The 57,671-nt window shown below is 37.4% G+C and carries 57 protein-coding genes, 4 tRNA genes and 2 pseudogenes (1 of these 63 running past the window's edge); 36 read left to right on the top strand and 27 right to left on the bottom strand.

The annotated features are described in order from the left end of the window. The 15 genes from HX129_RS13835 to rplS form a co-directional block, all read left to right on the top strand. A protein-coding gene (locus tag HX129_RS13835) for a pilus assembly protein (protein WP_286433486.1) crosses the window boundary here: on the top strand, positions 1-1,600 show its 3' portion. Its footprint begins 662 nt before the window's first position; the window shows 1,600 of its 2,262 coding nt (coding positions 663-2,262); its start codon lies beyond the left edge, outside the window; the stop codon is at positions 1,598-1,600. Next, positions 1,512-3,236, top strand: a complete 1,725-nt coding sequence (locus tag HX129_RS13830) for a pilus assembly protein (protein WP_286436292.1) — start codon at positions 1,512-1,514, stop codon at positions 3,234-3,236. Before HX129_RS13835 ends, HX129_RS13830 begins: the two co-directional genes overlap by 89 nt. A gap of 7 nt (positions 3,237-3,243) precedes the next feature. Continuing rightward, on the top strand, positions 3,244-3,678 hold the full coding sequence (locus HX129_RS13825; RefSeq protein WP_174493850.1) for a type IV pilin protein: 435 nt from the start codon (positions 3,244-3,246) through the stop codon (positions 3,676-3,678). Then, positions 3,659-4,168 (top strand): type IV pilin protein, encoded by a 510-nt coding sequence (locus HX129_RS13820; protein WP_286433491.1) that lies wholly within the window; start codon positions 3,659-3,661, stop codon positions 4,166-4,168. Before HX129_RS13825 ends, HX129_RS13820 begins: the two co-directional genes overlap by 20 nt. A 295-nt stretch (positions 4,169-4,463) precedes the next feature. After that, positions 4,464-5,012 (top strand): pilus assembly FimT family protein, encoded by a 549-nt coding sequence (locus HX129_RS13815; protein WP_286433492.1) that lies wholly within the window; start codon positions 4,464-4,466, stop codon positions 5,010-5,012. After that, a complete protein-coding gene (gene pilV, locus HX129_RS13810) occupies positions 5,012-5,533 on the top strand; it encodes a type IV pilus modification protein PilV (RefSeq protein ID WP_174493848.1) in 522 nt (173 codons plus the stop codon). The genes HX129_RS13815 and pilV overlap by 1 nt, the downstream gene beginning before the upstream one ends. A gap of 1 nt (position 5,534) precedes the next feature. After that, positions 5,535-6,533, top strand: coding sequence for a PilW family protein (locus HX129_RS13805; protein WP_286433493.1), 999 nt, complete (start codon positions 5,535-5,537; stop codon positions 6,531-6,533). Between the two features lie 9 nt (positions 6,534-6,542). Beyond that, on the top strand, positions 6,543-7,295 hold the full coding sequence (locus HX129_RS13800; protein WP_286433495.1) for a PilX N-terminal domain-containing pilus assembly protein: 753 nt from the start codon (positions 6,543-6,545) through the stop codon (positions 7,293-7,295). Between the two features lie 14 nt (positions 7,296-7,309). Next, positions 7,310-11,245, top strand: coding sequence for a pilus assembly protein (locus HX129_RS13795; protein ID WP_286433497.1), 3,936 nt, complete (start codon positions 7,310-7,312; stop codon positions 11,243-11,245). A 1-nt stretch (position 11,246) separates the two neighbouring features. Continuing rightward, positions 11,247-11,759: a type IV pilin protein gene (locus HX129_RS13790; protein WP_286436291.1), complete on the top strand. Its 513-nt coding sequence runs from the start codon at positions 11,247-11,249 to the stop codon at positions 11,757-11,759. Positions 11,760-11,794: 35 nt separating this feature from the next. Continuing rightward, complete coding sequence (locus HX129_RS13785) at positions 11,795-12,184, top strand: type IV pilin protein (RefSeq protein WP_218946327.1); 390 nt, start codon at positions 11,795-11,797, stop codon at positions 12,182-12,184. 146 nt (positions 12,185-12,330) lie between these two features. Next, the gene (gene rpsP, locus HX129_RS13780) at positions 12,331-12,588 is read left to right on the top strand and encodes a 30S ribosomal protein S16 (protein ID WP_004826436.1); all 258 of its coding nucleotides are present in this window, start codon (positions 12,331-12,333) and stop codon (positions 12,586-12,588) included. Positions 12,589-12,616: 28 nt separating this feature from the next. Next, on the top strand, positions 12,617-13,165 hold the full coding sequence (gene rimM / locus HX129_RS13775; RefSeq protein WP_286433499.1) for a ribosome maturation factor RimM: 549 nt from the start codon (positions 12,617-12,619) through the stop codon (positions 13,163-13,165). A 41-nt stretch (positions 13,166-13,206) separates the two neighbouring features. Further along, complete coding sequence (gene trmD / locus HX129_RS13770) at positions 13,207-13,956, top strand: tRNA (guanosine(37)-N1)-methyltransferase TrmD (protein ID WP_180046332.1); 750 nt, start codon at positions 13,207-13,209, stop codon at positions 13,954-13,956. A 172-nt stretch (positions 13,957-14,128) separates the two neighbouring features. Beyond that, positions 14,129-14,500 carry a 50S ribosomal protein L19 gene (gene rplS, locus HX129_RS13765; RefSeq protein ID WP_174493840.1) on the top strand — a complete coding sequence of 124 codons (372 nt, stop codon included), beginning with the start codon at positions 14,129-14,131 and terminating at the stop codon, positions 14,498-14,500. A gap of 70 nt (positions 14,501-14,570) precedes the next feature. Here rplS and HX129_RS13760 read toward each other — a convergent pair whose 3' ends face one another. After that, positions 14,571-15,530 carry a lipase family alpha/beta hydrolase gene (locus HX129_RS13760; RefSeq protein ID WP_286433502.1) on the bottom strand — a complete coding sequence of 320 codons (960 nt, stop codon included), beginning with the start codon at positions 15,528-15,530 and terminating at the stop codon, positions 14,571-14,573. A gap of 53 nt (positions 15,531-15,583) precedes the next feature. After that, positions 15,584-16,605 (bottom strand): annotated as a pseudogene (locus tag HX129_RS13755) (lipase secretion chaperone). 138 nt (positions 16,606-16,743) lie between these two features. Here HX129_RS13755 and truB point away from each other — a divergent pair. From truB to HX129_RS13740, 3 genes are all read left to right on the top strand, one after another. Then, entirely contained in the window at positions 16,744-17,649 is a 906-nt protein-coding gene (gene truB, locus HX129_RS13750) for a tRNA pseudouridine(55) synthase TruB (protein WP_174493837.1), read from the top strand. A 25-nt stretch (positions 17,650-17,674) separates the two neighbouring features. Continuing rightward, a complete protein-coding gene (locus HX129_RS13745; protein WP_174493836.1) occupies positions 17,675-18,442 on the top strand; it encodes a sulfite exporter TauE/SafE family protein in 768 nt (255 codons plus the stop codon). A gap of 133 nt (positions 18,443-18,575) precedes the next feature. Beyond that, positions 18,576-19,034 (top strand): hemerythrin domain-containing protein, encoded by a 459-nt coding sequence (locus tag HX129_RS13740; RefSeq protein WP_174493835.1) that lies wholly within the window; start codon positions 18,576-18,578, stop codon positions 19,032-19,034. Positions 19,035-19,088: 54 nt separating this feature from the next. On the opposite strand, the gene HX129_RS13735 is transcribed toward HX129_RS13740, so the two are convergent. Continuing rightward, entirely contained in the window at positions 19,089-19,958 is an 870-nt protein-coding gene (locus HX129_RS13735; RefSeq protein WP_174493834.1) for an EamA family transporter, read from the bottom strand. Between the two features lie 236 nt (positions 19,959-20,194). On the opposite strand from HX129_RS13735, the gene HX129_RS13730 reads away from it, so the two are divergent. Continuing rightward, positions 20,195-21,640: a tetratricopeptide repeat protein gene (locus HX129_RS13730; protein WP_286433507.1), complete on the top strand. Its 1,446-nt coding sequence runs from the start codon at positions 20,195-20,197 to the stop codon at positions 21,638-21,640. Positions 21,641-21,652: 12 nt separating this feature from the next. Then, positions 21,653-22,354 carry a metallophosphoesterase gene (locus HX129_RS13725; protein ID WP_286433509.1) on the top strand — a complete coding sequence of 234 codons (702 nt, stop codon included), beginning with the start codon at positions 21,653-21,655 and terminating at the stop codon, positions 22,352-22,354. Positions 22,355-22,380: 26 nt separating this feature from the next. On the opposite strand, the gene HX129_RS13720 is transcribed toward HX129_RS13725, so the two are convergent. Continuing rightward, a complete protein-coding gene (locus HX129_RS13720; protein ID WP_286433511.1) occupies positions 22,381-23,271 on the bottom strand; it encodes an EamA family transporter in 891 nt (296 codons plus the stop codon). Positions 23,272-23,392: 121 nt separating this feature from the next. Next, the gene (serA, locus tag HX129_RS13715; protein ID WP_130072212.1) at positions 23,393-24,625 is read right to left on the bottom strand and encodes a phosphoglycerate dehydrogenase; all 1,233 of its coding nucleotides are present in this window, start codon (positions 24,623-24,625) and stop codon (positions 23,393-23,395) included. A gap of 338 nt (positions 24,626-24,963) precedes the next feature. On the opposite strand from serA, the gene HX129_RS13710 reads away from it, so the two are divergent. The 3 genes from HX129_RS13710 (at position 24,964) to HX129_RS13700 (ending at position 27,532) form a co-directional block, all read left to right on the top strand. Next, positions 24,964-26,373, top strand: a complete 1,410-nt coding sequence (locus HX129_RS13710; RefSeq protein ID WP_174493830.1) for a D-2-hydroxyglutarate dehydrogenase — start codon at positions 24,964-24,966, stop codon at positions 26,371-26,373. A 116-nt stretch (positions 26,374-26,489) separates the two neighbouring features. After that, positions 26,490-26,978, top strand: a complete 489-nt coding sequence (locus HX129_RS13705; RefSeq protein ID WP_286433514.1) for a hypothetical protein — start codon at positions 26,490-26,492, stop codon at positions 26,976-26,978. 179 nt (positions 26,979-27,157) lie between these two features. Next, the gene (locus HX129_RS13700; protein ID WP_130072209.1) at positions 27,158-27,532 is read left to right on the top strand and encodes a hypothetical protein; all 375 of its coding nucleotides are present in this window, start codon (positions 27,158-27,160) and stop codon (positions 27,530-27,532) included. 51 nt (positions 27,533-27,583) lie between these two features. Here HX129_RS13700 and HX129_RS13695 read toward each other — a convergent pair whose 3' ends face one another. After that, positions 27,584-28,861, bottom strand: a complete 1,278-nt coding sequence (locus HX129_RS13695; protein ID WP_286433516.1) for a tetratricopeptide repeat protein — start codon at positions 28,859-28,861, stop codon at positions 27,584-27,586. A gap of 227 nt (positions 28,862-29,088) precedes the next feature. Between HX129_RS13695 and HX129_RS13690 the strand changes: the two genes are divergently transcribed. Together HX129_RS13690 and craA are read left to right on the top strand one after the other, a co-directional pair. Then, complete coding sequence (locus HX129_RS13690; RefSeq protein ID WP_286433518.1) at positions 29,089-29,853, top strand: nucleotidyltransferase domain-containing protein; 765 nt, start codon at positions 29,089-29,091, stop codon at positions 29,851-29,853. Positions 29,854-30,555: 702 nt separating this feature from the next. Further along, the gene (gene craA / locus HX129_RS13685) at positions 30,556-31,785 is read left to right on the top strand and encodes a chloramphenicol efflux MFS transporter CraA (protein ID WP_286433738.1); all 1,230 of its coding nucleotides are present in this window, start codon (positions 30,556-30,558) and stop codon (positions 31,783-31,785) included. A 129-nt stretch (positions 31,786-31,914) separates the two neighbouring features. Here craA and HX129_RS13680 read toward each other — a convergent pair whose 3' ends face one another. The 5 genes from HX129_RS13680 to HX129_RS13660 all read right to left on the bottom strand — a co-directional run bounded on the left by HX129_RS13680 (position 31,915) and on the right by HX129_RS13660 (position 37,294). Then, positions 31,915-32,199 carry a DUF3817 domain-containing protein gene (locus tag HX129_RS13680; protein WP_130072206.1) on the bottom strand — a complete coding sequence of 95 codons (285 nt, stop codon included), beginning with the start codon at positions 32,197-32,199 and terminating at the stop codon, positions 31,915-31,917. Positions 32,200-32,397: 198 nt separating this feature from the next. Continuing rightward, positions 32,398-34,548, bottom strand: a complete 2,151-nt coding sequence (gene yccS / locus HX129_RS13675) for a YccS family putative transporter (protein ID WP_286433520.1) — start codon at positions 34,546-34,548, stop codon at positions 32,398-32,400. Positions 34,549-34,747: 199 nt separating this feature from the next. Then, entirely contained in the window at positions 34,748-35,305 is a 558-nt protein-coding gene (gene sodC / locus HX129_RS13670) for a superoxide dismutase family protein (protein ID WP_130072204.1), read from the bottom strand. 109 nt (positions 35,306-35,414) lie between these two features. Beyond that, positions 35,415-36,533: an AI-2E family transporter gene (locus tag HX129_RS13665; protein ID WP_130072203.1), complete on the bottom strand. Its 1,119-nt coding sequence runs from the start codon at positions 36,531-36,533 to the stop codon at positions 35,415-35,417. A gap of 116 nt (positions 36,534-36,649) precedes the next feature. Further along, a complete protein-coding gene (locus tag HX129_RS13660; protein ID WP_130072482.1) occupies positions 36,650-37,294 on the bottom strand; it encodes a nucleotide-binding protein in 645 nt (214 codons plus the stop codon). A gap of 162 nt (positions 37,295-37,456) precedes the next feature. Between HX129_RS13660 and HX129_RS13655 the strand changes: the two genes are divergently transcribed. Then, positions 37,457-37,924: a Holliday junction resolvase-like protein gene (locus HX129_RS13655; RefSeq protein WP_130072202.1), complete on the top strand. Its 468-nt coding sequence runs from the start codon at positions 37,457-37,459 to the stop codon at positions 37,922-37,924. A gap of 15 nt (positions 37,925-37,939) precedes the next feature. Here the strand turns inward: HX129_RS13655 and HX129_RS13650 are convergent, their stop codons facing one another. Next, positions 37,940-38,560, bottom strand: coding sequence for a class I SAM-dependent methyltransferase (locus tag HX129_RS13650; RefSeq protein ID WP_286433524.1), 621 nt, complete (start codon positions 38,558-38,560; stop codon positions 37,940-37,942). A 171-nt stretch (positions 38,561-38,731) separates the two neighbouring features. Between HX129_RS13650 and HX129_RS13645 the strand changes: the two genes are divergently transcribed. Then, the gene (locus HX129_RS13645) at positions 38,732-39,292 is read left to right on the top strand and encodes a hypothetical protein (protein ID WP_180046305.1); all 561 of its coding nucleotides are present in this window, start codon (positions 38,732-38,734) and stop codon (positions 39,290-39,292) included. Positions 39,293-39,428: 136 nt separating this feature from the next. On the opposite strand, the gene HX129_RS13640 is transcribed toward HX129_RS13645, so the two are convergent. Together HX129_RS13640 and HX129_RS13635 are read right to left on the bottom strand one after the other, a co-directional pair. Further along, positions 39,429-39,980, bottom strand: a complete 552-nt coding sequence (locus HX129_RS13640) for a hypothetical protein (protein WP_286433527.1) — start codon at positions 39,978-39,980, stop codon at positions 39,429-39,431. A gap of 23 nt (positions 39,981-40,003) precedes the next feature. Then, complete coding sequence (locus HX129_RS13635) at positions 40,004-40,783, bottom strand: class I SAM-dependent methyltransferase (RefSeq protein ID WP_286433529.1); 780 nt, start codon at positions 40,781-40,783, stop codon at positions 40,004-40,006. A 120-nt stretch (positions 40,784-40,903) separates the two neighbouring features. Here HX129_RS13635 and HX129_RS13630 point away from each other — a divergent pair, with 120 nt between their 5' ends. Continuing rightward, positions 40,904-42,166, top strand: coding sequence for a hypothetical protein (locus HX129_RS13630; RefSeq protein ID WP_286433531.1), 1,263 nt, complete (start codon positions 40,904-40,906; stop codon positions 42,164-42,166). On the opposite strand, the gene HX129_RS13625 is transcribed toward HX129_RS13630, so the two are convergent. Continuing rightward, positions 42,163-42,540, bottom strand: coding sequence for a hypothetical protein (locus tag HX129_RS13625; protein ID WP_180046300.1), 378 nt, complete (start codon positions 42,538-42,540; stop codon positions 42,163-42,165). The two genes, HX129_RS13630 and HX129_RS13625, sit on opposite strands and share 4 nt — an antisense overlap. 312 nt (positions 42,541-42,852) lie before the next feature. Here HX129_RS13625 and HX129_RS13620 point away from each other — a divergent pair, with 312 nt between their 5' ends. Together HX129_RS13620 and HX129_RS13615 are read left to right on the top strand one after the other, a co-directional pair. Further along, positions 42,853-43,548, top strand: a complete 696-nt coding sequence (locus HX129_RS13620) for a TetR/AcrR family transcriptional regulator (RefSeq protein WP_286433534.1) — start codon at positions 42,853-42,855, stop codon at positions 43,546-43,548. Between the two features lie 79 nt (positions 43,549-43,627). After that, positions 43,628-44,581 (top strand): 2-hydroxyacid dehydrogenase, encoded by a 954-nt coding sequence (locus tag HX129_RS13615; protein ID WP_130072194.1) that lies wholly within the window; start codon positions 43,628-43,630, stop codon positions 44,579-44,581. A gap of 78 nt (positions 44,582-44,659) precedes the next feature. On the opposite strand, the gene HX129_RS13610 is transcribed toward HX129_RS13615, so the two are convergent. Both HX129_RS13610 and HX129_RS13605 read right to left on the bottom strand, forming a co-directional pair. Next, positions 44,660-45,280, bottom strand: coding sequence for a hypothetical protein (locus HX129_RS13610; RefSeq protein ID WP_286433536.1), 621 nt, complete (start codon positions 45,278-45,280; stop codon positions 44,660-44,662). A 383-nt stretch (positions 45,281-45,663) separates the two neighbouring features. Continuing rightward, the gene (locus HX129_RS13605; RefSeq protein WP_286433538.1) at positions 45,664-46,296 is read right to left on the bottom strand and encodes a hypothetical protein; all 633 of its coding nucleotides are present in this window, start codon (positions 46,294-46,296) and stop codon (positions 45,664-45,666) included. 161 nt (positions 46,297-46,457) lie between these two features. On the opposite strand from HX129_RS13605, the gene HX129_RS13600 reads away from it, so the two are divergent. Further along, on the top strand, positions 46,458-46,886 hold the full coding sequence (locus tag HX129_RS13600; RefSeq protein WP_286433540.1) for a hypothetical protein: 429 nt from the start codon (positions 46,458-46,460) through the stop codon (positions 46,884-46,886). Between the two features lie 21 nt (positions 46,887-46,907). On the opposite strand, the gene HX129_RS13595 is transcribed toward HX129_RS13600, so the two are convergent. From HX129_RS13595 to glyQ, 4 genes are all read right to left on the bottom strand, one after another. Then, entirely contained in the window at positions 46,908-47,291 is a 384-nt protein-coding gene (locus tag HX129_RS13595) for a hypothetical protein (RefSeq protein ID WP_286433542.1), read from the bottom strand. Positions 47,292-47,537: 246 nt separating this feature from the next. Then, positions 47,538-48,203, bottom strand: a complete 666-nt coding sequence (locus HX129_RS13590; RefSeq protein WP_286433544.1) for an EcsC family protein — start codon at positions 48,201-48,203, stop codon at positions 47,538-47,540. 102 nt (positions 48,204-48,305) lie between these two features. Continuing rightward, positions 48,306-50,375 (bottom strand): glycine--tRNA ligase subunit beta, encoded by a 2,070-nt coding sequence (glyS, locus tag HX129_RS13585; RefSeq protein WP_286433546.1) that lies wholly within the window; start codon positions 50,373-50,375, stop codon positions 48,306-48,308. Further along, positions 50,375-51,358, bottom strand: a complete 984-nt coding sequence (glyQ, locus tag HX129_RS13580) for a glycine--tRNA ligase subunit alpha (RefSeq protein WP_130072187.1) — start codon at positions 51,356-51,358, stop codon at positions 50,375-50,377. The genes glyS and glyQ overlap by 1 nt, the downstream gene beginning before the upstream one ends. Before the next feature lie 210 nt (positions 51,359-51,568). On the opposite strand from glyQ, the gene HX129_RS13575 reads away from it, so the two are divergent. The 3 genes from HX129_RS13575 to HX129_RS13565 all read left to right on the top strand — a co-directional run bounded on the left by HX129_RS13575 (position 51,569) and on the right by HX129_RS13565 (position 54,084). After that, positions 51,569-52,444, top strand: a complete 876-nt coding sequence (locus tag HX129_RS13575; protein ID WP_286433548.1) for a hypothetical protein — start codon at positions 51,569-51,571, stop codon at positions 52,442-52,444. A gap of 53 nt (positions 52,445-52,497) precedes the next feature. Continuing rightward, positions 52,498-52,860, top strand: coding sequence for a 2OG-Fe(II) oxygenase family protein (locus HX129_RS13570; RefSeq protein WP_286433550.1), 363 nt, complete (start codon positions 52,498-52,500; stop codon positions 52,858-52,860). A gap of 111 nt (positions 52,861-52,971) precedes the next feature. After that, a complete protein-coding gene (locus HX129_RS13565; protein ID WP_286433552.1) occupies positions 52,972-54,084 on the top strand; it encodes an HPP family protein in 1,113 nt (370 codons plus the stop codon). A 91-nt stretch (positions 54,085-54,175) separates the two neighbouring features. Here HX129_RS13565 and HX129_RS13560 read toward each other — a convergent pair whose 3' ends face one another. Then, positions 54,176-54,442, bottom strand: coding sequence for a PspC domain-containing protein (locus tag HX129_RS13560; RefSeq protein ID WP_130072183.1), 267 nt, complete (start codon positions 54,440-54,442; stop codon positions 54,176-54,178). Between the two features lie 305 nt (positions 54,443-54,747). On the opposite strand from HX129_RS13560, the gene HX129_RS13555 reads away from it, so the two are divergent. Continuing rightward, entirely contained in the window at positions 54,748-55,404 is a 657-nt protein-coding gene (locus HX129_RS13555; protein ID WP_286433555.1) for a hypothetical protein, read from the top strand. Positions 55,405-55,567: 163 nt separating this feature from the next. Continuing rightward, positions 55,568-56,222, top strand: a pseudogene (locus HX129_RS13550) (IS5 family transposase). A 484-nt stretch (positions 56,223-56,706) separates the two neighbouring features. Here HX129_RS13550 and HX129_RS13545 read toward each other — a convergent pair. The 5 genes from HX129_RS13545 to HX129_RS13525 all read right to left on the bottom strand — a co-directional run bounded on the left by HX129_RS13545 (position 56,707) and on the right by HX129_RS13525 (position 57,671). Further along, entirely contained in the window at positions 56,707-56,916 is a 210-nt protein-coding gene (locus tag HX129_RS13545; protein WP_286433557.1) for a hypothetical protein, read from the bottom strand. Positions 56,917-56,995: 79 nt separating this feature from the next. Beyond that, positions 56,996-57,071: transfer RNA gene (locus tag HX129_RS13540), tRNA-Lys, on the bottom strand. A gap of 260 nt (positions 57,072-57,331) precedes the next feature. Continuing rightward, positions 57,332-57,407 (bottom strand) — tRNA-Lys (locus HX129_RS13535). 56 nt (positions 57,408-57,463) lie between these two features. Then, positions 57,464-57,539, bottom strand: a tRNA-Lys gene (locus tag HX129_RS13530). Between the two features lie 56 nt (positions 57,540-57,595). Then, positions 57,596-57,671 (bottom strand) — tRNA-Lys (locus HX129_RS13525).

The following is a 57,671-nucleotide window of genomic DNA, read 5'->3' as shown; positions in this document are numbered from 1 at the left end:
ACCTTTAATTGAAGCTTGGTATTCAGCATCAAATAATTCTTATGTTGCTTATAGGCTATGTGATAGAGCAGATGGTGAAACATGCCTCAGTAGTTGGGGGTCATATGTGTATCAAGCAGTACCTTCGGGATATACTTATTTAAGACAATATGGTGATGCTACTTGGAACAAAAGGCTTTATCAAAAGAGCGTAGGGACGAATGATAGTATTAGTTCTCCTAGCGATTCTGGTTTTGCAAAGTCTATAAGTACGAGTAAGAATACTGGAGGGACTGCGTATAATAGTCCTTTGCCAGAAACAGCAGCAACTTGTGATGGTCAGGGGGTATATATTTTATCCGATGGGCAGCCAAATAATACAACTGATCCTCGTTCAAATGCAATCATGGCAAAAGCATTAAATCAAAGCTCTTTTTCATGTGATGTCTCTAATAGTTTAACAAATAGTCATTCGGGGAGTGGTTGGAAGTGTATGGGGGCTTTTGCAAGAAGCCTATATGCAGAAACTAACCCTAAGCAGCGCCCAATTCAGACAGCTTTCGTTGGTTTCGGTAAAGAGTTTGAAGGAGCGATGTCTGCGAGTTTGTCAGTAGACACACGTAATGCATGTCAGCTTGGTTCAGCTAAAGAGGGTGATGATTGTTCATTCTATAATAAGGATAAAACCGAAAAACCAAATACAATATTTCGGAATAGTATGACTGGTTTTGGTAATGGTGGATTTTTCCAAGCAAAAGATGCTGTAGATGTTACAAATAGTGTATTGGCTGCTTTAAATAATTTAGATACAGGAACAATTGAGCCATTAACGACAGGTGCTTGGTCTGTACCTATTGATGATTTAAATCCAACGGGAGTTACATCGTATGGTTATGTTCGAGCATTTCAGCCAAGACCAGGTAGCACAGATGTATTGTGGGCTGGGAATTTAAAAAAATATGATATTGTGAATGGTGCTTTAGCTGAAGGTACATCCACCACCTCTTCATTAGTATTAGATAATAAAGGTAAGTTTAATACAGGGATTAATGATCTTTGGGGAAATGTAGGTGCTGATGAAGGAGGAAGTGTCTATAAAGGTGGTGCTTATAAAAACATCCCAATGCCGATTGTTAGTGCACCAACTCAAGTACGTAATCTTTATACCAATTTTAAATTAGATACGAATGATAATTTAACCTCTCAATTATCTAAAGGGGCTAATTTATTGCGTTTACCAGAAGTGGCAAACTCTACTTTAGCAACGACAATAACAAATCTAAATGAAAATGCAGTAACCTCAAAATTTACTAATTTATTAAAACGTAAAATACTTAACTATTTAGGTTTTAAAATTGATTTAAATGATACTGCTTTACCAACAGATTTAACCACTGTGCCTTTGCAAGAACAAGGAAAAGAATGGAATAGCTTAGGAGGGATTTCTCATTCACTACCCGTGCAAGTCACTTATGCAGGGGTGTTAAATAGTGATGGTGAATTACAGTCTGCACGTAGTCAATCAATCTTATTTGGAACAATGGAGGGGGGGGCTACATTTAGTAGATGCAGATACTGGAGCGGAACAATTTGCATTTATTCCATCGGATATTTTATCTGACCCTGTACAATCTTTGGCTTTGAAAAAGGATGAAACATCTACAGTCGGTGTTGCAGCAGGCACAGATGCGGCTTGGGTCGCTGATCCAACATATAAATATGAGCATGTGGGTTCAGGGGATACCGCTGTAACAAAGATTGTTGCTGAGAAAATGTATGTGTATGGCGGTTTACGTATGGGTGGTAGTAGTTACTACGGCCTAGATATTACGACAAAAACTTCACCGAAGTTTTTATTTAGAATTAGTGCTGATCAATCGGCATATAGTCGTATGGGGCAATCTTGGTCGAAACCGGTACTAGGGAATATTCGAATTAATGGTGTGATTAAGCGAGTTATGTTTATTAGTGGTGGTTATGACACATGTTATGAAGATCCACGATTTAAACTTGGTACAGATTACACAGCAGATGCATCAAAAAGTCTTACGTTCCAAGCGCAATGTTCAAACAGAACAGAGGCAAAAGGTAATGCTGTTTATGTTGTTGATGCCGAAACAGGAGACCGCTTATTCTGGGTGAGTAATACGAATGCGGATAAAAATAATGCAGATATGAAACATAGTATTGTAAGTGATATCTCTACATTAGATACAGATGCTGATGGCTTAGTAGATCATTTATATTTTGGAGATCTTGGAGGGCAAGTTTTCCGTGTTGATTTAAATAATAAAAATAAAACATCAAATAATGAAAGTTTTGGTGTACGTGTTGTTAAAGTTGCAAATTTAGCGACAAATGCAGCAGGTACAAATATTACGAATGGCAATAATCCACGTTTTTATGAAGCACCTACATTAACCATGCATCGTGAGCAAGGGAAAAGGTTTGTATTAATGACGGTTGCATCTGGTGATCGTAGTTCACCATTAGATGTTGCACCTTTAGGGCGTGCACGTCCATCATCAGTACCTGCGGCATTAACGGGTCAATTGGCAAATAATATTTATGCCATTATGGATACGGATGCTCTGAAAAAAGATTTAAATACAAATTATGCAATTGATTATGCATTAGCGATTAAAGATTTGACTTTAGCAAGTCTTATACAAAATCCTCAAGTTGTTGTTCGAAATAGTAATTTTTCTACATTAAAGAATCAACTCATTCCTTATGTGGCTACGGTAACGACAGCAACTCGTTATGGTTGGTATCGTTCTTTATCGAGTAATTCGCAAGGTACAGAAAGAGCAAATAATAGTTATCGACAATTAGGTGGGATTAAAGCTTTTGAACCATTAATTGCGATAGCTAACACTTTGGTCGCGACAGTTTATGATCCAGAAAGCGAAATTATTAATCCAAATCCAGATCCATGTCAGGTTCGAGTTATTGGAGAAACTTACCGTCAATATTATTGTTTGCCATTTGGTGTCTGTATAACAGGAACTGGTACGAATGTAACACTTAACAATACTGTAGAAAATAAAACAGGTTATCGTCCAGGGCGAGACTCAGATAAGGTCTCTGGCGAGACTGTGAGCCCACCTGTTGGGCAGGGGATTTTAGGAAGTACATTTGCACCAAAAGATTCAGATGGAAATTGTGGTGGTTTACAGTTGGCAGATAATCTTCAAGGTACGGGCGAATGGAAATGTATCGCCCAAACAAAACCAATGAATTGGTATGCTAAATAGGTGAAAAATGAATTTAAAAAATGGTTTTACACTTATTGAGTTGATGATTGTGGTCGTTATGATTGCAGTGCTTGCTGCAATTGCTTACCCAAGTTATCAGCAATACATACTCAGAAGTAATGCTTCATTGGCTGAGGCGGAAATGCAACGCATAGCCCAGGATTTGGAACGTTATAAATCTAGAAATTTTAGCTACAGATTGTATACCCCTATTTCAATAAATGTTGGAGATCCACTTAAATATACAATTACTGTTCAAGCAACAGCGACCACCAATTTAGCCACAGATGGTTCTGCATGGGTAATGAAAGCTGTTCCACAAGATGTGAAAAATTTCACATATTTATTTAATAATCATGGACTTAGGTGTAAAAATAAGGTGGCGTCTAAAGTAACATTTACAGATTGTGGGGCAATAGCAGATGGAAGTGAAGATTGGTAAGCAAATTGGTTTTACATTATTGGAGCTGATGATTATAGTCGCTGTAGTCGCTATTTTAGCTGCGATAGCGATTCCTAATTATTCAGAATATGTTAAAAGAGGGAATAGGGTAGATGTGCAAACCCATATTATGAATGTTGCACAAAATTTGGAAACTTATCGGTTGGTGAATCATAGTTTCTTTGGGGCTAATTTAACTCAATTGGGTGGCGCCACATATCCTCTTAATAATCCATATTATCAATTAACTTTAACAGATATGTCTGGTGTTGCTTTTACTAATGCACAGGCGAATCTACAATCATGGTTATTGGTTGCAAGACCAATAACCACAGGAAGACAAAAAGGTACAGGAGCTATTTCTTTAAATTCAGCAGGTGTAAAATGTTGGTATAAAAATAACGATAATGCCAATGTCACAGCAACAATTGATAATAAAGGTAATCCTGTTCCAGCTACAACTTGTAGTAATCAATGGGAAGATAGATAAATAAAGTAATCTTCTATAAATAAAAAACCTTCTAATTTAGAAGGTTTTTTTATTTGATCAGTCGTGTTTTTAATCTTTTAAGTTAGACCAGTTGGTTAAAAATAATAATAATGTGATAAGTATTATCTAATTAAATTTTTACGTGATTTTTTTATCTTTATTTTAATTAAACTTGTTTTAAATCATTTACTTATACCGATTATCTATTAAAACACCCTTTTATCTTTATATTATTTTTTTGATAAAATAAAGTATTAGTATCGTATGTGTATAAATTTGTAATTTGGACAATGTCATGCGATTTATCAGGGGATTTACGCTTATTGAGTTGATGGTCACTATTGCGGTATTTGCTGTGATTGCAATGATGGCTGCACCAAGTTTTGGTAATTTAGTTTCAAAAAAACAGCTAGATACATTAGCAAAAGACTTTGCTTTAGTTTTAGGAGAGGCACGAGGTCAAGCAATATCACTACGCAAAAATATAACAATCAAATTGGACTGTCCTAAAAATGCTAAACAAGAATTGGAATGTCCATCAAATACCGCAACAAGCTTTACTTGGATCTCAAAAAATCCAGATATAAAGCTTATAAGTGATCCAATTGATGTCGTTTTTTCTGGATTAGGGAGTGCGAAACAACGTACCAAAACGATACCGAATCCAAATTATGATAAAAACGCTACAACAGATATGGATGTAGATCCACCTATAAATCCAAAAACAATAGAAGAAGTTGTGCCTTTAACTTTTACTTTATGTCACTCCAAACTAGGTGAAAGCCGAACAATTCTCATTGCTCAAAATGGAACTGTTGAAGGTTTGAATAAGGGAACATGCTAATGGATCGTCATAATCAAAAAGGTGTTGGCTTAGTAGAAGTTCTTGTTGCTTTGGTCATTCTTGCATTAGGTGTTTTAGGTTTTGCGGCATTACAACTTCGGGCTTTAGATGCAGCTCAAGAAGCGACTGAACAAACAGTTGCCATGAGTACTGCGCGAGATCTTGCAGAGCGTATGCGCATAAATCGTGGGGCTTTGGGTCATTATAAAACGGCAATTAATAGTAAATCTACCGTAAATAATTGTATGGGTACAACAAAAATTACCTCTCCAAAAGCCTTGGCTTTACCAAAATGTAATGAAGAAAATTTTGCCAAACAAGATGCAGGTGAGGTTTTAGCAAAGGCAACCAATAATGGGCAAATGGTCGTTATTCATGATTGTGTGGCTAGTGAATTGAACTGTATTTATGTAGCTTGGGGAAAAACTGTAATTTCAGCCAACGATCTTAGCGAGTGTATAGATACAACGACGGGCGCATATATTGTGAACTCAAAATGTCTTGTTATGGAGGCTTTTTAAAATGAAATCTATAACAAATCAACTCGGTTTTACGTTGCTTGAATTAATGATTGCTTTGGTATTAGGGCTTTTAGTAAGTGCAATTGCGCTACAGTTATTTTTAACCAGTCAAAAAAGTGCAACTGTACAACAAGGCATGATCAATTTACAGAACTCCGCATTGTTTGGTTTAGGTGGAATGATTGATTCAGTTCGATTGGCAAATCTAAACTCATCGCAACCTTATGTCGATGATAAGGTTTTATATGGCGGAATTGTTTTAGCTGCCAATAATATTTCGAATAATTTAGATAATTTTACTATTGCTGATGGTTTGTTAACTCGTGGTTCTATAGGAGAGTCAAACCTAGAGGGGCAAAGTAGTGATCAACTGGTCATTCAATATCGTGTCAGTACGCCCAATCAATTTGACTGCGAAGGTCGAGAGTTGACAGCAAATGATTATGTCGTAGAACGTTATTTTGTTAAGAAAGATACTGATCGCAATGATCCAAATGATCCTCTTGCATTGGCATGTAAAGCTGCTCGTTATACAGAAACAACAGCGAAAACCAATACATCACTTCCTGCACTTATTGAAAGTGATGAAAGTCAAGCAAAAATTATTATTCCTAGAGTAGATCACTTCAGTGTGCGTTTAGGCATTGCTTATGATGGTGCTAATACAAGTTGTTCGAGTATTACAAAAACAGAACAAGTCGATGGTAATACAGTGACAAGCAATATTGAACCAGATTCAAAACTTGATTGTTTTAGCTATATGAATATTGAAGATTATCGAAATTTGACTGGGCAAAAACCACAGATCGTTTCAGTTCAAATAGGCTTGCTTGTTCGCTCAACAGATTCTACGGGAACAAATAAATTTTTTGATAAAAATCAACCCTATGAAGTTTTAAATGTAAATGCCACGTTAACCGAAAATGAGCTTAATGCATTGTATTTACGCAGCGTAGTTACTCAAACGATTGCGCTTAGAAATGGTTTTGGCGTTGAGTGAGGAGAGAATATGAATAAGCTGAATTTCAAAAGTTCTCAACAGGGCTCAGTACTCATCGTTGTACTTGTGATGTTGGTTTTGCTGACTTTAGTAAGCACATGGGCGATTCGAGGCAGTATTACGTCTTTAAAAATTTCAACCAATGCACAAGCTCAAGCGTTGTTAAAACAGACCAGTGATTCAGTATTTTTTACTCTAGAAAATAAGACGGATGATGAACTGGTATTTACCAATATGCGTATTGGTGACGGCATGTTGAATTATACCTTACGTCCTGAAAATAAAGGGAAAGAGTTAGTGTTTTGTGTCCGAGGTACAACAGAGGACAACTTTGCTGGAAGCCGTTTAGCAAGTGTAGTTTATTGGAATGGTTCTACGATTAAAAACACGGATATGGGTAAAAATGGATTTTGCCAATTAGATCGTCTAACAGACTTTTTGAGTGGTCGTAATGCAGTATTAACGCAAGTGACGGTCAGAGCCTCAGAAAACAATCGAGATTGGGAACACATGCTAGAAGGTGATGATAAAGAGAGTTCAAAAAGTACGGGTATTCAAAAGGTAGTGATTACCGCGACATCGATTCTGCCAAATTTAAGTGCTAGCTCTAAATCCGATATCAATGATTGTTTAAAAAATTATACCAGTTTTGTTGATAGTGTTATTAAAAATCAAACCGTAACTGACTGTTTATCTTTAAATCATGTTCCATATAGTACTCAAGAGATGGAATATACAATGAAAGCCGTACGTACATCGTAATAGGGGAATGAATCATGAAAAAGAATGAAATGAAAAAATCTGACCTACATGTACTTAAGCAAAATGTGCAAATTAAAAAAGGTTTAAATCAATTTAAGGTTGGCACAATTGCTGCTGCAATTACATCTTTAATTTGTGCAAGTATTCCTAGTTTTGCAGCTGATTTGGAAATTTATGTTCCTGGAAATAGTTCACAGGGAGCAACTACAATTATGTTTTTGCTTGATATTTCAGGTTCTATGGATACACGTTCTATAGAGCAGGACTATGGGGGGATATGTAGTAGAGATTATTGGGGGAGGACGATCTTTGAAGGCGATGCTACAAATGGTCAATATTGTGTTGCTTCTGGTAATGAAATAACGGAGCAGATAAGAAAAGATTGTGATAAATCTGGAAGTGCATATAAATGTTTTGATCGTATTTCAAGGTTAAGACAGGGAATGTTAGCCGTTTTAGAAGGGGACACTGCGAAAGGGGTAAAGCGATTAGATGATGATTTGGTTATTGGATTATCTACTTTAGGTGCATACACAACGACTTATCATGAAACTGGAGCGGTTAAAGTTCCAGCTCGAGCATTGAGCGAAAACGTATCAGGTACTTTAAAAACACAACGTGAAATTTTAATAGAGGAAGTTAAAAAACTTCGTGGTCAAACCAATACACCAACAACACGCTCCTATGCAGAAGTGGTTGCTTATTTGATGGGGAAAACAACACAAATAAGCGGAGGTGAATGGTACTTTGGCGGAACCTATAATAGGAAAGATATTTTTGCAGAGTGCGTCAGTATGGCTGAAACAGGTTCATGCTTGACATGGGGCGAGGTGTATTATGGGAAAGTACCTAGTGGCTTTACTAAAGGAACCGCCAAGACTGTAAATGGTTATTCTGGTAATGTTTATACTACAAATAATGCATTTAGTGGTTTTGGCTATTCTAGTGAGCTTACAAAAAATAGTGGTAAAACCGCTTATCTAGCACCAACTACAATTTCAAGACAAATTAGCTATACTGATGATCAGAAAAAGTGTAGTGGTCAAGGGGTATATGTACTGACAGACGGTGTGCCAAACTATGGTAATGGGACTTCGGGCCTAATACGTAAAGCATTAGGAAATAAAGGTGCAGGTTTTGAATGTACTGATAGTGGGACTGGGTGGAATTGTACTTTAAATCTAGCGTCGGCTCTTCTTGACTCTACTAAGAACCCCGCAAATATAAGTTTTAAAACAGCAGTTGTTGGGTTTGGTAGTGACTTCAATACAATCCCTTCATCTGTTCAAACTGAAGCGGGTGTTGATGCGTTGACTGGTATAAGTGATGATATTAAGCAAGCAGCGAAATGGGGTATTCGTGGTCGAGGAGGGTGGTATTCTGGTTCGAATGCCAAAGATGTAGCAGAGAGTATTGCAGATTTTGTTGATAAATCTGGTGGGGAAATTCCAAGTATTAGTACTGGATTATCTACAGTGCCTATGGATGCATTAAACCCTGAAGTTATTCAAAAATATGCCTATTTCCCACAATTTGAACCAAAAGTTAAGCCAAGTGATAGTACTCAATTATGGTTTGGTAACTTAAAAAAATATTATGTAGTGAATGGTGGTGTTTATGCAGACGAAAATGGAACTGCTAGCCAAACAGTGGTTTTAAAAAGTAAATTGCAGGATTTAACGGATCTTTGGGCAAAATCAGGGGTGACTTATCCTGAAAATTCTCCTGTATTTTCAAAAGGTGGAGCACTGAGCCAATTACCTTTAGGTTTAGTCACAAAAACCAATGACAAAGGTGATTCCATTACAACGGCAGGTCGGAAGCTCTTAACGAATTATGATTATGATGGCTCTAAAAGTGAAGATGAAAGAATTAGTCAAAATTTTGATTTAAATCAAATCGATTATACTTATACAACTGATAATAAAACGAAGACTGATAATGCATCTCGTGTCAGAGGATTGATGACTTTATTGGGCTATAATATCAGCACAGAAACAGCAACTGAGGATTTGGATCTTACTCGTGCAACTACAAGTGTTAGGCAAATGGGGAGTGTTTATCACTCATTGCCAGTACTTTTAACTCAAGAAGGTAAAGCGGTTGCTACTCGGAATACAACCACAAAAAAAGTAGAAATTAGTTCAATTGGGCGTAAAGACTACGTTATGTTTGGAACAACTCAAGGCTTATTGAGTGTTGTCGATGCAAAAACAGGCATTGAAAAATTTAGTTTTGTTCCTAAAGAAATGATTGAAAACCAAGCTGAAACTTTCCGTGAAAATGCGGGAAATCTTGCTGGTGGTAAAGATGCATTGTATTACGGTATCGATGGCGAGTGGGTTGCACATACAGTGTATGTGACTAAACCAGATGGTACGCTCACAGTGAATGGTGCAGTGCGTGATGTTGTTGGTTCTAAAGATGAAGTAGAAAATCTAAGTGGTAAACAATGGGTATATGGTGGCTTACGCATGGGTGGGCGTAGCTATTATTCATTAGATTTAACGAAAATTGATCATCCTGCGTTGAAATTTCATATTGATCCTACAACGGGAAAAGTGTATTCAAAAGCCAATTCAAGTGGAAAAGAATATAAAGCTATTGAAAATATGGCACAAAGTTGGTCAAAGCCAAAGCTAGACTATGTGAACTGGAAAGGTCAACGCAAATTGGTGATGTTCGTTGGTGGTGGTTATGACGCAGGTGGAGACCATGGTGATGGCTTGTTCGCCAATGGTATTCGTACTGGTTATGCAGGTTATGAGCACTATAATTATAAACAAGAGAATAAAAAAGGCTCAGGCGTATATATGTTTGATGCCGACAATGGTGATTTGCTTTGGTATGCAGACTCTTCTGCTTCATCAAGTGATACAGGTGTAGAACATGCGTCAAATGCAAATTTAAAATATAGTGTTGCAAGTGATGTTAAAACGGTAGACCGTAATAATGATGGTGTAGTAGATCATCTCTATTTTGGTGATTTAGCAGGTCAAGCATTCCGAGTGGACTTTAAAAATGATGGAAATAAAGACAGTTTTGATTCTCAAGTAACTCAAATTCTAAATTTACAAACTCAAGATAGTGCAACACAGCTATATAATGGTACTGCACCACGATTCTATATGGCACCTGTATTTACTGCACACCATAGTGCAGGGAAGAAAGAAGGTGCCAATATCATTGTGGTAAGCTTTGTCTCAGGAAATAAGAGTTCTCCACTTTTGGCTACAGACGACTCTCCAACATCCACAGGTAAAAAAGATCCTTTAGGTTTGCAGTATGACGCGGTTTATGCAATTTATGATTATGATATTCATCCTGATGGAACTTTCTATCCGCAGACACATATAAGTACAAGAACTTTGGCTGCGGAAAACAGTACAACGGCATCAACAAGTCAATTAAAATATATCAGTAATGAACATGTTGCCCGTAGTGATAGTGCAGCAACGCTGGTATTAGGTGCTGAGGCAAATGCTCAATCAGGTTGGGGTGGATGGTACTATCCATTTAAGAAAAAGTTTAGCGCAACATTGACCAATAGAGAAGAAGCAGGTGCGAGTATTATTAAAGGATTAACCCCATTAGTTGCTATGGAGGGAAGTCTGTATGTCACTCAATATGATGCTTCAAATAATGGTACTTCTTCAAGTTGTGGTGCAGGCGTAAAAGGTCATAGTTTTACGCAGCGTCTTTGTCTGCCTACAGGTATATGTCCGAAAAATGCTAACTATGTTTACAATTTAGGTGCGGGGATTGTTCATTTAAATGTGGGGCCATATGGAGAAGATGGGAAAAAAACAATTGTAGTCCCAGATCCTGCTGATATTGGTGTTGGTTGTGTTGGTTCTGACTGCCAGTCAGGTTCGAAGTTTATTACTGCTGGCGGGGCAATTCGATTTATTCCAAATCGTTGGTATGAACGTTATGCCAAGGCAGAATAATATGAAAAATGATTCTGTTGGACAAACTTCTCAAACTAGATTCAATCAAGGTTTTACCTTGATTGAACTCATGGTTGTCGTTGTCATTATTGCTATTTTGGCAGCCATTGCGATCCCAAGTTATCAGCATTTTGTAAGGCGAGCCAATGTTGCTCAAGCGCAACAAGAAATGCAGAAAATTGCAGAGCAATTAGAGCGTTATAAGGCTCGGAATTTTAGTTTTAAAGGGTTTAATGCCAATTATCTGTACCCAAGTAACTCTGTATTTGATGTGTCATTACAAACTTTAAATTTAAACTCAAAATATACGATTACTTTGGTCGATAGTATGACTGGAAATCCACTGTTGACAGATTCGTCTTCAAGTGGGCAAGGCTGGTCAATTAAAGCCATAAGCCAAGATCCTGCGAATTACTCATTATTATTAACCAGTGAAGGTGTACATTGTAAAAATATCACACAGGAAAATATGGACTATGACTCGTGTGGTGATGCAGGTTTTGAGGAGTGGTAAGGGTGAGAAAAACAGGATTTACTTTAATTGAACTCATGATCGTCGTTGCTGTTATTGCTATTTTGGCTGCAATTGCTTATCCCTCTTATATTCATTATAAAGTGAAAGTGAATAGAACCGATGCCCAAGCTGAAATGATGGCTATAGCACATATGCTCAGTCAATATAAAATAACAAATGGTCATTATACCAATGCAACGATAAGTCAAATGTATGGCGGAAATTTAATACCAAATCATGGTGAAGCATTATATGAGTTAGATTTACAAACAACAGCTGCGACATGGATTTTAACAGCGCAACCTATAAGCGGAACATTGATGCAAAATAATGGCGATATTGTTTTAACCAGTGATGGAGAAAAATGTTGGACGAAAGGCACCTCTTGTACTCCATCAAGTAGCACAGACTGGGATGGCAAATAGGAGGTTAAATTCAAAACTGTGGATAAACAGAAATTGATCTTTATTTCGCAGTAAATTTAACGTAAAATACCGCCCTCTATGAAAGGGGTTTGAAATGTTTCGATGGTCGAAACACGGATAATCCGTAAAAACTATAAGGTTCTATCATGGTTGTTATTCGTCTTGCACGCGGTGGTGCTAAAAAACGTCCATTCTATCAAATCATTGTGACTGATAGCCGTAATGCACGTGATGGTCGTTTCATCGAACGTATTGGTTTCTTTAACCCTACAGCTCAAGGTAAAGCAGAAAAACTTCGTTTAGACGCTGACCGTTTTGCACATTGGGTTTCACAAGGTGCGCAACCTTCTGAACGTGTTGCTTCTTTAGCTGCTCAAGCTAAGAAAGCTGCAGCTGCTGCATAATTTTTGAAAATTAAGTAGTAGATTGCCCATGACACCAACACAGAATGTGCCCGAAGATCGTATTCAGATTGGACAGCTACGTTCAGCATATGGATTAAATGGGTGGCTCTGGGTCTATTCCAATACAGAACCCATGAGCAATATTTTTGACTATCTGCCTTGGTACATTGAAACCAAAGCAGGTTGGCAAATGGTTGATGTAAAACGTTGGAAACCACATGGCAAAGGCTTAGTTGTTTCGCTCAAAGGTGTAATTGATCGTACCGCAGCGGATAATTTAGTTGGCGCAAATGTTTGGATTTCAAAGTCTCAACTGCCTCAAGCGGGCGTGGACGAGTATTATTGGTCAGATTTGAAAGGCTTAACCGTGTTAGGTCTAGACGATGAAGAACAAGAAGTGAATCTCGGTCAAATCTATGAACTGTTTGAAACAGGCGCCAATGATGTGATGGTTGTTCGTGCAACACCAAATAGCATTGATGGTGAAGAGCGCATGATTCCATGGCATAAAGATGTAGTACAACGTGTTGATCTTGAAGCTGGTCGTATCTACGTAAATTGGGGCGTAGATTATTAATCCGAAAGGATAAACGCAGTAGGAAAATAGAGGAGTCTGCGATGTTTTTTGCAGTCATTACGCTGTTTCCTGAAATGTTTGAAGCGATTACAGCCTACGGGATTAGCGGACGTGCAGAAAAACGTGATTTGATCCAAGTTCATTGTATCAATCCACGTGAATTTGCTGAGGGCAACTACAAGCGAGTGGATGAACGTCCATTTGGTGGTGGTCCTGGTATGGTGATGATGGCTGAGCCGTTGGCAAAAGCAATCCATCGTGCCAAACAACTTGCAATACAAGCGGGTGCAGTGAACGTTCCTGTGGTGTATATGTCTCCACAAGGAAAAACCTTGAATGAAAATGCAGTACAAAAATTTGTCGATTATGACGGATTGATTGTGTTGTGTGGACGTTATGAAGGGGTTGATGAGCGTTTGATCCAAACTTATGTTGATCAGGAATGGTCGATTGGTGATTACGTTTTATCGGGTGGTGAACTCCCTGCGATGGTTTTATTGGACAGTATTATTCGGAGACTTCCGGGTGCCATGTCTGATGAGCAATCCCATGTGCAAGATTCATTTGTGGATGGTCTTTTAGACTGCCCACAATATACCAAGCCAGATCATTTTGAAGGTTTGGATGTGCCTACAGTACTTAAATCTGGGCATCATGCAAATATTGAAAAATGGCGGTTTTTGCAGCGTTATCAACGAACACTTGAACGTCGACCTGAATTGGTTGAAAAAGTGGAATTGACCAAGCAGCAAAAAAAATGGCTAAAAGATTCGCAAGAACAAAAGAATTAGTTCATTTGTTTAAGCAGATTTGCTCTAAGCATTTTGTTTAGAGTCATTAATAGGCTCTTTATGCATTGAAGCGGTCAAGCATGAAGGGAAAGCTAAACGGGTCTATGCGCCTTAGCCTCTAGCCCCTGTGGAATTCAGACCTCTTCTGACCCACACATATTGGAGATACCCCATGAGCGGTAAGCATCCTTTAGTACAAGCTGTAGAAAATGCTCAGCTTAAACAAGACATCCCTGCTTTTGCACCTGGTGACACAGTTGTTGTTCAAGTAAAAGTAAAAGAGGGTGATCGTGAACGTCTTCAAGCATTTGAAGGTGTTGTAATCGCTAAGAAAAACCGTGGTTTGAACTCTGCGTTCACAGTACGTAAAATTTCTAGTGGTGTTGGTGTTGAGCGTGTTTTCCAAACTCATTCACCAATCGTTGCTGGTATCGAAGTGAAACGTCGTGGTGACGTTCGTCGTGCTAAACTTTACTACCTACGTGAATTGTCTGGTAAAGCTGCACGTATTCGTGAAAAATTGCCAGCTCGTAAAGCGAAATAATACGTTTTACGTGACTAAAAAATGCGCCTTGTGGCGCATTTTTTTATGGATGTATTTTGCTTATGGCATTTTATAAGCCTTGTAATTTCAAACGGTTTGCATGTTGGCGAAAGATATCTACAGGGTCTGGTGCAAATAATCCTTTAAGTCCAAGTACTTGGTTAACTTCATCAAAATGATTCCATTGGTAATTATCTCGGATCGTTTTGCCAAGTTTACTGCTACATACACTAACTAAACCATCATTGGCTTGACCATTGAATGCGATTGGACCCATAGCTGTTAATAATGTGTCAGGATCAAGTGGATTCGTGGCGTTAGAGATTCCTGTCCATGAATAAAAAGCAATACCATTGGCTTTTTGAGGACCATCGGCACATTTCGTGCTAGGTAAACCTAGTGGAAATTTATGGTTAAATGCTTGAACACCTGGTTGAGACATGCTGTAAATAGAGGCTTTAAAATTTGAGGGTAGATTGGATTGCTGTGCAAAGTTAATAACAGGTGTCATGAGTGCATCCATCACGATAGCCAGCACACCATTGAGTACAGGTGTATTTTGTACTAAGTCTGCTACAGGTGAGCCATCGTTTGTACCCGCGATAGAGCTTACAGAGGCAACAAGGTCAGGGCGTACACCAGCAATATAACGAGCCGTAGGACCACCATGACTATGTCCAATTAGGTTCACTTTAGACTGTCCTGTGAGTGCGAGCACTTCTTCTACTTGGGTGAGAAGTTGTTCTCCACGTACTTCGGTTGACTCTAAAGGAGAAACTTGAGCAGCATAAGCAGTTGCATTATGGCGAGCCAGATCAGGTAAAATTTGATACCAATAATCTAGACCAAAGACAGCATTGCCTAATCGATTGAAACCAAACATGCCATGTACAAAAACAAGCGGATATTTGGTTTGTGCATAATTGTCTATCGTATAGAGCGTATTGGCTTTTTGAAGCCCAGCAGTTGCATTGACTTGATTGATACACAGTGAAGTCAATAACCCGACGAATAATGTTTTTAATTTCATTGGATTGTCCTTTTAAACCTTATTTTTGTTTTTAACGCAAGATGAATTATTTTTTACTGAGTAAAGGGTAACTTGCCTCCTTGATCGTGAACGGTTTCAAATGTTTGAAGGCGTAATTTTTCTTGGGGATTTTGAAAATATTGATTTTTTAATTGAATTATTGCATGACTTTGAGTCTCGTAAGGCATTGAACTTTTGATAATCTGATCGCGTTCTGTGAGGTAACTATTGACTTTATTTTGCCAATTATTGCGTTGAATATCTAAATCTTCCGTTGTGTTGCTTCAATTCCCACTAGATTAACTCGCATTTGGTGTAGTTCTGCATCAGAGCCATGGTGTGCTTTTATTTCAGCAGTAAGTTGGTGTAGGTCTGCAAGTTGGTTTAGTTGTTTTAAATTTTCTTGCCAATCTCTTGGCAGTTGTTGAAAGAGCTGATTGATTTGAGAGGCTTTTTCTATAGCTGAAAGCTGTTGATTTTCCATGATCGCCATGCGTTGTACGGTGTATTGATCATAGAGGTCTTGTTGACCAAACAAGCCGATCATTTCTTGGTTTGAGAAAATATTTTTTCTTAATTGCTGGATGTTTTGTTGGATCTCTCGATAATAATTAACGCTGTCTTTGGATGTTTTCGCGGACTGAAGTTGTCCAAGTTGCTCTCTATATCGCAGATATCGTGTCCAAAGTTCATTGAGTTGAGCACGTAAAGGGTTTTGATAAGTGACTTCGGTAAATTTAAAAAAATCACTTTTGATGGTGTTTAGATTTTTTTCACCTAATTGTGTTAAAAAGTATTCAAAGCAATTTTTTGTTTGTTCATTGACGATGAGCTGATGTGCGGTATCAGTGCGAATTTGACAGTTGATTTGGGTATCTTGTTGGCTTGGACTTGAAAATGACGCTATATCTTCATTTGAATTCACTATGTGAGATGGTACTTGTCCCATATTAGAGGCAGAAAAGTGATGAAATGCTGTAGTATCTATTGGCTGATTTTGAGGTTTGAGCCAAAAAATAATGAGGACGCTGCATACTGCACACATCCCTAATATACTTTTGTGTACGCGCTTCATTTTAAATCCTTTTCATCAATATTATTTTTATGGTTGAAAAATAATCTAATATGGGATTTGAATTTGTACAATGCAAATTTATAAAAATAGATAAATGGATTTGTTAGAATAGTGACACATTATTTTGATCCCCTTGTTATGTCTGTCAAATCACCCAAAATCCAGCGTCGTCCCATTAGTGGCGTTTTTTTATTAAATAAACCACTTGGTATTAGCTCAAATGCTGCTTTACAACGTGTACGATGGTTATTTCGTGCAGAAAAGGGAGGGCATACGGGTGCATTAGACCCACTTGCTTCTGGACTATTGCCCATTTGTTTAGGTGAGGCAACTAAATTTTCTCATTTTTTACTCGACTCAACTAAACGTTATCAGACCACTATTCATTTAGGTCATAGTACAACTACAGGTGATGTCGAAGGTGAAGTCTTACTTGAACAAGCCGTACCTGAACTGACTCAAGCGCAAATTCAGAAGGTACTGACACAGTTTACAGGTGATCTCCTCCAAGTTCCTCCGATGTATTCAGCATTGAAAAAAGAGGGTCGTCCTTTATATGAGTTGGCACGTAAGGGGATTGAGATTGAGCGTGAAGCACGTCCTATTGTTATTGAAAATATTCAATTATTATCTTTTACGGCAGATTCCATCACTTTAGATGTCACGTGTTCAAAGGGAACGTACATTCGTGTTTTAGGTGAAGATATTGCGAAAGCATTGGGTACATATGGGCATTTAACTTATTTACATCGAATTCAAACAGGGCAGTTTGAACTGAATGCTGAATGGACTATTGAATATTTAGAAAGTTTAACTGAGCAAGAACGTGAAGCTTTGTTGCTGCCTGTGTATGCACCGATTGACCACTTTCCAAAAGTGCAAGTGCCTGAAGGGCGTGCAGAATATTTTTGTCGAGGTATGGAAAGTAATATTGATCATGTTGCGGCAGCGCACGCAGTGGTATTTGATGGGGAAAAATGTTTAGGCTTGGCAGAAATTACTGAGAAAAAACGTTTGGTGCCCAAACGTGTCTTGAACTTGTAATCCACCCGATGTAAAAGGAACGTCCATGGAACTCGAACTGATTCTGAGTTTAGTATTTTTTGCCTTTTGTGCAGGTGCGATTGATGCAGCAGTCGGCGGTGGAGGCTTGATTCAAATTCCTGCTTTGATGGGTGCGTTGCCACATTCATCGACAGCAACGATCTTTGGTACCAATAAACTGGCTTCTATTTGCGGTACAGCATCTGCGGCATTTTCTTATTTACGTCAGGTTAAAATTCAGTGGAAATTATTAGCTGTGATTGCGATCACGGCTTTTATCAGTGCCTTTGGTGGTGCGGCTTGTGTATCCATGATTCCACAAGACATTTTACGCCCATTTGTTCTGTTTATGCTGATTGTAATCGCCATTTATACTTTGGTTAAAAAGCAATTTGGGCAGGTGCATATCCAGCAAGAGATCACACGGAAAGTTTTGATTCTTGCAGGCATAGGTGGTTTGTTGATTGGTTTTTATGATGGTATTTTTGGTCCAGGTACGGGTAGTTTTTTTATTTTCTACTTTATTCGTTATTTAAAAGTCGATTTTTTACATGCTTCAGCATTGTCGAAAATCGGGAACTTTATGACCAATTTTGCAGCTTTAAGTTTTTTTATTCCGACAGGACATGTCCTCTTTCAGTTGGGTTTGATGATGGCTGTTGCGAATGTTTGTGGTTCATTGGTCGGCGTGAAAATGGCATTAAAATATGGTAGTGGTTTTATCCGTATTTTATTTTTGATTTTGGTCAGTATCTTAATTTGTCGTCTGGCTTATCAAATGTTTTGGATGTAAGTCATTCTCATTACTAAAATTTCTTATACAAATGATTGCAAGCGCTGACAATATCAGCGCTTTTTATTTTCTATGATGATAACGCTCTGATCAAAAAATGTTTGAAATCTTTTAGGATAAAAGGAAAATCATCATGAATATATTTGAAGCTTTAAGAGAAAGTCACGACATTCAAAGAGAATTATCTGAAAAATTATTAAAAACTTCAGGGGATACACCTGAACGCAGAACTTTATTTGAGCAATTAAAAAATGAATTGTTTGCACACGCTGTAGGCGAAGACCGCTATTTTTATATTCCTCTGATGATGACAGATTCGGGTTTGAATATTACTCGTCATGCTTTGTCTGAACATCACAAAATGGATGAGCTTTTGGAACAACTCAGTGAAACTGAATTTAGTAATCCTGGTTGGTTAGCTATTGCTAAAAAACTGTCTGAAACTGTACATCATCACTTACAAGAAGAAGAGCATGGTTTCTTTCAGCAAGCAGGTAAAATTTTAGAGGATAAGCAAAAAGAAAGCTTAGCTAAGCAATATTTAGCTGAGTATAAAAAATATAAAGCGAAAGAAAAGGACAGTTTGGTGTAGTAAAGACACAAGAATGGGCAGATGCATAATCAGCCCATTTTTATTAATGTGGTTTTAATTTTCAATCACAGTTGATTTGGGTTTGAATGTTACCCCAATCGAAGCAATCATAATGCATAGTAAAGCGATACTTTGCCCAAGGCTAATGTGTTCTTTGAGTAGTACCATGCCTGCTATGGCAGCTAAAGCAGGAGAGAGGCTAGATAGTGTTCCGTAGCTTAGTTTGCTTAAGGTTTTGAGTGCCATTAAATCTAAAGCATAAGGAATTGCTGTCGCTAATAGTGCTATGATGAGTGCTTGTCCCCAATACTGAGTTTGCATTAATGCAGTTGGGTTATGTACCGCACTGATGGGGAGCATCACTAGCGCAGACAACGTGATGGCAATCGTCAGCGCATGCATACCAATATTTTGCCGTACCACTTTTTGCCCAAAATAAATATAAAATGCCCAACATATACCCGCACCGAGCGCAAAAGCTGCACCCACGTAGGAAAAATGATCTTGTTGGGTATCTTGCCAAGGCACCATTAAAGCAATACCGATCATGGCAAGAACGACCCAGATATAATCGATTTTGCGTTGGATCGACAGGAGTGCCAGTGTTAAGGGTCCTAAAAATTCTAAACCTACAGCAATGCCTTGTGGTAATTTACCCAAAGATGCATAAAACAAGACATTCATTAAGCACACTGAAGCGCTATAAAATAACAAGTCTTTCCATTTTAAATGGGGCAAACGTTTGATGATTTTCCACGAACGGAACATCATAAAAATTAAAATAGAGGCAAAACACAAGCGTAATGTAACGACAGTTAACGGGTCTAAAACTTGAAAGAGTTGTTTGGCAAATGAGGCACTGATCTGATATGCCACCATCGACATGATCATGTAAAATACAGCAAGAAATTGAGAGTTTTGCATAGTGCAGACAAGAAGAAATATTGTGCAATTCTAACATTTTATTATTTCAAAAAGGCATATTCTCATTTATATATAAATATCTTAGAATAGCTTAGCTTGAAAGTTTTTAAAATTTGAATGGCTTTGATTCTTTTATCAATATTGGTCGTTTTTAGCTCAAATAAAATTGAAAATATGCTTGAAAGAATAGAAAAATGAAGTCCTTGAAAATTGTAAATTTATGAATAGGTAATATGATGTCAGACATTAAAATAGAAAATAAAAAATCTTTACAATCGAAAGATGTGGTGCACTATGGGGATGATCATGCTGTAAATTATCAGCATATCTTAGATTTAGAAAAACAAGGTGCGGCAAAAACAGATCAAGATGCGCAGCAACGCGTGGATATTTTAGTGAATGCTTCCAATGACAATTTTGCCGCAGCGAGTATGCTGTTAGGGCAATGGCATTTCTTGGGGCATTATGTCGAACAAAATATTGAATCGGCTGTGTTATTTTTTAAACATGCTGCGAAACTTGGCGATGCTTTGGCGATGGTTGAGTTAGCGCATATTGGACGACAAGCTTTAAGTGCAAATGTCAGTGCTGAAGAAGGTTTAAATTATTTACAACAAGCTCTAGATTTAAAGCATCCTGAAGCGATTTATGCATCTGCATTAAATATTTTGCAAAACGATGCTGAGGCTGCTTTAAATTTATTATTGAATAATTACCAACAGCATCAACATGAAATGAGTTTAAAAACTTGTATTGAAAATCTTGCATTTGATCCAAATGTAGTCATTGAGCAATTGGAAAATTTGGCGCAAAACGATCACTTTGCGAGTGCTGTGGTTGCTTTTCAGTATTTTAAACAAGGTAATGACAAAAAAGCGTTTAAATACGCACAAAAAGCACAAGAGCACAATGATGCATATGGTTGCTATGTACGTGCATTAATTGAAGAAAAAGACCCCAAAGGTGATCCAGAGGTAGCCTATGAATTTTTAGGCAAAGCTGCACAGTTAGGGCATATTGAAGCATGCTATTGGTACGGAATCGAGACTTTACGTAAAGCCGAAAGAGCACAGGATGAAGCAGAGACATTGCAGCTCAATCAACGTGCGTGTCAATTTCTTCAAGTTGCAGCATTACATGGAGATGTTGCCGCAAAATTTTATTATGGACAGTGTTTACGTATGGGAATCGGTATAGAGAAAAATCCTGACGAGGGTATACATTGGTTGGATCAGGCAGCGCAACAAGGCAATACAGATGCACAATTTGAATTGGCGATGTTATTAAATCCTGAAGATCCTCGTCATGTGGCTTTATTAAGTGCAGCTGCAAAAAATGCTCATGTCCAAGCGATGTTATGCATGGCTATTTATGAACAGCAAAAGCAACAATTTGGGCAAGCAATTCAGTGGTTAGATCTTGCACAGCAAGCAAAATCAGCCCGTGCTTCTTATTTATTGGCACGTATGTATCGTGCTGGGCAAGGGGTGGATGTTGATCTAAAACATGTGGTGACGTTGTTGCAACAAGCTGCTGAAGGGGGAGATGTTGATGCATATTTTGAGTTGTATCAGGCATATTCACAAGGTTTAGGCATTCGAAAAAATAAGAAAAATGCTGAAAAATATTTGGCTTTGGCACAGCAAAATCAACATATTGAAGCCTGTGCAATCGCATTGTAATTGAGCAGTTAGATGCAGTTTAACAACCCAATTGAATACTATCATCACCGACACGGTCGCTTATTTGTGGTGGGAGATCTGCATGGTTGTTATGATCAATTAATGCAAAAGCTCACCCGAATTCAATTTGATTTTCAACAGGATGTCTTGGTTTGTGTGGGTGATTTGGTAGATCGAGGTGCTGACAGTTTAAAATGTCTGAAGTTGATTGAGGCACCTTGGTTTAAAAGTATTATAGGTAATCATGAAGAGATGTGTTTGCATTCTGCGATTGATCCAATGATGGCACGTCTACATGCACAACATGGTGGTGAATGGTTTTATGCCTTGTCAGAAACCGATAGAAACCAAGTGGTTGAGCTATGCCAAAAGATGCCAATTATTTTAGAAGTTGAATATCTAGGGCAAAAGTATGGCTTTGTGCATGGTGATATTGAACAGAATGATTGGAATGCATTTAAAGCCATGATTCATAATGAAAAGCAGCATGAAATCGCCCTGTGGGGACGCTCTCGTATTCGCAATTCTGTTAAGAAAAATTGTCAAAATATTCAAGGGATTGATACTGTTTTTCTTGGGCATACGGTGGTCGATTTCGTGACTAGGCGACATAACTGTTATTTTATTGATACGGGCGCTGTATTTGGTATGCATCTAACGGTATTGCAAATCCATGCTGATTTACCTATCGAAAAACAAGTGACAGTCGTCTAAATAGATCTTTGAGCAACATTTAAAACTTACTTTTTTAATTTGTCTTCAATGGCTTGCTTTGCTTGTTGTGTGGTGTAGGTACAGCCAATCGATGCCACAATAATGACCATTAAAGCCAACCATTGTGTCCATAATAATTGTTCATGTAAAAATATAAAGCCCGAAAGTGCGGCAATGGCTGGCTCTAAACTAGTCAGCGTACCAAAAACAAAAGGGGATAATCTGCGAAGGGCAACCATCTCCAAACTAAAGGGTAATGCACTCGCAAGAATTGCCAAAATCATCAATAACACTAAGTTGTCAGCATGGAACGTGGCGAGTGGCATGCCAGCAAAAATCGCAATGGGCATCAAAAAACACATGCCAATAAACATACCTAAACATACGGTATGATTGCCCGAAATACCCGAAGGTTTTTGTCCAAAAATGATATACATTGCCCAACATGCACCTGCACCTAAAGCGAAAGCAATGCCTAAGGGGTCTAAGCGGTGTTGACTTTGATCAAAGGGGAAAAGCAAAATTAAACCTAAAATTGCAAGTCCAACCCAAATGAAATCAAATTTTTGTCGTGCATAAAACAGTGCCACGCTAAGTGGACCAATAAACTCAAAAGAAACAGCAATACCCAATGGTAAACGATCAATAGATAGATAAAACAACGCATTCATGCCAGCTAAGGCAATGCCATAGCGAATGACTGCGGGCCAATTGATTTGATTAAAATTGACCTGCCAAATTTTAAAAATCACCGCCAAAATTGCTGAACCCAATAACAAACGCATAGCGGAAACCGTGAGAATGGGGAACTGATCAAATAATATTTTGGCAAGTGAACCACTACTTTGCATACTGATCATGGCAATGAACAATAAAATCAGTGCATGTAGATGAGGCGTATTTTTTAAATTTGGCATTGAATAGACTAAATAGGTATAAGTGATTCAGCTTTTATCAATGATTTGATTGAAACCGTAGAAAATGAAAAGCATAAAAAAACCACAGCCCGAAAGCTGTGGTTTTACAATACGCTAAAACTTAGAACAATACACGTACACGAATTGTGCCTTCAACTTCATGTAGCGTATCAAGTGCTTCTTTTGATGCAGTTGCATCTACATCCATCACTAAATAGCCGACATCACCTTTGGTCATTAAAGATTGACCAGAGATGTTGATGCCATGTTCAGCAAATAAGTTGTTGATTTTAGATAAAACGCCCGGTACGTTTTTATGAATGTGTAGTAAACGGTGTTTACCTTCAGTCAATGGCAACGCAATTTCAGGGAAGTTTACTGCAGATAAAGTCATACCTTTATCAGAGTAAGCAACGAATTTCTCAGCAACTTCTAAGCCGATGTTCGCTTGCGCTTCCATGGTTGAACCACCTACGTGCGGTGTTAAAATCACGTTAGGAATGTTGCGAAGTGGAGAAACGAATTCTTCACCGTTTGCTTTTGGTTCTTTCGGGAATACGTCAACCGCAGCACCTGCGATATGACCTGATTTTAATGCATCAGCAAGATCTTCAATCACCACACATGTGCCACGTGCAGCATTGATGAAGATAGAACCTTCTTTCATTTGTGCAAATTGTTCTTTGCCCATGAAGTTACGTGTAGAAGGAACGTCAGGTACATGGATCGATACTACGTCAGCATTGGCAAGAAGTTCACCCATAGAACCGACTTGACGTGCATTACCTAAAGGCAATTTAGTCACAGCATCATAATAAATGACATGCATGCCCATACTTTCTGCAAGGACAGAAAGTTGAGAACCGATAGAGCCGTAACCCACGATACCTAAAGTTTTACCACGTGTTTCAAATGAACCGACAGCAGATTTGTTCCAACCACCTGCATGTGTGTCTGTAGATTTTTCAGGCACACGGCGAAGAAGGAGAATTGCTTCAGCAAGTACAAGCTCTGCAACAGAACGTGTATTTGAATAAGGAGCATTAAATACTGGAATACCACGAACCATGGCAGCATTTAAGTTCACTTGGTTTGTACCAATACAGAAACAACCGACAGCAATGAGTTTTTGTGCTGCTTCAAAGACTTCTTCAGTCAATTGAGTACGGGAACGAATACCAATAAAGTGTGCATCCTTAATCGCTTCTTTCAACGCTTCACCCTCAAGCGCAGTTTTACGATAGTCGATGTTGGTATATCCAGCAGCATTTAATGTGTCGATTGCATTTTGATGAACGCCTTCTAACAACAAGAAACGAATTTTATCTTTAGGCAGTGAAAGATGTTGGCTCATTACGGCTCCGCTACAAAGGCCAAATTTAGTGGCGATATAATAGCATAGGACAGCGACCGATATACATTTCCTTTATGGCGATGATTGTAGGTATTTTTGCAAAATATAAGACATAACTTGTCGTATATGGTCTATTTAAATGTGTAATTTCCATAGTGACATTATGGAAATAGTTTTTTTAAGGGTTTTATTGAAAAATGCCTTATAATGAGCCTTCGTGAAAATAGCCTGTCTCTACGGTGCTGCTTTTATATTCACATTGGTCTAGAAATCACACGATTTGATTGATTTATTTTTAGACACTTTTTACTTGTTTACTTCTGCTAGGTCTGCAAACGATGAACGCTCCAGTCGCTTTAACACCTGAGTTATTAACCCAACTAACTGCAATTGTCGGTGAAAACCGCATTAAAACAGATGCGGATAGTCTCGAAAATTGGGGACGTGATCACACCAAACATTTTGATCCAAATCCATCGGTCATCGTTTTTCCATCAAGCACAGAACAAGTTCAAGCCATTGTAAAACTTGCTAATCAATTTAATGTTGCAATTACGCCATCAGGTGGTCGTACAGGCTTATCTGCAGGCGCAGTGGCTGCCAATGGCGAAATCGTGATGAGCATGGACAAGATGAACCAAATTTTGGAATTCTTCCCTGCCGATCGTATGGTTCGTGTACAAGCAGGTGTCGTGACTGAACAATTACAAAATTATGCTGAAGAACAAGGCATGTATTATCCAGTCGATTTTGCATCTTCTGGTTCATCACAAATCGGTGGGAATATCGGAACCAATGCAGGCGGGATCAAAGTCATTAAATATGGCATGACGCGTAACTGGGTGTTAGGTTTGACTGTTGTGACAGGTAAAGGCGATGTGTTGCGTTTAAATAAAGGCATGATCAAAAATGCCACTGGCTATGCAATGCAGCACTTATTTATCGGGGGTGAAGGGACTTTAGGTTTAGTGACTGAAGCGGAAATTAAGCTTGAGCGCCAACCGCATGATTTACAGGTTTTAGTCCTTGGTGTGCCTGATTTTGATGCCATTATGCCTGTGTTACATGCATTCCAAAAGAAAATTGACCTTACTGCATTTGAATTCTTTGGTGAATTGGCAATGCAAAAAGTGTTAGATAATGGTCATGTACAACGTCCATTTGAAACACAATGTCCATTCTATGTTTTGCTTGAGTTTGAAGCGCCATATGAGCCTATCATGGATGCGGCGATGGAAATCTTCGAGCATTGTATGGAACAAGGCTGGGTGCTTGATGGTGTGATGAGCCAAAGCCTTGAGCAAGTTCATAATTTATGGCGTTTACGTGAAGATATTTCAGAATCTATCGCGCCATTTATTCCATACAAAAATGATATTTCTGTACTCATTACACATGTTCCTGCATTCATTAAAGAAATTGATGCAATTGTGGAAGAAAACTATCCTGACTTTGAAATTTGCTGGTTCGGTCATATTGGTGACGGTAACTTACACTTAAATATCTTAAAACCTGCGGATTTAAGTAAAGATGAATTCTTTGCAAAATGTCAGGTTGTAAACAAATATGTGTTTGAAACTGTGAAAAAATATGATGGTTCAATTTCAGCTGAACATGGCGTAGGCATGACCAAAAAGCCATATTTAGACTACACACGTACAGCTGAAGAAATTGAATATATGAAGGCCTTGAAAAAAGTATTCGATCCAAACGGGATTATGAATCCGGGTAAATTATTTGATCTTTAACTATTTAAAGTAAAATTAAAACGCTCTTTCGGGAGCGTTTTTTTATATAAAATTTTTTAAATAATGTAATATATTGATTAATAACTGAAATAATAAATAATTGAAACGGGGAAAATATGAATCTAAAAAAATGTACAGATTGTGGACAAGATTATAGTTTGCGAGCGCCTGCCTGTATTCATTGTGGTGCACCGAATGATGATATGCAGTCTGTTGCAACAAAAAGTGAAAGTTCATCTTTTTTAGGTTGGATCGGGGCGGCAATTTGTGTTGCGATAGGCTTTTATAGTGTAAATCCGAGTGGATTTATTGACATCATTCGTTTTTTTAAACCTGATGTGAATGTCATTGCAGAGTCAGATATCCGTTCGTGTAGTTCAAATGGTGCACAAGCACAGATGAGATCTGCTTTTGACCAAAGCCAATATGCTTTAGCAAATAGCTTAAAAGTCATTTCAATTGAGACGCAGAAAGTGGCAACTGAGGATGGTAGCGCTTTGAGTTGTCATTCGCAATTGATGCTGAATAACAGTGAAAAAGTTAATTTTATTTTTAATTTTATACAAAAAGATGATCAATATTTAATTACGGGCAGACCCTTATAACTCAATTTTTCATTTTTATAAGCGTGTTTTATCGGTGTATTTATTTTTGTGTTTAACTTATCTAATTGATTTTAATTGTTTAAATAAATTAATTTTTTGATTTGTTACATTGCTTAAGTAGTATCCTGAGTTAAAAACAGGCATGATGGTTTTATGGATAAAAGATTTGGTTGAGTATTATGATTCGTTTATTTTCTATTTCTGCACTGTGTTTTGCAGTATTGACAGGTTGTGCAACAACTGAAAAATTAGCAAGTAAAGTAAGTTTTGGTGGGGCAGATACGCCGATGCAACAGGTGATTAAAGCTCAGCCATCTATCCTAAAAAACCAAAATAGTCTGTCTGTTCGTCAAGTATTTAACCGTGTAGAAAATCCAACAGCAGCACAAATCGCAGTGATTGATTCAAACTTATTGGATGATTCTGTGAGTGCGATTCGTACAGATTATATTTTTAAACGCGTAGAAAATGAATGGAAACTACAAGAAACGAAAAAGACTTATCAATGTAGACGTGGTCATTCGAAAGAGTTTCAGTCAAATTTATGCTCTTAATTTCGGTGTCGTTGAGTGAACTTACGAGATGAGCGATCTCGTAAGTTGAATTTAGTACATGCGTTGGAATAAACGTATTTCATCTGCTTTTGGTAAAACATCACCATAACCCAGTTCTTTGTACAATGCTGTCGCTTTAGCTCGCCAAATTTTGGCTTGTTTGGCATCGGCTTTAAAAGCTTTGCTGCCATTTTCATATAAGTTCACAAGCAAAATGCCTGCAGTTGGGTTGCCTTGTTGTAATGATTTTTTATAAAGTTCTGCGGCTTTGGCAGGGTCTGCTTTTACTAAATAGCCATGTTCATAATAGCGTGCTAAATCTAGTAATGCCCGATCATGCCCAAGTGCAATGGCTTGATTTAGATAGGCAATAGATTTTTTAGGGTTATAAATTTTCCACTCTTTTTGTGCATACAGTTCTGAGAGTGTATAGAAAGCATCTTTTTCTTTTTTTGCAGCTTTATGTTCTGCCATAAATAACTCAGGTTCATAGGTTAAGTCTTCAAATTTTTTATTGCTATTTAATAGTTTTAAAACCGCTTGTTGTGCTGCAATATTATCTTTATGAGCAGACATTTTATAATATTGCATCGCATCTTCAATCGGTTGATTATTCATATTTTTATCTTCAATCATTTTTCCCATCATGTAGGCAATAAAACCTGTCGGGTCAATTTGCATAGAATATAAATGATTGGCTTTTTTCCAATATTGCAGTGCTTTTTCTTGATCTTCAGGCCGCCCAACGCCATAAGCATAGCTATAAGCAATATATGCCCAAAATGCAGCAGGGTAATCGGCATTGCTAGGTTCATCTGCAAAAAAACTAAAATAATCAATGGCATTTTTTTGTAGTCCAACATGACCAATTTGATGTATGAATCGAATACCAAGTAATTCGAGTGCTTGAGAACTACCGAGCTCTGTTGCTTCATAGATTAAATCATTGGCTTTGCTTTGGTCTTTTTTTACACCATCGCCCAAATCGTACTTTTTAGCTTCGAGAAGTTTTTTATAGATTTTCAAATCATTTTCATCGACTTCGGGCATATTTTGAGTAGTTGCATCCACTGTTTGATTTGATGTTCCGATATTGATTTCAGCAGGATCCATACCGAGTGCTTTTGCCAGCATTTGTTGTATTTTTTGCTGTGGACGTGTTGGGTCTATGAGATATTCATTCCAAAGCGCAAGATTGAATTTTTCCATGTCATTGCGTTGATGGAATTCAGCAAAGATCGGTGTGTGTTGCACAGAGGATGGTGAATTATGTTTTATGCTGTTTGGTGTTGTACTTGCCAATACATTTTGAAATGGTATAAAAGGCATTAAAACAGCGCTACAGAGGCTCAGCGTAAGAAGTGATTTTTTCATTTTTAGTTAAAATAGATGATTGAATTTCGTGAAGTATTTATAGCAAAAATTAATTTCTAACTGTGTTAAGTTGAGTAAGTTTTAAATCTCTGAAAAATATAATTTTTAAGAGATGCAAAAAATCCTAACATTGCCAAAATTAATGATATAAAACCTGTAGTCTTACCTCAAACGTGAAAATAATGAATATCCAACAAGAAATCCAAAATCTATTTCAAAACCGAGATGAGCATCCGCTGTTTTATATTGAAAGTGGCAGCCGTTTATGGGGCATGGCAAGCCCTGACAGTGATTATGATGTGCGTGGTTTTCACCTGCCTTCTAAAGCCCAATATTACGACTATCGAAAGCATCGTGATTTAATTGAAATGATGGATGGTGATTTTGACTTTGTTTCTTTTGACCTTAATAAAATGTTTGGTCTACTTGCTAAAAGCAATCCCACTGTTTTGGAATGGGTACGTGCACATATTGTTTACTTTAATCAATTTCCTGAATGGGAAAAATTTAGAGATGGATTACTAGAGCGTATCGATTATAAAGCATTGTATTATCATTACTTATCACTTGCCAAAGGCGGTATGCATGTGATGCAGACAGCAGATAACTTTACCTACAAAAAAGTGTTTTACTCGATTCGAGGTCTAATGTCAGCCGAACTTGCAACTCAGGAAATCATGCCTGAACTCCTGATCACCAACTTATTTGCCCAAATTGATGAAAATGATCCACTGCGCCATTGGGCAGAAGATTACTTGGAAATTAAAAAACAACAGAAAGAAAAAGCTCAGGTTCCTGCACCTGAACAGGCACAGATTTTAAAATTGTTAAATGATAAAATTGAAGCTTTAAATTTGCGTGTAATTGAGCCAACCAATGATGTGGCACAGCTTCAGCAATATTTAACCGAATATAGCTTTCATTTAAAACAACATTTTTATAGCTGATACTTTAAAAATAGAAATTAAAAATATAACATCATGAAAAAAAAGCTTTTATCCACTGTAATGACACGATACTTTCGGTTTGGGGATTTTCATCCTGCTAAAACTATTTTTCTCCAGAACAGGGCGACTGCAATTTTAGCAATAAAATGGGGCATTGAATGATGACATATTAGAAGATCAGGCACTTGTAGTCATGGTGAGCAGGTTCAGGTGACGGCCTTGGATGACAGTAAATTTTTATTGCTCAGTGCTGCACCATTACTATAAATGAACCGGTCAAGGCCAAAGGTTTTTTTTGATGAATACTTACACAGAAATTTTACAGGCTTATGACGATCTGAAAAATGGGAGATTTATTCAGCAATCGTCAATACGCTAGCTTCATAACAAATGGATAACTTTCACTCAAAAAAAGCCTGTGTTACACTCAACATTCTGCGTTTGGTTGTACTCTGTTTCAACGTGAGTCTGTAGGACTCAAGTGAACATTGACGCAGACCTATCTCACTCTATTTTCTATTTTGACTTGATTTAGACACCTTGTGAATACGGTGTTGATCTCGCTTGATTAAAGCAAATCTCAATTTATTTTAAATTCTCAGTGCTTGTCATTGGGCTGACGTTTATTTACTGAAAAATAAGCATAGACCTACAAGCCATTATGATCTGTAGAAAACAATGCAAAATAATGCACACAATGTAATGCAAAAAGAGCAGATGACGACTTTGAGCCGTGCAACATTCATGTTCCCATTGGCGTTAGTTTTGTTCGAATTTTCAGTCTATATCGGTAATGATTTAGTACAACCTGCGATGTTAGCCATTACTAAAGAGTTTGGTGTCAGCAGCACTTGGGCACCTTCATCCATGTCTTTTTATTTGTTGGGAGGGGCCTGTGTCGCATGCTTATTGGGTCCCTTATCAGACCGTTTAGGACGTAAAAAAGTCCTGTTGGCAGGTGTAATTTTCTTTGTGATGACCTGCGTACTCATTTTATTCACACATCATATTGAAAGCTTTTTAGCCCTACGCTTTTTACAGGGTTTTGGTTTATCGGTCATTGCAGCAGTGGGTTATGCCGCAATTCAAGAAACCTTTGAAGAGCGTGATGCGATTAAAGTCATGGCTCTCATGGCAAATATCTCTTTGCTTGCACCTTTAATTGGACCTGTTTTAGGGGCTTTTCTGATTGACCATGTGTCTTGGCACTGGGGTTTTATTGGAATTGCCTTTTTTGCATGTTTGAGTTGGTTTGGTTTAAAAGCCAAAATGCCTGAGTCTAAAGTGAGTATTCCTAAGCAGCCTTTGCGTTATATCTGGGATGATTATAAAAAAGTCCTGAAAAATAGAACTTTTATTGGCATGACTTTAGGTTTGCCTATGGTGGCGATGCCATTGATGTTATGGATTGCGCTTTCACCTGTCATGTTGGTTGAGGAGTTAGGACTCAGTAGTCTGCAATATGGCTTGGCTCAGTTTCCTGTGTTGGGCGGTTTAATTGTGGGTAATCTTGTCCTGATTAAAATCATTGACCGTTTAGCCTTAGGTAAAACAGTTTTAATGGGCTTACCGCTGATGCTGTTAGGAACTGCAATCATCTTACTGGGAGTGATTTGGCGTGAATATTTTCTCTACTGTGTCATTTTAGGCATGACTTTGGTTAGCTTTGGTGAAGGGATTAGCTTTTCAGTACTCTACCGTTTTGCATTGATGGCATCAGATGTGTCTAAAGGAACGGTTGCTGCGGCAGTTTCAGTGTTGATGATGTTTATCTTTTTCTTTGTGATTGAGTTTATTCGTATCATGTATGCACATTTTGATTTATGGGCATATGCTTTGGCATGTTTTATCTTGATCGCGTTATGGTTTACCATTCCGCGTAAATTATTAAAAGAAATCATGCAACAACGTCAGGCAAAAGGTGAGTTTTAAAAGCTTATTTTAGTTTTAGGGAGAGGGCTTTTAAAATGAGCTCTCTTTCATCCCTCCTGTGAGAAGGGATGTTTTGAAGAGAGATTTTTTAGATCGATTAAGCAGAGAAAACATAAGGAAGAAAGGATTTTATTGCGCTAATTTCTTGAGTTTATGATCAAAGACAAAAGGTCCAAACGGTAAAATCGAAGCAATTAGTCCTAAAATAAACATTTTAATCGACCATTTTTGCTTTTCACAGACCACAAATAAAACCACTAAAAATAAAATGAACAGTACGCCATGCCCCATGCCGACATATTTCACTAAAATAGGGTTATCAAACATATATTTCATCGGCATTGCAATGAATAATAACAATAAAAATGAAATGCCTTCGAGGAGTCCAACAAGTCTTAAGGTTTTGATATTCATGGTCACTGCATAAAATGAGAATGAATATTCAGTGTAACGGATTAATGCTTGAAAGCAAAATAAAACATCAATAATAAAATATATTAAATAATTGAATTTATTGAAAATAAAACCAAGTTATTGGCTTGGTTTTAATCCGAAAATTGACTTAATTTGTTCAGTATAAAGTGAATTTGATGCGCTTGAAATTCAATGTTTTTATTTAATTTCAAGTTTTAATAACGTCATTTTGAGCTTCAATAATTCAGGTAAAGTTTCCAATAACAAACTGATTTGTTTTAGTGCTAATAATAAATCATCGGATAGGTTTTCTTGCTCAGTGAATTGTTTAATTTCTTGTAATTTCTCCTGAATGATCAGCTCATCTAAGGGGTGTTGTTGAATTAAGGCATGATGTAAGGTAGCTTTACACCATAACATGAGCTCTAAAACTTGTGCATCATTGACCTGTGTGCGATGTGTACCCAATGCAGATACATAGCTGAGTTGGCTATGACTATAAACCAAATACCGAAAAGCGGTGTGGATCAAGTCCTGATTGGGATTGGGTTCAGTACTTAAACTTGAAATCATACTCGACAGTTCGATTTGTGCATTATGTGCAAAGCGTCGAGCTTGACGGTATTCCACACTGTTATTTTTACCGTGTTGGTACTGTGACACGATTGCATCAAAATAGTTCAATGTTGCCTGACTACTTTTGCGGATATTGTTGGAAATATTACGAAAATTCCAATCCGGCCAAATAAAACTGACAGCAAACCATGCGATTAAACAGCCTAAAATCGTGTCGATGATACGCGGTAAAATAATCGCATAGCCGGCACCTTTGAGATTAAAAATCAATAACACCATTAAGGTTGCCATTAAAGTGGCTATGGCATATTTTTTGGAACGTAAATAAAAGAAATACACACCAAAAATGATGGTAAGCACCAATTGACCTTCAACACTAGGTACAAAATATAAAATTGGAATGCCTAAAAGCACACCTAAAACAGTACCTAAGGTGCGCAGTTGCAAACGGCTTTTGGTGGCAAAATAACTGATTTGACAGACAAATAAACTGGTCAATAAAATCCAATAGCCATTTTTAGCAAAGGGTAACAACGAAATGCTATAGCCGACAGCAAAGACAAAGGCGATCCGTACTGCATGTCGAAATAGGGCAGAATTCGGCGTGAAATGAGGTTGAATTTTCAACCATAAATCATGCATACCATGAATATCATCATCCAATAAATTTAAATTATCCTGATGTTCACTATAACTTTGCTGATAATTGCCTTGCTCAATACTTAAATTATGAAATTGTTCTTGGACATTTTTTAAATTGCGCAGGATGAGTTGTAGATTTTTCACTTCAAGATTACGTGGATTTTCCACAATCCATTCATGCATAGAGTGTTCTAGATTGTGTAGAGCGGTGGTGTTTTTAGGCGTAATTGAAAAATTTTCTTGTTGAACAATAGCATGTGCCAAGCGTTGACAATTTTCTGCATGCAAGACAATATTTTTCTGAATCCGATAAATTAAATCTGTACGACTAAAATTGTGCTGAATATGTTCATAATGCAAATAATTCGAGGTTGCTTGCTCATGAATATCTTGTGCTAAAAAGTATAAATTTAGCCAATAAATTGTATTTTTATTGGCACGAGAGGCTTTTAAACGCGTGAGTAAAGAGGCTTTGGTAAAATTCAGTTGTTGTACAACAATGCTGTTTTGTAAGGACAAATCATATAAGAGCTGTTCGACATTGTCTTGATTGTCTGGGTCAAAGAGTTTAGATTTTGTCAAAAGTAAGTTCGCAAGCGATTGAAAATTATTGGCTAAATTATCTTGTAAAGCTTGTGTGGGTTTGAGTAAATAAAAAATAATCGAGCTCATGCCATACCATGCAACCCCCAATACAAAATAGCTAGGCTGGTCGTACCATTGACCGTATTCACCCAAACCAAACATGGTGTAGATGGACAGAAGTACAGTGCCAAATGAAATGGTGGCATAACGTTGCCCCAATGCACCCATGAGTATAAATAGCCCACTCGAAAGCGATAAATAAATTAAAAAGAGAAATTTATACGGAGATAAAAACTCTAAAATACTGCTCACACTAAAAAATAAAATCGCTACATAGATCAAATTTCTGAGACGAATACTGAGTCGATCATCAAAATCGGTGAGTGCTGTTGCAATTGCACCTAAGGTCACAGGCACAATCAAATATTTCAAATCTAAAAAATATAATCCTAGCGTTGTTCCACTTAATACAATCAACATCTGTAGGCAATAGATCAGAATCGAATTTGATTTAAAAGCGTGTAGATGGATTGAAAAATGATTCACAGGAATAGACTGACATTGAACAGAAAGGGTAAGGATTAGCCTGATATTATTTTAATTTATTGTCAATTTCTAAGAACGATTCACTACAAAAATGTGCAGATTTGATGGGAGGATTGCTTCTGAGGATAAGTTTGAGCCACTGTGAATAAATCTGAATTTATCCACAGTTGCGCTATTGTGTTCGTAGATTTAAAAAATCTTAAATTACCCCACAAGCAATACGATCACCACCACCGCCTAATGGTTTTGGATGGTCAGAATAATTGTCACCCCCTGCATGAACCATAATGGCTAAGCCTTGAACGTCTGCAAGTTTTAAACGAGGCGCATAGACCGTGGTTTTAGCATGACCTTCTGTATCGACATTAAGCACAGGTAAGTCCCCTAAATGCCCATCATTGGGTGTGCCATGACCGGTGGCTTGTGTTGGGTTGAAATGCCCACCCGCAGCCAATGCAGCAGCCATTTTCCCATCTTTTTCGGCAGCTTCACATGAACCTTTTTCATGAATATGGAAACCATGAAAGCCGGAAGGAAGTTGCGTGAGATCAGTTGAAATTTTTAAACCTTGCGTGCTGTCTTCTAATTGAATAGTACCAATTTTTTCACCAATTCCTTCCGCACTGACGGCATGTACATCCACAGTTTCATGTGCTGCCTTTTTTGCAGAAGTGATTGATGTGGTTGTACAAGCAACAGTAGTCAAACTAAGCAATACAGATAACGCCGTGAATTTAAAAATCTGATGAGATAACATGCACAAGCATCCTATGTTTTGTTGTTTATTGCATTATTCAAACAAAATACGGTGTATTGCACAGTAGAAAATAAGTGTTTGAATGTAAATATTTATAAATGAAAAATATTTACTTCGGTGCTTTGAAATCATTGTTCTCAATGTCATAAGCCATGGTTGCATCAGGGACTTGTTGTGCTTCATGGGTTTCATGTAACCATTCACGCCAAATCGCCAATAACACCGCTAAAATCACAGGGCCGATAAATAAACCAACTAAACCGAAACTCGCTAAGCCACCTAAAACACCAAACATGATCAATAAAAAAGGAATTTGGGTTGCACCAGAGATAACCAACGGACGGATGACATTATCTGCTGTACTCACAATACACACTCCCCATGCCATGACCCCAATTGCTTCAATGGTCATGCCTTTAGAGAACAGCCAAAGTGAGACGGCTCCATACGCCAACGGTGGACCAAAAGGAATGAGTGCCATTAAAAAGGTGATAATGGTCAATACCATAGGGTTGGGTGCACCCGCCACAAAATAGCTTACGCCTGCAAGTAAGGATTGAGCAACCGCAGTTAAACCTACCCCATAGACAACTGCACGTGTGGTTTCAGAAATCGTATCTAAATAATGATGGATACGTGGACCGATGACCATTTCTAAGGCTTTACTGACTTGTTGTAAAATGGTTTGTCCGTCACGATAAAAGAAGAATAACGACATAATGGCAAAACAAAGTTTCACCAAATTTTTCGAAATTTCACTCAGAACAAATTTACCGTAATTAAGATGCCCCTGAATCCAAACGCCGATATTTTGTGAAATGCTGCTTGGATTTTCATTGATATCACGGACGATGCGAGAAATTTCTTTACCAATAATTGGTAGTTGACGTAAGACATCAGGCACATCAAGATGTCCTGAAGACAGTTGACGTTGAATATCAAAATATAAATTTCGACCTTCATGTTGCAACATGAAAATACCAAAAATCAAAGGAATACCAATCACCAAAACCACCATAGTGATCATGATTGAGGCGCTCAGACTCGGACGGTTTTCACCACACATACGCAAAATGCGTTTATACAGCGGCCATGTCATATAGGCAATAATACACGCCCATAACACAGGAACAATAAAGTATTTGAGAATATCAAAACCTAAAAAAACCAGGATAAATAATAAACCAAATAAAAGCACACGCTGTAAAGTGGAAGTGAAATCGGACACGAATTTCTCGAAATTAATTAATTATCGTATAGTTCATATTAACTGAAAAATAGCCTCAGGCAATGTTAAATGCACCGCCTGAAATATTATTTTTGAAAATGCTGACCATGATCTATTTAGAACCAATCACTCGGATCATCGATTAAGGCATCCAACAGCGGTTGCCATTGCATTTGAATTTGGACAAAATTCTTTTGATTTTTATCAAAAATAGATAAGCCTTGCATGGCCAGTTGCCCATAAGCACTGCGTTCAGAGATCCAAGCCACAGGTTGCTGTTCGATTTTTTCAAAAAACTGTTGAATATCTTTAGCACTAGCACTGTTGGGTTTAACACGATTGGCAAGCAGTAAAATATCAACTTTACCCTTACGAATACGCTTAATCTCTTGAATATGCTTTAAAAAACGTTTGGTGCTGTCGATGTCGAAAAAGGAGGGTTGTAAGGGCGTGACGATGGCATGACATTCACTAATGAGTTGTTCAGCATGTGCACCTGTCAGAGCCCCAGGCGCATCAATAATTAAATATTGTAAATTTTTTGGCGCATCTCCAATCGACTTTTCATGACGCCAATCTAAGCTTTGAATTTCATTGGCACCGTTTGGTCGCTGTTTTAACCACTGCAAGGCAGATTTTTGATTGTCCGCATCGGCAAGTGCCACGCTATAGCCTTTTTGTGCAAGCGCAGATGCGAGTGTAATCGCAGTAATGGTTTTTCCGCAGCCACCTTTTTGATTTGCAATGAGAATTGTTTTCATAGTTTTCATTGATTCACCCAACCCGTCCTGCCACTAGCTTAGCATTATTTTTAAAGTGATAGGTTACAGATGACAAAAGTCTTAGAGTTGTTTACATTGAAAATTATTTTACAAAACCTAAGCTTAATTTTAAGCCCAATCAATGATAGATAGGAACTCATTATGTCGCTGTGGATGGCAATGTTGCTTGGTGCATGTATCGGCATTGTTTTAACAACATGGGTGCTGTCCAGTACACGAAATGGAAAAATCAAAGCAGAATATGAGCGTTATATTGCCGAGTTAGAACTTGAACATCAGCAGGCTTTAGCTGAGGCAAAAAAACGCAGTGTAAATACCAGTCGTGCAGTTTTAAAAGGGAAAATGGCAGAGCAACTCGCACCCATCATGCCACAATTTCAATATTTACCCAGTGATGCCAAGTTCTTAGGCGATCCCATCGATTATGTCGTCTTTGATGGGTATAGTGCATTTCGTGATGATGAAGGTGCGGCTGAAGATATTGAAATCGTACTGATTGATATCAAAAGTGGGGGCGCACGTTTGACAAAGGGGCAACACGCTATTGCCCAAGCCATCCGAGCAGGGCGAGTGCGTTTTGAAACCATTCGCATCGATTTTGATGATTAGAAAATGCAAATTGAGCTAGGCTTTTTGTACACGTGCCAACAACATACGGCATCCTACTTTGGGTAGGTCATCGGCATCAAAATAATATTTTTCGACAAATTTAAAGTTTGCATTGGATAAATACAGTTCAATATTGCGGTTTAAATGACAACCATCTGCAATGACTTTTTGTACAGGGGTGAGTAAGTTTTGCAATTTTTTCAGGGTTGGATGATCGTGATATTGCACATGTTCAACCAAATGAAAAGTTCCCTCAGGTTTCAGCACCCTATAAATTTCAGCTAAAGCTTGTTCTAAATGGGCAATACTACACATCGTCCATGTACTGACAATATGATCTAAAGAATGGTCAGCAAAAGGTAGTTTTTCAGCACTGGCTTGAATGTGCTGGACATGAAAAGGAGTATTTAAAACCTGTTTTTGTGCCAACTGATAAATATCAGCATTGGGTTCTAAGGCGATGAGTTCTTCGACTTGGTAAAAGGGTAAATTTAGACCTGTCCCAAAACCAATTTCTAAAGCACGGCCATGCACTTTTCTGAGTAGCTCTGCACGTGCTTTCATCATACTTGGGGTTTGCATAATGTGATTGAGTAAATATGGAAAAATACGTTGTTGATAAAATTTATAAATCATTGCTTTCACAGTTTTATTATTAAAAAAATAGTGTAACGAAAATATAGACTTAAATATAAGACAAACAAGTGACAAAATTTCTATATTTTGTTACTTAAATTTTATTTTAATTTTCATCAGCGATACTGATACTGAAGAAATCGTTCAAAAGAGATGTTGAAGGTGAAGAATATGACACGGAATTTATGGTGCGCAGCAGTTTTGGCATTATGTTCAGCATCTGTGAATGCATCTCAATCTGCTGAATATAATATTGCTAATGGATTAGCGCCGATTATTAAAGATCAACGCATCTCTGTACTTGAACCCTTTCATGGTGAGTTTCGTATTTTAGGTTCGAAAGAATATCAAGATGATGAACAAGCCAAATTTTCACCCATCGATTATGCAGTCACACGTGGCATTTTTACTGAACCTGAAATTGCTCGGCAGATTTCAATTAACCAATATGATCGTTATTTGAATTGGAAAATGGCACGTCCACCTGTGCCGCCAAAACTGGCAACGCAAATGGTGAGTAATATGCATATTATTCCTGCCAATCCCAAAATTGCCCAAGAAATTAAGAAAGTTAAACGAGGTGATCTCGTCCGTTTAACGGGAGATTTAGTGCAGATTAATGATAAAGACTTGGTTTGGAAGTCAGCCCTAGATTGGACTGGAATTGGCGATGGCGCATGTAAATTGATTCGAGTCGACTCAATTCAGTGGGTTGAAAAGCAGAATATTTAAAATCAAAAAAAATGATGGGAGAACTGGGTAGAAAGTTCAATATCCTGCGTATTTCTGAAATACATAACATAAAGCTGCTGGGATCGATCTCAGCAGCTTGCTCTTGAAAGCAAATTTTCAATCTCTTATTAAATGTTTATGGGGTTGTTTTGGTTTTCCAATGATCTAACTGTGCTTCTGCACTCAGCAAATCACTCATACCACGGACAGATTCAGCAGGATTATTCGCTTGATCCTTCGTTTGCATTTTACTGTCAAAGGCTTTGGCTTGATTTTCCCAATATTGATAGAGCAAACCTTGAATATAGCGACCTTGTTCAGTTTTTAAATCTAACTCTTTGAGCATATTTAAAGCAGATTGGATGCTATCTCGTTTACGTTGTTGGTCAATTTCCTCAGTCAATGTGCCTTCAGCATCCATTTTTTCTAAATCAGCCTCTAAAGCTTCATTCATGGCATCGAACTTTTCTTGATATTCATCAAGTAAAGTAATGTCGGCTGCATCTTTAGGTGTACTTGGAAAATTTTGAATCGGCTTAGTTTTGAGTTCTTTCATGACCGCTTCAGAACTTTGTTGGGTTTTATCTGTTGATTGTTCTGTATTCTTATCATTTTGTGATGAACATGCACCAATCAGAACAGCGCTTAGGAGGACTGAAATATAAGCCAAGGGACGTAAGAGGTGCATGAAACTAAAACTCCTTAAGATATTCATTGGGTTTGCTTTTTAAAGTGATAAGCATAAGTGACGTAAGGAAACTCGATTTCGTCATCTGCATATTTGCCTGTATGTTCTAATATAATAGCTTCAAATTGTTGTTTTAGCTGTTGCTGTTGTGTGGAAGGCATAGCAGCAATAAAGCTCGTTGACAATAATCGTTTACTGACCACATTTTCAACTGTTCCTTTATGAATTTGTGAAAATAATTTTAAACTTTCGAGCTGAAATAAAAATTGATGTTCAAAGACGTGTTGCCAATCGCCACGATGATAACGAGGTGTATTTCCTTCAAAGGGAGCAATTAAGTCGGCTAATGCTTTAACCCAGGGTACATTTTCATCGCGCTGATTCCACACTAAGCCTAAATGTCCTTCGGGTTTTAAGATGTGGTAAATTTCATTCAAGCTCTCGATATTGGCAAACCAATGAAAGGATTGAGCACATAAAATGGCATCAACACTTGCTGAAGCCAGTGCGATCTCATCACTTTTTGCTTGTAATGTTTGGACATCGGGATGAGCAAGATGTAACTGAGTAAGCATTTCTGCCACAGGTTCTACCGCAATAATTTGCGAGCTTGCTTGCTTTAAATAAGGCAAAAACTTACCTGTTCCTGCACCTAAATCAACCACAGTCGAGTTGGATTGAATTTTCAGCTCATCAATTAGCCAATTAACAATTTCAGATGGATAATTTGGACGTACTTGTTGATATAGTTCAGCAGCAGAACTAAAGCCTTTCTGTGCAGCAGGATGTAGAGAATGTGTCATATTTTGCGCTTTTTTATCTGTGCAGACTCTATAAAATATGACACTTGATACGATGAATAGGCAAGTTATCTATTTATTTAATTTTAACGAAAGATAAGAGAGCCGTTTTTCGGTATTGCAATGGACAAGCAAATCATTTTTGAAGACGATCATATTCGAGCAATTTACTTACAAGGCACAACTGACACTTTGGTTTTGTCATTTGGTGATTTGATTACACGTGCCAAAGGCTTGTCGATTAATGCTGAAAAATCATTGATGAAATATGACTATAGTATGGTTGGTATCATGCCAAAACAAAAGTCATGGTTTCCTATGTCAAGCATGTTGGCTTTACTTGAACAGTTACAACCGATTTTAAAACAATTTAAAAAAATCGTGGGGTATGGCGGCTCAATGGGTGGCTATGCTGCAATTAAATATTCAAAACCATTACAAATGACACGTGTCGTGGCGATGGTGCCACAATATTCAATCGACCCGAATGAAGTTGAAGATAAACGTTATACCGACTTTTATGATGCCAAATTAAATGCAGATATGCGGATTCAGCCACAGGATATTGTCGAAAATTGTGAATATATTATTGTTTACGATCCGTATTTTGAAAATGACAAAGAGCATTATTTAAAAATAAAACCACTGATTCCACAATTACATACCTTGCATTTGCCTTATACAGGACATGATGCCATTGCGGTTTTAGCAAACTCTGCTTTATTACATGACTTTATTGAACATCCTTATGATCAGACTTATTTTTATAAGCAAATTCGTGAAGTCAAAAAGAACAGTAAATTTTACTATCGCAGTGTGATTGCGCATTTGTTAGGTACGCATAATGAAGCGTTAGGAAAAATATTAAAAGGGGTTGATTTACAACTCGATAGCACTTTTTTTGATACCAATTTAAAACAGACCATCACCCGTATTTTACTGACCAATAAACGTGTCGATGAGCAAGATTTACAAAAGCTTGGTATTCAAGTGAACTTGCCTTTTGAAGAAAAAACTCAGTTACAGGACTGTTTTGGCAATATCATTGTATTTAATGTTATTACCCAAAAACTTGAAAGCTATAATCAGCAAGTGATTGATGTAAATGGAAAATATATTATTCCTTTGAGTGTTGAACACACGGGTTTAGTTGAAATCGAAGTGAAAAAACAGACCTATTTGATCTGTATGAATGATCGCCGTGTGACCAAATTATTCAAATGTGATGATGCTTTGTCGATGGATATGAACCCAATTGTCATTAAAAAATGTGCAGATTTTTATGTGTTGAGCTATAAAAATCTATATATGCGTTGTGATGAAGCTGGAAATTGTTATTTTGATGCTGAAAGTGTGCAAGAGACTGAAAAATACAGCATTATCTAGCGACATTTGTTTAATTCCATGCGTGAAAATAAAGATCGATATTCCTGAAAGTCGGCGAGTGTTTGCGGTGCTTGAGGGTTTAACTCAATACGCTGGTGTTGAGTTGTAAAATGACCTTTATTTTCCGATAGATTGGTTAAACCACCATCGGTATAGCGATATTCATAACGTGCCGCATAATTTAATTGTTGCTGTTGAAACAGATAATTTTCTTTAATTTTGCCTGTTTCACCAAAAAATAGCGCTTCGATTTTACAGCCTTGTTTGAGTTTGGAAAGTCGTATAGCATTTCCTTCAGTTGATGAGTATTGTTCAACATTTTCAATTATTTGTAGTGTGGTATCAGCCTGACAAAAAGAACTGAATAGATACATACAGCACATGCTGAATCCAAACTGAATCTTTGCAAAACAGTGTACATTGAACATTTTTGTCTGACCCAACAAATGAAGATTTAAATATGCAATAAATCAGGCACAAAAACAAATTTAAGTCTGATACTGATGAAAAGTCTCTTATTGTTCAGATACTGTGTTATATTTCATCAAATTCATTTAAATTTTTATTGCAATTTCAATCGTTACAAAATGAAAAATAGAGAATGATGTGAAATACAAGTCAGGGATTGGCTGTTCGATATTCAACATAAATGTGTGGATATTGAGATGATAAAATAAGGGCTAAGTATGATTAAGGCACAGGCGACATCAGTTTTGAAAAAAATAAGAAAAAAAGCAGTGCAGCCTAAGCAAGAGCGTACCCAGAAACGTATGCAGATGGTGATTGAAAAAACCCAAGAATTATTACTTGCAGTCGGCATTGAGCGGATTTCGATTCCTGAAATTGCCAATGCGGTGGGTATTCCTCGTACCAGTATTTATCAGTTCTTTCCCAGCAAATATGATCTACTTCGACATATTGCATTGCTGCATTTAAATGAGTTAGTAACAAGAATTGGGCAGGCCGCAATCTCAGTGCTGAGTGAACATCCGCAATCTTCCATTGAAGACTATGGCAAAAAACTTTCTGCGAGTATGATCCGAACCACCGCCGATTTTTTTAATGATTCTGAAGTGGCGAGTTTAATTATTTTAAGTGGACCTTTTACTCGTCAAGCTTATATGGAATATCAAGTTGAGCTAAAAAAGGTCAGTGCCAGTGTACGTAAGGCATTGGAAATGATTCAAGTCGATAGTTATGTACCCCAAGAACCTGATGCTTTGACTATTCTGATGGAATTGGTGTTTACCTGTATGAAGCATGGGTATTACACAGAAAATTATATTTCTGAAGCCATTATTCAAGAAGCTTATCGGATTGCGATTAGCTATTTATTTTCCTTAAAAAATAATGACTTTGTATTAGATCCAGAGCGACCATAGTCATATGAATAAAGCAGTTTTTATAGATAAATTATGGTAAATTTCAATCGTTTATTGATTAATTTGTGCAGGGATAGCCATGAAAGGTGTATTTTTAGATTATTCATCATTAGATAAAAATGACTTAAATTTTAATGATTTAAAGTCCTATTTTGATGATTTTAAATTATATACATCGACGACACCTGAACAACTGCTTGAACGTATTCAAGATGTCGATGTAGTGATCAGTAACAAAGTGGTGCTTGCGGCTGAGCATATTCAACAAGCTAAAAATTTGAAATTAATTTTGATCTCTGCGACAGGGACAAACAATGTTGACCTTGTGCAAGCGAAACAACACGGCATTGTGGTGTGTAATTGTCAGGGTTACGGCACTGCTGCTGTGGCACAACATACACTTGCGCTGATGTTGGCATTGGCAACTTCTTTAATTCAATATGATCGTGCAGTTAAGCAAGGTCAGTGGAATAATTCCCCAATTTTTTGTTTGCTGGATTTTCCTATTGTTGAATTATCAGGTAAAACCTTAGGGATCGTGGGCTATGGTGAACTGGGTCAAGCTGTTGCACGTTTAGCAGAAGCATTTGGCATGCGTGTTTTACTCGCTGCATTGCCTAATCGTAAGATGGATGCAAGTCGTATTGCCTTGGCTGAATTATTGCCACAGGTAGATTTTTTAACTTTACATTGCCCTTTAACCGAACAAACCCGTGATTTAATTGGGGCAAAAGAGTTTGAATTAATGAAAAATTCTGCTTTTCTAATTAATTGTGCTCGTGGTGGTATTGTTAATGAACAGGCCTTGGCAAATGCACTGCGACAAGGGCAAATCGCAGGGGCTGCAACGGATGTTTTAACTGTTGAACCACCAACACAAGGCAATGTTTTGTTGGGAGAAGATATTCCAAATTTAATAATTACCCCACATAGTGCATGGGGCAGTGTGGATGCAAGGCAGCGCATCGTGAGTCAACTGACTGAAAATTTAAAAGCATTTATAAATGGCAATGTAATTCGACAAGTGAATTAATTTTTTATTCGCATTAATCATAAAAAATCCCTCAATCAATGAGGGATTTGAAAAGTATTTAAAATAGATTGCTAAACATTAAGCACCTGTTTTTGTTGCATGTTCAGCAGCTTTTTTTTCTTCACCACGGAAGAATTTTTTGGTTTTTTCCCATGTTCTAGAGAAAAAACCTTGAGTTTTTTCAGATTGTTCTTTGACGACGTCTTTGGTCTGTTCTGCTTTTTCTACAACAAACTCTTTTGCTTCAACAGACTTTTCAACAGCAGCATCTTTTACTTCAGTCGCTTTTGTTGCAGTTGCGTCGGTTGCATGCGCAATTTTATCTTTTGCCACATCTTTAGTTTCAACTGTTTTAGCCACGACAGCATCTTTTACTTCAGGCGCTTTAGTTGCAGTTGCATCGGTTGCATGCGCAATTTTATCTTTTGCCACATCTTTAGTTTCAACCGTTTTAGCCACGACAGCATCTTTTACTTCAGTCGCTTTAGTTGCAGTCGCATCGGTTGCATGCACAATTTTATCTTTTGCCACATCTTTAGTTTCAACCGTTTTAGTGATTACGGTATCTTTTGCTTTAGCCGCAGCATCCGCTTTAGCCACAGCGTCTACTTTTACTTGAGTTACAGCAGTTGTTTCAGCAAAAACAGGTGTACAAGCCAAAATACTTGCAGCGATGATCGTTGTTTTTATGGTTTTCATAAATGACATTCCTCAAAGGTGAGGAGTACCGATTGTACCCCAGTAATAAGGCCGAAATATTAAAACTAAGTGATTGATAAATGTAAAAAAGAAATGAAAGTTATACATCTTGGATACAACAAGACCACAAAAATAGACATTATGGTTAAAGCATTGTTTTTAAAAAATAACTTTTATATTTCAAATGTTTTTTTTTATTTTTATAGTCTATTTGTTATATTAATATTACATAAAATTACAATATGATTAAAATAAAAGCAGTGAAAATAGCCAAGTTCTACGCAGAAATTTTCATCATGATATATCGTCATTATATGCTGCACAGATCAGGGCTTGGCGAATGAATATGACTGATGCTCCAAGCCCAAATTTAGCGTGCACGTTTATTGTGGAATATCTTCTTTTTGGGCTGAAGGTTGAGTTGAGTCTGTTGTGCTGCTTGCCTGTGGTAGTGGCAGTGATTTAAAAGAAATCTCTGGTTCTTCAGGTGCTGTTCCATTTTGTTGGGTTGGATCTATGGTCTTTGCAACATGAGCAAGAGGCACAGTAGATGTCGTTGTTTCTAAGGGTGTTGTTTGAGCGGCTGTATTTGCAACTTGTGTTGATGTTGCTTGTTGGGTCGTGGTCGTTGATGAGGATTGACTCAAACGACCACGTTCAATAGGAACTGTGCCCTGATTTGTTCCCACTATAGCGTCACGAGTGTTATTGGCGGTTTCTGTCACTTTTTCCGCACCTTTTTGTACACCTGTTTTTGCACGTTCAGTCTGTTGTTCTGTAAAGGTTTTTGTTTCTTCCCATGCATTGTCTACTTTCGGCTTAATTTTTTCTACACCACGTTCAGCAGCAGCACCTACACGCTCAGCAGTATTTTGAATTTTTTCACCTGTTTTATGTGCTAATACTTTGAAAATATTTGGGTTGTCACCATAAGGTGCAGGTGTTTTTGTTTCTGCATAAATTGAAGATGTTGCCAAAATGGCAGTAGCAAAAGACAAAATTTTAATACTTTTCATTGTGACTCATTCCTTCATATATGTGTAGATCAATAACGTGTTTACTCAGCATCATACTGTGAAAAAAGTAGTGACATCGGCTCTGTAAGCAAAGTAATACAGAGTAAAAACAAAGATATTGTATAGTCTACATGTAGAAGAAGATCATTGAGAAATTAAAAATGATAAAAATTAAATATTTAAATATATTTTGGCTAATTCTCCCGATTTTATTTTTACAACCGAGTTTTGCCTGTGGTTGTGGTGGGGAATATTCTTTAAGCCTTGGTCATCAAATTTTAACGTGGATGATCAGGTTGATCGTACTATTCATTTATTTAATACCGAGCTTGTGGTTTGTAAAATTTTATCAGTTTTTATCATTAAGAATAGTTCATCTTATTGTTCCTCATATGATTTTATTTTTAATGATTGGGGTATTACTTAATACAGATACTTTGGGTTTAATGAAAATTTATGATCAAATTCGAGATGTTATACCCCCATTTTTTGTGATTTTTGTCGTGGGAATATTTGCGCTATTTTTGTGGTTCTATCCAATTCTTTATGTTTTAAAGATGAATGGAAAAAGAACTACTTCAAAGCTTTAATTTAAAGTAGTTCTGTCATGATTATTGGCATTTTTCTAAGTTTGTTGCTTTAAAATTCTTTTGTAAGGCTGCAAAATTTTTCAGTTTTTCATTATCTTGAATGTCGAAAACGGTTTGTTTATTTTCTACTTCGGCATTTACATTTGAAAATGCGGAAATGAGTTGATCACCTTTAAAGATCCAATGTTCTGTGGCTTTGCCTGTTTCAAAGTTGCCTATAAATTCGATCACGCAGTTGTCTTTTTGCTTAATCAAACGTGCAAGATTGTGTTTAGTTGTGGGTTCAGCCGAGATGTTTTTGTGTTGTTCTAAAACAACAGGTAAGTTTGGATTTGTAGGTGTGGTTGAACAAGCGGTGAGGGCAATGACTGTAGTAATGATAAAAGAAAAATTTAAATGCTTCATGTAAAGTTATGCCATTATAGTTACGTTTAAAAATTGATTATCTAGTGAATATATATTTTAACTGTATAAAAATGTTAATAATTTCATTTTTTATTGTGAGTCTATTTTTTATGTTTAGTGAGATGTAAAAATTAGTTAGTGAATCAATAGTAATGTGAAAAGAGATAGTGGTTTATTCGTATCAAAAAGTTATAAATGTTGCATAAATATATAGAAAAGATTTAGTTATTTTATGCAACATATAAGCTAGTTTAGATCAATAATTGTTGATCTTTTTGAAGATTGATTATGGAAAAATAAATCTCGAGCTGTATTCCCTACAATATTAGTTGAAATACCATCAAAGCTAGCACCTATGACACCTCCCACTAAAGGAATAGCTTTACCTAAATTTATAACGCCTTTTGTTCCAAATTTTGTAAATAAACGGAACCCGACACGTTTATTAATTTCGATAAGCATTTTACCAGAAATGCCCTCAATTGCTTTTCTTGTTAATTTTGAGCCAACAATGATACCCACATCTTTTAACATATCTTTTATTGCATTGCCTGTTAGACATGCATAAACGAAGGTCTTTACTTGATCATCTTTAATATCATAGCCACACATATGGGCAATAGCAGCAACCATTCTAATTTGAACAAACATAACGCTAGCAAAATTAGCAGGAACAGCTACAGGCATTGTTGCTAAGCCACCGATTCCTGTAAGAAATCCTGATGTTGCAGATTTGGTATTTTGCCATCTAATTAATGAATTGATTTTATTCTCTAAAGAGCCGTTTTCTTTTAGATAAGAATCTGCTAAATCTTGAGCTGAATCGATTCCCATACCACCCGTAAGTACTTTATCGTAAGTCCATTCTAAGACTTCCATAATTTTACGTTCTGTTAAGCTTGAATCAGCCATTTAATCCCCCTTTTTTCTCTTAATAACTAATTTTATGGTTTTACATAATAAAAAAACCCCACTTATTTAAGCAGGGTTTTTATTTTATTTCAATAATTTAGCTTAGTGTTGTAACACCGAAATATCAGCTACAGCCGTAAACAAACCACGCAACTGCGCAAGGATGCGTAAACGGTTGGCTTTCAACTCAGCATCTTCTGCCATGACCATGACATTATCAAAGAATGCATCAATCGGCGCACGTAAAGCAGCCAATTTAGAAAGCGCTTCAGTATAATCTTTCGCAGCCAAAAGCGGTTGAACTACTGGAAGAAGATTTTGAATCTCCGTATAAAGCGCTTTTTCAGCATCTTCAACTAATTTAGATTCAACGATTTCACCTGTAGGCGCAGCTTCTTTCGCCAAGATATTTGCGACACGCTTATTCGCAGCAGCTAGTGCAGCAGCTTCAGGCAAGTCACGGAAATGATTTACCGCGTTGACACGCTTATCAAAATCTAAAGGTGATTTAGGAGAAAGCGCTTGAACTGCTTGAATTACATCCACTTCTACGCCTTGGTCTTCATACTTCGCACGATAACGACCTTCAAGGAATGCAACTGCATCGGCCAAAGTCTTGGCATGATCTTTAATCACATCGCCATAAGCAGCTAAAGCAAGCTTGATGAGTTCTTCAATTGAAACATCAAGATTGTTTTCAGTCACTAAACGCAAAATACCAATTGCAGAACGACGTAATGCAAACGGGTCTTTAGAACCTGTCGGTGCTTGACCGATACCGAAAATACCAGTGAGCGTATCTAAACGATCCGCAAGGGCAATAGTCGTACCTGTCTTAGTTTTTGGTAAAACATCACCAGCAAACTTAGGAAGATATTGCTCACCTAAAGCCTCGCTTACTTCATCATTTTCGCCTTCAAGACGTGCATAGTAAGTACCTGCAATCCCTTGAAGTTCAGGGAATTCACCAACCAATTCAGACGTTAAGTCACATTTCGCAAGAAGGGCAGCTTTTTCAGCATCGGCAGGATTTGCACCTGTGATTGGCGCTAAAGCCACAGCAAGTTTGGCAATACGTTCAGATTTGTTCCATAAAGTACCCAATTCAGCTTGGAACACCATGTTTGCCAATTTTTCTTGACGTGAAGCAAGCGGTTGTTTTTGGTCTTGCAAGAAGAAGAATTCAGCATCTGACAAACGAGGACGTACAACTTTCTCGTTACCTTCAATAATTTGAGTTGGATCTTTAGACTCAATATTTGAAACGGTAATAAAGTAAGGCTGAAGTTTATTGTCCGCATTCACCAAACAGAAATACTTTTGGTTGTCTTGCATGGTAGTGATTAACGCTTCTTGTGGAACAGCAAGGAAACGTTCCTCAAAACTTGCACGAAGCGCAACAGGCCATTCAACCAAAGCAGTCACTTCATCACGAAGGTCGCTTGGTACAATCGCAATCGCATTCACTTCATCTGCAAGTGCTTTGACTTGACTGTCAATGAGTGCTTGGCGTTCTTCAAAAGAAGCAACAACATGCGCTGCTTTTAATTTTGGTAAATAATCATCTGCATTTGCCAATGTAATTGCTTCAGGTGCATGGAAACGGTGACCATATGTCACGTTACCCGCTTTATGATCCTGAATGGTTGCATCAACCACGTCATTGTCTTTCAGCAATACAACCCATTTTACAGGACGAACGAATTCAGTACGGCTTGCCGCTGAACGCATACGTTTTGCAATTGGTAGATTGTCCAACGCAGTTTGTAGAATTTGTGGAAGTAAAACGTCAAGGCTTTGACCTTTCACATCTTTCAAATAACACACTTTTTCAACTTTACCTGCTTGGAAAGTTGATACTTGATCTACAGTGATGCCTTGACCACGCATAAAGCCTTCAAGTGCTTTAGTCGGTTTGCCTTCAGCATCAAAAGCAGCTTGTTTTGCAGGACCATCAAAACGTTTTTGCGTATCGGCTTGAGCACCGTCAACATTGACAATTTTCAATGCCAAACGACGTGGTGCTGCATAAGCTTCGATAGAATCAAATGCTAAGCCTGCATCTTTTAAACCTTTAACCGTTTCAGCTTGTAATGCATCACGTAAAGTTTTTAAGCTTTTTGGTGGAAGTTCTTCACAGCCTAATTCGAACAATACTGTATGTTTAGACATTATTTGCTCTCCTTAGATTCAGCATTTGCTTCAGCTTCAACTTGTGCTTTTAACTGTGCCAATACCTCATCACGTAAGTGTGGTTCAGCCATTGGGAAACCAAGTTTTGCACGAGCAGCTACATAACTTTGTGCGATTGAACGGGCCAATGTACGTACACGTAAAATATAGCGTTGACGTTCAGTTACAGAGATTGCGCCACGCGCATCGAGCAAGTTAAAGCTATGTGATGCTTTGATGACTTGTTCATATGCAGGCAGTGGAAGTTCAGCTTCCATTAAACGTGTTGCTTCAGCTTCGTAGAAGTCGAACAGCTCAAACATTTTTTCAACGTTGGCATATTCAAAGTTATAAGTCGATTGTTCTACTTCGTTTTGATGGAACACATCGCCATAAGTCACAGTACCGAATTGACCCTTAGTCCAAACAAGATCGTAAACAGAATCTACACCCTGGAGGTACATGGCTAAACGTTCTAAACCGTATGTGATTTCACCCGTAACTGGGTAGCATTCAACACCACCGACTTGTTGGAAGTAAGTGAACTGAGTCACTTCCATACCGTTGAGCCAAACTTCCCAACCTAAGCCCCATGCACCAAGTGTTGGAGATTCCCAGTTGTCTTCTACGAAACGAATGTCGTGAGTCAACGTGTCGATCCCAATCGCTTTTAACGAGTCAAGGTATAACTGTTGAATGTTGTCAGGGTTTGGCTTAAGCACCACTTGGAATTGGTAATAATGCTGTAAACGGTTTGGGTTTTCGCCATAACGTCCGTCTTTTGGACGACGTGAAGGCTGAACGTATGCTGCGTTCCATGTTTCAGGACCAAGCGCACGAAGGAAGGTTGCTGTGTGGAATGTCCCTGCACCCATTTCCATATCGTAAGGTTGTAACACCACACAACCTTGTTCAGCCCAGTAGTTTTGTAAGGCAAGAATTAAGCCTTGGAATGTATCAATATGCGATATGGCGCGACTCATGCAGCATCCACTATAAGTATTAGAAAAAATTGGTTCTAAGTATAAGGATTTTGGGGGAGAGTGGCAAAGGGTTCAAACAGGTTTTCGATCTGTTGTATCTGGAGCGAAAATATTTTTAATAACCTCAAACGCTATAAAGTTTAGTTGAATTGAGACTAATTTATGATTTAGATGTATATTCTTCTGAAAATAACAGATGAATAAAAGAAGATGATTAAAAAATTAAAGTATTTATTTTGGGTGAAAATATGCTTGCTCAATGTATTGATGAGTGGAGCTGTATTTGCGGATAACGTCATGAATGCAAATCAAATGTTGCAATTGATGGCAAGTCATCAGGCAAGTTTTGAATATTGTAAAGCCAAGTACCCCCAGCAAATGACCGCAAGATTTGGTCAGGAAAATGATGCATTTGAGGCTTTGGTCAAAATACACAGTTTTGATAAGAGCAGTGAAACTTTTTTCAGGGCGATGATACATGATCATCAAGATGACTTTAAAAAAAGTAAAAATACGATCAGTCAGGAAATCGCTAAACAAACTTCACTAAATGATTCGGATCTTTGTTTTTGGTTTGTCGTTGAAAAAACTGGGATGATGGCGCAGGTAAATAAGATTATCTATGATCTTCATTCTTTAAAATTTTATTTAAGCATGAATGATCATTGGTTTGAGGGTGACATCGATGGATATGGACTTGATTGTGGTTGTGATGCAGAAAGTGACTCAAAAGACCCTGCTCAGCATCAGGAAAAAGTAAAAAAATTGATTGAAAAAGCCAAAGTTCAGATGGGGAAAGGAACAGACTTTTACATGTCGCACAATAATGAAGATGAAAAACAAGCCTATATCCGTGTATCAATTGTTTCTGACGAAACAAATGATATGGCTACAGAACATGGCGATAGTGATGATTTAGGTTTGGAGTTTAGGAATATTCAGCCTACTCAAAGCATTCCATCCAATGTTGAATACATAACGTTTTTTGATCGGACTGGAGAACTGACTTATGAGTGCAAGATTAATTATATCAATTCATCACAAACTACATGTTTTAGTGAGTTAATTAAAAAAACAGATGAATAACGATTACAACACATATTGAGCTTCAATTTTTTATAAAAATATGTAGGGTTTCGATGAAAACTTTATTTTCAAACCGTATATGGCTGAATTGGCAAAAAGGTCGACAACAATCAGGCTATGACAAACTGCTCTTAGCCTATATTTCAATGGGTATTAAAGTAGATCTATTTTTATTGCGCTTTCCGATAGGCTCAGAAATTCCACCTCATCGGGATATTGTCAAAGCAGGGCGACATTTTCGTTTAAATATCATCATTAAAAAATCAAAGAAAGGCGGTGAGTTTATCTGTGAAAAGCCTATTTTAAATTTAGACCGAATCAAATTATTTCGTTCAGATGTATATACACATTCAGTCACGAAAGTCAGTGGTTCTGCACGATATGTATTGAGTGTGGGGTGGATATTAGCAGCATAAATCAAAACTTAATCTTCAAACCATAATTTTTTTCATAAGATGGATATTAAATATATCTTATGACTACAACGACGTATAATTATACTCAAATCGGTAAAATCAAGGAACGACGTGTTTCATACTCAACTTGAATGGCTTAATACCCTAAAACCCAATTTTAAAGTTTTACCCCTCAAAGACCGATTGTTATGTGGTGTTGGCGCATTACTAGGTTTAGCAATCTCATCGCTCATCAGTTGGTATGTGTTGGGTGATTTTAATGCATGGTATATCGCCCCGATGGGCGCATCGTCAGTTTTACTCTTTGCCGTTCCTGCAAGTCCCTTAGCACAACCGTGGAATATGGTGGTGGGCAATATCATTGCAGGGGTTATAGGGGTGACTTGTGCGATGTTTATTTCCAATCAAACAGAAGCATTTAGTATTGCAGTTGCTACGGCTATTTTCTTGATGATGACCACAGATTCGCTACATCCACCGAGTGGGGCAGTTGCAATTACAGCCGTGTTAGGCGGAGATTCGATTCATCAATTGGGCTACAACTTTATTTTCTATCCTGTTTTATTAAATTCTGTTTTGCTTTTGGCTGTGGCAATTATTTTTAACCGTTTACTTGGCAAGCAATATCCACAAGTGGCTCAAGTCAATACTCGTTCTAAAGATCCCACACCGACACAAAAAGTCACCATTCAACCGCAAGATATTCAAGAGGTTTTAGAGCAACAAACTCAGTTGTTAGATATTAGCGAATATGACCTGCAAAAAATTATTTTACAGGCACAAGAAAAAGCCAGTGCGCGTGTAGTGACACAGTTTCTCTGTGAAGACATTATGTCGAAAGATGTGATGAGTTTGCAGGAAAATGATAATATTCATCATGCTTTAGATCAGTTTAAAAAAGTGAATTTGATGAGCTTACCCGTCATTAATGTACAACAAGAATTGGTTGGAACGTTGGCTTTATATGATATCGTTGAGTGGTTTAAACGAGCTGCCGATCCACGAGCATCATGGGAACATATGGTCAAACAAATTATGAATCGGAAAGTCGTTACGGTGCAACCACAGCAAGACATTCAAGATTTAGTGCCTTATTTTGTAGAACGTTCTTTTAACTATATTCCTGTGGTTGAGCAACATCGATTGGTGGGTATTATTAGTCGTGCAGATATGATTGCTGCCTTACAACAACAGATCAATAGCTTGAAAAGTTTAAAAAATTAAAATTTGGATATAAAAAACGCTACGACAGTTTAGGGGATACTTTGTCGTAGCGGTGAAAATGAAACAATGTATTAAAACAATGAGTGAAAGATTATTTAAATTTTTCGTTTTGCACAGTACGAATGGGTTGTTGATAACCATTTGAGTATGGGGACTGCAATTGCAAATCCTGTTTAGGAATCAATAACCAAAGCACCAGATAAACTAAAATTCCTGGAAAAGCCGCACTCATACATGAAACGATAACGAAAATGATGCGTAATAATGTGACATTCCAACCAAAACGTTCAGCAATACCGCCCATGACACCGGCGATCATATTATGTCGGCTAGAACGATATAAACCAGATTTGGCCATGAATTGTTTCTCCTAAAAAAATTTAAAAAGGAAAATACCTTTAAAATATATATTGGGCGAGTTGAATGGTTTTAAAGAGGAAATCTTATTGCGATTGTGTATTTTCTGTAAATAACAAGCAGATATTGATCTCATCCATAGTGATAAATTTGAGATAAAAATGTGTGCTAATGATTTGAATAGTTGTGTCTTTTTGTAACAATTGCGGTTGATCAATTTATAGTTTATATAAAAATAAATTACTATAGAGCGATTATTACAAAATTTGAATTTTAAGCTCAAAGATCGTTTTATAGATATGAAATATGAAGTTATCTCTAAATTTTCAATCCTATCTCGCTAAAATTATCACGGTTGGAATATGTAGTTTTCTTACAGCGTGTGATTTCCCGAAGCAATCTGCGGATCAAATAGCAGCAAATAGTACAAATCTTGGGGAGCTGAAACAGGATGCACAACAAGAGGGTAAACGTCTAACCGAAGTTGCAGGCAGAACAGCATTGCCACATGCACAATCTTCTGAATCTGCTGCTCAAGAAATTGTCTCTACACAGTCGCGACCTTATGTTGGGCGTTATCATGTAATTGTTGATTGCAGGGAAAAATTCGCATTATGTGCACAAGGTAAAGCTGAGTTTATGATTAATTTACTTAAAGATGGTACTTCACATCGAACCTTAATTTATTTGGGGAAAATGAGCTATGAAAAGAAATCTAACCAAGCAACTCGCGTATATCAACAAAATACATGGCGATTTAATCCCCAAACACGGCAAATCGAAATACGTCGTATAGAGGGTGTATATTTTTATTATAACGTTAATGAAAATGGTGATTTAGTTATTGATTTAAAAAACATTTATTCAAATAATGAGATAGAAAATGGTCGATTTATTGACGGTACATATGTTCCAACGCAGGAATATGTATTGAAAAAGTTGATAAGCGAAGAAGAAAATTAAAACAAAAATAAATTGATAGGTTGTGTGGGGGGATGAACCCCTAATCCACTTGCTGAGTCGCTTAGGACGTACGTGTATTTATAAATGGGGGTAATTATTGGATTTAAAGGGCTTTGTTGCACAAAACTACCGTTAAAGGCTTATTCGGTATTATAATTCTCAAATGAATAAGCCCACACCTAAAATCTATCGTACAACCCATTGGTCTTCTTATAACAGAGCATTAATAAATCGAGGAAATATTTCTATTCGTTGATTCTATTGGCTTAAAGTTTTTAGGTGAAGGCGAATGGAAACCTAAAAAACATCAGCCTGAATATCGTCGCCAATGGCGTAAATTACATATTGGTATCGATGCTGAAACCCTTCAAATACGCGCTATTCAGCTCACAACCAACAATATGAGTGATTCACAGGTGCTTGGTGATTTACTGGATCAGATTCCACAAGAAGAACAGATTGACTCGGTCTATACTGATGGGGCTTATGACACCAAGCAATGCCGTCAGGTCATCGCAGAGCGACAAGCGCATGCGGTGGTTCCACCAAGAAAAATGCGAAACCTTGGAAAGATACAAAGACCAGCTCGTTAGAGCGAAATGAATGACTTTGAAGAGTTAAACGTTTAGGCAGGACATTATGGAAAAAATGGTCAGGCTATCATCGCCGAAGTTTGGTCGAAACCAAGATGCATTCCATCAAATCTTACGAAGCAGTGCTTCTCAGGTGATAAACTCAGTTCGACAAACTTCCAAAGCCAAGTCAACGAGATGCATGCACGTGTGGCAGTATTAAATACATTTACGGCGTTGGGTTGACCTCACACCCGAGTTGTCACCTAAATTTGGATAACTTGGGGAAAGTTTAGCTTTTGAATGTTTGTGCGACAAAGCCTATTTCCTTGTTAATTTGGCTTTTTATGAGCGATTTAATGCCACTTTTACCACTGTTCTTTTCATGCAGTTTGTTATTGTCTTCTTCGCTTAATGACTCAAAAATTTTTATTAGATAATCGCAAGCTTGCTCAGTCATAGATTTTGTAGGAGCTGATCTTGTTTCAAGATGATAGATAAATTGTTTAAATTTAGCGGAATCTATAAAAAAATAATTTAGTATTGAATGTAATGTATACCAGTCATTAAAAGTACGGAAATTTCTATACTCGTGGGGCTGTATTTCTTTAATGAAAATTGGAGAGATATTTGTAAGGTATGTTTCATTTTCTATGGAAAATGGTCTAGGTGGGTGAAGCACTTTACTTAGAATGACATCGAGACTATTAATGAATTTTTTGACAATAGTCTATTCTCCGAATTTAAGTATTTCCTCATTTGTATGTAATTTGCATATCATAAGATTAATACAAATTTGAAGATTGATTTTTGTATCGAGATTTCTAGTAATACGATTGTCTTCAGCTTCTAAGATTTTTTGAATTTCAGAATTAAGTCTTTCAGCTTGTCTCTTGTTTTCATATTCTAGATTTCTTAATCCATCAATCAAATTATTCATTTTTCGCTGCCTATTTGCTACCTATTCATAAATAGCTAATTTTGTTTTTATTTTATTTTCTATAAGTTGTTGAAATATATGGTGGGTTGTGTGGGGTTCGAACCCACGACCAATAGATTAAGAGTCTACTGCTCTACCAACTGAGCTAACAACCCTGAAAAAACTTTAAAATATCATTTTAAAATTTTACAAGAAAACGCCGTGTCTGATTTTTAATACTAGACCACAATACCATCTAACTGTTTTTAAGTTAAATAATTGATATATAATATCAAATTTATAGCTTTAACAGATAAAATTAACAAAATTTCGAGAATGGCGAAGCATCTGAAGAAGATGTTTAGTCTTGGTCGGAACTTGTAGGTTTCTATTCATTATATACCAATCTGGTATAGAAAGAAGCCCTAAGAAAGAATGGTGGGTCGTCCGCGATTCGAACGCGGGACCAACGGATTAAAAGTCCGCTGCTCTACCAGCTGAGCTAACGACCCTGAGCAAGGATAAGCTATCCTGAGCAGGTATTGTAAAATTAGCTTTTACAATAAGATGGTGGGTCGTCCGCGATTCGAACGCGGGACCAACGGATTAAAAGTCCGCTGCTCTACCAGCTGAGCTAACGACCCTGAGCAAGGATAAGCTATCCTGAGCAGGTATTGTAAAATTAGCTTTTACAATAAGATGGTGGGTCGTCCGCGATTCGAACGCGGGACCAACGGATTAAAAGTCCGCTGCTCTACCAGCTGAGCTAACGACCC

The sequence above is a fragment of the Acinetobacter sp. 251-1 genome (assembly GCF_030329305.1).
Classification (GTDB): domain Bacteria; phylum Pseudomonadota; class Gammaproteobacteria; order Pseudomonadales; family Moraxellaceae; genus Acinetobacter; species Acinetobacter piscicola_A.
Note: the sequence above shows the minus strand (reverse complement) of the source record. Positions and strands in the feature narration are given on the sequence as shown.

Bases quoted from the DNA above. Each gene is read 5' to 3' on its own strand.
- HX129_RS13555 (WP_286433555.1), top strand. From the start codon at position 54,748: ATGAAGTTATCTCTAAATTTTCAATCCTATCTCGCTAAAATTATCACG.
- sodC (WP_130072204.1), bottom strand. From the start codon at position 35,305: ATGTTATCTCATCAGATTTTTAAATTCACGGCGTTATCTGTATTGCTT.
- HX129_RS13620 (WP_286433534.1), top strand. From the start codon at position 42,853: ATGATTAAGGCACAGGCGACATCAGTTTTGAAAAAAATAAGAAAAAAA.
- glyQ (WP_130072187.1), bottom strand. From the start codon at position 51,358: ATGAGTCGCGCCATATCGCATATTGATACATTCCAAGGCTTAATTCTT.
- HX129_RS13680 (WP_130072206.1), bottom strand. From the start codon at position 32,199: ATGAATATCAAAACCTTAAGACTTGTTGGACTCCTCGAAGGCATTTCA.
- HX129_RS13795 (WP_286433497.1), top strand. From the start codon at position 7,310: ATGAAAAAGAATGAAATGAAAAAATCTGACCTACATGTACTTAAGCAA.
- HX129_RS13815 (WP_286433492.1), top strand. From the start codon at position 4,464: ATGCGATTTATCAGGGGATTTACGCTTATTGAGTTGATGGTCACTATT.
- HX129_RS13760 (WP_286433502.1), bottom strand. From the start codon at position 15,530: ATGAAATTAAAAACATTATTCGTCGGGTTATTGACTTCACTGTGTATC.
- HX129_RS13645 (WP_180046305.1), top strand. From the start codon at position 38,732: ATGACACGGAATTTATGGTGCGCAGCAGTTTTGGCATTATGTTCAGCA.
- craA (WP_286433738.1), top strand. From the start codon at position 30,556: ATGCAAAAAGAGCAGATGACGACTTTGAGCCGTGCAACATTCATGTTC.
- HX129_RS13615 (WP_130072194.1), top strand. From the start codon at position 43,628: ATGAAAGGTGTATTTTTAGATTATTCATCATTAGATAAAAATGACTTA.
- rimM (WP_286433499.1), top strand. From the start codon at position 12,617: ATGACACCAACACAGAATGTGCCCGAAGATCGTATTCAGATTGGACAG.
- HX129_RS13745 (WP_174493836.1), top strand. From the start codon at position 17,675: ATGGAACTCGAACTGATTCTGAGTTTAGTATTTTTTGCCTTTTGTGCA.
- HX129_RS13725 (WP_286433509.1), top strand. From the start codon at position 21,653: ATGCAGTTTAACAACCCAATTGAATACTATCATCACCGACACGGTCGC.
- HX129_RS13730 (WP_286433507.1), top strand. From the start codon at position 20,195: ATGTCAGACATTAAAATAGAAAATAAAAAATCTTTACAATCGAAAGAT.
- HX129_RS13695 (WP_286433516.1), bottom strand. From the start codon at position 28,861: ATGCCTTTTATACCATTTCAAAATGTATTGGCAAGTACAACACCAAAC.
- HX129_RS13595 (WP_286433542.1), bottom strand. From the start codon at position 47,291: ATGAAGCATTTAAATTTTTCTTTTATCATTACTACAGTCATTGCCCTC.
- HX129_RS13625 (WP_180046300.1), bottom strand. From the start codon at position 42,540: ATGTATCTATTCAGTTCTTTTTGTCAGGCTGATACCACACTACAAATA.
- HX129_RS13610 (WP_286433536.1), bottom strand. From the start codon at position 45,280: ATGAAAACCATAAAAACAACGATCATCGCTGCAAGTATTTTGGCTTGT.
- HX129_RS13735 (WP_174493834.1), bottom strand. From the start codon at position 19,958: ATGCAAAACTCTCAATTTCTTGCTGTATTTTACATGATCATGTCGATG.
- HX129_RS13805 (WP_286433493.1), top strand. From the start codon at position 5,535: ATGAAATCTATAACAAATCAACTCGGTTTTACGTTGCTTGAATTAATG.
- glyS (WP_286433546.1), bottom strand. From the start codon at position 50,375: ATGTCTAAACATACAGTATTGTTCGAATTAGGCTGTGAAGAACTTCCA.
- HX129_RS13705 (WP_286433514.1), top strand. From the start codon at position 26,490: ATGAATCTAAAAAAATGTACAGATTGTGGACAAGATTATAGTTTGCGA.
- HX129_RS13590 (WP_286433544.1), bottom strand. From the start codon at position 48,203: ATGGCTGATTCAAGCTTAACAGAACGTAAAATTATGGAAGTCTTAGAA.
- HX129_RS13640 (WP_286433527.1), bottom strand. From the start codon at position 39,980: ATGCACCTCTTACGTCCCTTGGCTTATATTTCAGTCCTCCTAAGCGCT.
- rpsP (WP_004826436.1), top strand. From the start codon at position 12,331: ATGGTTGTTATTCGTCTTGCACGCGGTGGTGCTAAAAAACGTCCATTC.
- HX129_RS13570 (WP_286433550.1), top strand. From the start codon at position 52,498: ATGAAAACTTTATTTTCAAACCGTATATGGCTGAATTGGCAAAAAGGT.
- rplS (WP_174493840.1), top strand. From the start codon at position 14,129: ATGAGCGGTAAGCATCCTTTAGTACAAGCTGTAGAAAATGCTCAGCTT.
- HX129_RS13720 (WP_286433511.1), bottom strand. From the start codon at position 23,271: ATGCCAAATTTAAAAAATACGCCTCATCTACATGCACTGATTTTATTG.
- HX129_RS13800 (WP_286433495.1), top strand. From the start codon at position 6,543: ATGAATAAGCTGAATTTCAAAAGTTCTCAACAGGGCTCAGTACTCATC.
- HX129_RS13600 (WP_286433540.1), top strand. From the start codon at position 46,458: ATGATAAAAATTAAATATTTAAATATATTTTGGCTAATTCTCCCGATT.
- HX129_RS13655 (WP_130072202.1), top strand. From the start codon at position 37,457: ATGTCGCTGTGGATGGCAATGTTGCTTGGTGCATGTATCGGCATTGTT.
- HX129_RS13660 (WP_130072482.1), bottom strand. From the start codon at position 37,294: ATGAAAACAATTCTCATTGCAAATCAAAAAGGTGGCTGCGGAAAAACC.
- HX129_RS13650 (WP_286433524.1), bottom strand. From the start codon at position 38,560: ATGATTTATAAATTTTATCAACAACGTATTTTTCCATATTTACTCAAT.
- HX129_RS13630 (WP_286433531.1), top strand. From the start codon at position 40,904: ATGGACAAGCAAATCATTTTTGAAGACGATCATATTCGAGCAATTTAC.
- HX129_RS13545 (WP_286433557.1), bottom strand. From the start codon at position 56,916: ATGAATAATTTGATTGATGGATTAAGAAATCTAGAATATGAAAACAAG.
- serA (WP_130072212.1), bottom strand. From the start codon at position 24,625: ATGAGCCAACATCTTTCACTGCCTAAAGATAAAATTCGTTTCTTGTTG.
- pilV (WP_174493848.1), top strand. From the start codon at position 5,012: ATGGATCGTCATAATCAAAAAGGTGTTGGCTTAGTAGAAGTTCTTGTT.
- HX129_RS13700 (WP_130072209.1), top strand. From the start codon at position 27,158: ATGATTCGTTTATTTTCTATTTCTGCACTGTGTTTTGCAGTATTGACA.
- HX129_RS13690 (WP_286433518.1), top strand. From the start codon at position 29,089: ATGAATATCCAACAAGAAATCCAAAATCTATTTCAAAACCGAGATGAG.
- HX129_RS13825 (WP_174493850.1), top strand. From the start codon at position 3,244: ATGAATTTAAAAAATGGTTTTACACTTATTGAGTTGATGATTGTGGTC.
- trmD (WP_180046332.1), top strand. From the start codon at position 13,207: ATGTTTTTTGCAGTCATTACGCTGTTTCCTGAAATGTTTGAAGCGATT.
- HX129_RS13740 (WP_174493835.1), top strand. From the start codon at position 18,576: ATGAATATATTTGAAGCTTTAAGAGAAAGTCACGACATTCAAAGAGAA.
- HX129_RS13785 (WP_218946327.1), top strand. From the start codon at position 11,795: ATGATCGTCGTTGCTGTTATTGCTATTTTGGCTGCAATTGCTTATCCC.
- HX129_RS13560 (WP_130072183.1), bottom strand. From the start codon at position 54,442: ATGGCCAAATCTGGTTTATATCGTTCTAGCCGACATAATATGATCGCC.
- truB (WP_174493837.1), top strand. From the start codon at position 16,744: ATGTCTGTCAAATCACCCAAAATCCAGCGTCGTCCCATTAGTGGCGTT.
- HX129_RS13710 (WP_174493830.1), top strand. From the start codon at position 24,964: ATGAACGCTCCAGTCGCTTTAACACCTGAGTTATTAACCCAACTAACT.
- HX129_RS13635 (WP_286433529.1), bottom strand. From the start codon at position 40,783: ATGACACATTCTCTACATCCTGCTGCACAGAAAGGCTTTAGTTCTGCT.
- HX129_RS13605 (WP_286433538.1), bottom strand. From the start codon at position 46,296: ATGAAAAGTATTAAAATTTTGTCTTTTGCTACTGCCATTTTGGCAACA.
- HX129_RS13790 (WP_286436291.1), top strand. From the start codon at position 11,247: ATGAAAAATGATTCTGTTGGACAAACTTCTCAAACTAGATTCAATCAA.
- HX129_RS13820 (WP_286433491.1), top strand. From the start codon at position 3,659: ATGGAAGTGAAGATTGGTAAGCAAATTGGTTTTACATTATTGGAGCTG.
- HX129_RS13575 (WP_286433548.1), top strand. From the start codon at position 51,569: ATGATTAAAAAATTAAAGTATTTATTTTGGGTGAAAATATGCTTGCTC.